Raw genomic sequence first — 57,671 nt, 5'->3', positions numbered from 1 at the left:
GCGGTTCCACCGCACCAGATCGCCCGTCCGGTACATGCGCTCGCCGGGCGGACCGAACGGGCACGCCACGAACCGTTCCGCGGTCAGACCGGGGCGGCGCAGGTAGCCGCGGGCCAGCCCGTCCCCCGCCACGTACAGCTCGCCCGGCACGCCCGCGGGGACCGGACGCAGCGCCGCGTCCAGCACGAACAGCCGCGTGTTGGCGACCGGACCGCCGATCGGCGCCGCGCCCTCGGCGTTGCCGTCGTCGAACCAGCCGGTGACGAAGACGGTCGCCTCGGTCGGTCCGTAGATGTTGGAGGCGCGGACGCCGGGCACGCGCTCGCGGGCGTCCCGCAGCAGCCTCGGCGGCAGCGCCTCGCCGCCGAACGCCAGGTCGTCGACGCGAAGGCGCAGGCCGTCGCGGGCCAGCAGCACCGCCAGGACGGACGGGACGCCGCTGACCAGCGTCCCCTCCCAGCCGCCTCGTTCGGCGACCTCCAGCAGGTCCCGCACCACCTCGACGCGGCCGCCCACGGTGAGCGGGACGAGCCACTCGAACACCGACACGTCGAAGTTCAGCGACGTGGAGAACAGCACGCGCCGCAGCCGGTCGGGGCCGTAGAACGCCGCGCTGCCCGCGCAGAAGTCGGCCAGGTTCGCGTGCGAGACGACCACGCCCTTGGGACGGCCGGTCGACCCCGACGTGTAGATGACGTAGGCGGCGTTGTCGGGACGCAGGGGCCGGACCCGGTCGGCGTCGGTGACGTCGTCCGCGGGGTACGCGGTCAGCGTCAGCGCGTCCACTTCAATGCGCGGCGCCCCTTCCGGCAGGCGGGTGCCGCGGGTCGTCAGGACGCAGGCGGGCGCGGCGTCGTCCAGCATGAACGCGATGCGCTCGGCCGGGTAGGCCGGATCGATCGGCACGTACGCGGCCCCGGCCTTCAGCACCGCCAGCGCCGCCGCCACCAGATCCGCGTCGCGCGGCAGCGCCAGCCCGACGACGTCCTCAGGGCCCACGCCCCGCTCGATCAGGTGCCGGGCCAGCCGGTTGGCCCGCGCGTTCAGCTCCGCGTACGTCACCGTCGTCCCGCCGTGGGCGACGGCGGTCGCGTCGGGCGTGCGGGCCGCCTGCGCCTCCACCAGTTGCGGCGCCAACGCGTCGGGCACGCGCAGGGCCGTGCCGGTCCCCTGCTTCAGTACGCGGGCCCGTTCCGCGGCGTCGAGGAGGTCCACCTCGTCCAGCCGCGTCGCCGGATCGGCCTCGGCCAGCCGCCGCAGGAGGCGCAGGTACCGGTCGTGGTGGGCGGCGACCTCCTCGGGGGTGTAGAGGTCCGGGTGCGCCTCGAAGTCGACCCGCATGCCGGAGCCGTCGAGGTTGTCGTAGATGTTGATCGACAGGTCGTCGATCGGGCCGGTGGTGAGGGCGTGCACCCGCGCGGGCAGGCCCGCGAAGTCCAGCCGGTTGTCGAACGCCATGATGTTGACGACCGGGCCGTACAGGCGGCGCCGCTCCCCCAGCAGCCGCAGGTCGCGCAGCAGGTCCTCGCGGCGGTAGCGCTGGTGGCGCAGCACCCGGGCGGCGGTCCGCGCGGTCGTGCGCACCAGCTCCTCGACGGTCATGTCCGGGCGGACGGCCACCCGCAGCGGGAGGACCGTGGACATCATCGCCGGCGTCTCCCGCGCCAGGCGCGTGGCGCGGCCGGTCACCGCCAGGCCCAGGATCACGTCGTCGACGCCGGTCATTCGCGCCACGTACGCGGCGGTCGCGGCGATCGCCAGCGCGGGCGTCGCGGTCCGCAACCGCCGCGCCCCCGCGGCCAGCCGCGCCGCCTCGTCCGGCCGCAGGGCGGCGACGCGGCTGAGGTAGTCGGCGGTCGGCTCGGCCATCCCGTCGGCGAGGCTCGCCGCCAGGGGACGGTCGGCGAACCGCTCCATCCAGAACGCGCGGTCCTTCTGGAAGCGCTCGCTCTCGCGGTAGGCGGCCTCCTCCGCCAGCAGCTCCCGGTACGAGCCGCGCGGGGCGGGCTCGTACTCCTCGCCGCGGGCCAGCCGGGTGTAGACCTCGGCGGCGCGGCGGCTGATGATCGAGCCGGAGTAGGCGTCCTGGATGACGTGGTGCGCGCGGAGGAACCACCAGTGCAGGTCCGGGGACAGCCGCAGCAGCGCGGTCGCGTAGAGCCGGTCGGCGTCCAGCGGCAGCGGCTCGGCCATGCGGGCGCGCATCCACGCCTCGGCGGCGGCGCGCGGGTCCGGCTCGCCGCTCAGGTCCACCAGCGGGATCGTCGCCGTCGGGTCGGGGCCGAGGATCTGGCGGGGCTCCCCGTCGCGTTCGGTCAGGCGCACGTGCAGGGCCTCCGCCTCGTGGGCGGCGACCCGCGCCACGCGGTCGAGCAACGCGTGGTCGACCGGGCCCTCGATCTCGATGTACTGCGCGATGTGGATCGGCGTCGCGGGCGTCAGCTGCTGCGCGTACCACACCCCGCGCTGCGCCGCCGAAAGTGGCACGTACTCAATGGAGGACATCAGGCAATTGCTTTCCCGGTCGCGAGGGGATTTCGATTCCGCGACAAGTGACCACCGAAGTTGCGAGCCGTTCCCCGTCCCCTTTCCCCGAGTCGCGGCCCGGCCCCCGTGCACCGAGCGCGCCGTCCCGGTCGCGCTCCGGATTGCCCGGGCCGGCAGGTGCGGCCGCCGCTTTGTCGGCCCGGATGGGGATCCGCCCTCCGACCTTGTCTACCGCCGAGTAGCGGGGCCACAGTCAACCAGCCCGTCCGGCGGACTGGCAATCCCCCAAAAAGCAGAACTTGCCCCGGCGAAATGCTCACGCCCGTGACAAAAGCGCGCCCGCGCCGCCGCGCGCCGCGCCCGCCGGGCGCGCGGCGGGTGACAAAGAACGGCGACCGATCAAGGACGGCGCGATTACCGTGCGTTATGGCCGCGGCGGCGCGGGGTGCTCGTGGACCACCACGGCGGCGGCGCCGACGGACGGGTGCCGCCGCAGCACGGCCTCGATCTCGCCCAGCTCCATCCGCACCCCGGCGATCTTGACCTGGCGGTCCACGCGGCCCAGGTACTGCAGGACGGGCCGGTCCTCCCCGCCCTCCCCCGGCGGCAGCAGCCGGACGGCGTCGCCGGTGCGGTACAGCCGTCCCGCCGGGTCGAAGGGGTCGCGGTAGAAGGCGGCGCGGGTGCGTTCGGGGTCGCCCAGGTAGCCGCGTCCCACGCAGACGCCGCCGACGAACAGCTCGCCCGTCTCGCCGAGGTCGCAGGCGCGCCAGGCGCCGTCGTCCTCGCCGCGCAGCACGTACAGCCGCGCGTTGACGATCGGCGTGCCGATGGGCAGGCGCAGCAGGTCCAGGTCGCCCTCGGTGACCACGTGGTGGGTGACGTCGTCGGAGCACTCGGTGGGGCCGTAGGCGTTGAGCAGCCGCGCGTGCGGCGCCGCGGCCAGCCAGCGGCGCGCCAGCTCGGCGGGCAGCTCCTCCCCGGTGGCGATCATCCAGCGCAGCCCGTCCGGCACGCCGGACCGGCCGGAGTCGGCCGCCAGGTCGTCCAGCAGGTGCCGCACCATGGTGGGCACCAGCTCCGCGACCGTGATGCCGCGCCGCTCCACGGCCCGCGCGAACGCGACCGGGTCGTGCGCCGCCTCGTCCTCGACCACCTCCACGCGGCCGCCGACGAGCAGCGGGCACAGCATCTGCCACACCGAGATGTCGAAGCCGAGCGGGGCGGTCTGGGCCACCGCGTCGTCCGCGGTCAGCCCCAGGTCGACGATCTTGGCGTGCAGGTGGTTGACCATGCCGCGGTGCTCGACGACCGCGCCCTTGGGCCGGCCGGTCGACCCGGAGGTGAACAGCACGTACCGGGGCTGGTCCAGGGAGTCGAGCCGGGCGGGCCCTTGCCAGGGCGGGCACTGCTCCGCCTCCGACGCCCGGACGATCCGGCATCCGGCCTCCCGCGCCCCGTCGACCAGCGCCGATCCCCGCGCGGAGGCGTCGTCGGCGACGAGCAGGAGGCCGGCTCCGGCCTGGTCGAGGACGTCGCGGACGCGGGCCGCGGGCCAGGCGGTGTCGACGGGCACGTACAGGGCGCCGACCAGTTCGATCGCCAGGAACGCCGCGACCACGGCGGCGCCGCGCTCCCCGCCGACGCCGACCACGGTGCCCGGCTCGACGCCCGAGCGCTCCAGCAGCGCGGCCAGGCGGCGCGCCTCGGCGGCCAGGTCGGCGTAGGTGAGGCGGCGGTGGCGGTCGCGCACGGCGAGCCGGTCGCCCTCGGCGGCGCGGCGCTCCACCCGCGCGATGACGGGTTCGCCCAGCTCGACGGCGTGGTCGCGCGTCATCCCGTACCGGGCCGCGCGCTCCCGGGCGCGTTCGGCCTGGTCGTCGGGGAGCGGCAGCGCGGGCAGCTCGTCCAGGGTGAGCAGCCGGTCGACGGCCCGTCCGCGAGCACTCATGTTCACTCTCCGTGAGGTCCGACGTCGTTCCCGTCATCACAAAAAAGCACCGCGACGTCAGCTTATGGCGCCTTCCGCGAAGATTCTCGCTTTCCGTGCTACGCGCCGGTAAGTAGGGGGTTGCGGGGGGACATGCCCGAAGGTACGGTGATGATCCGCCATGGGCCCCGGCGCCTTGGCGCGGATTCGGGGGGCTCGGGAGCGACGAAAGCCATTCCGGGAAATTCGGCGCGGTTCCCGGGGGCTCCGCCGAACCGCCAAATGCCATTTGTTCGAGGGTGGCAGCGTGCCCATCATCAGCTCGCCGCAGGACTTCAATGTCGAAGATCTCTACGTGGACCTCCGGCCGGTGCTCGGCTGCCCCCTCTACCTCAAGTGCGAGGGCTTCAATTTCGCCGGGTCGGTCAAGCTGAAGGCGGCCGCGGAGATGGTCGACGCGGCCGAGCGGGTCGGCGCGCTGACCCCCGACTCGGTCCTGGTGGAGTCGTCCTCGGGCAACCTGGGCGTGGCGCTCAGCGTCATCGCCGCGGCCCGCGGCCACCGGTTCCTCTGCGTCACCGACCCGCGCTGCAACCCCGCGACGATGCGGCTGATGCGGGCCCTCGGCGCCGAGGTCCGGGTGGTCTCCCGGCCCGACGCGGCGGGCGGCTACCTGGAGAGCCGCATCTCCTACGTGCGCGAGCTGTGCGCGTCCGACGACCGCTACCTGTGGCTCAACCAGTACGCCAATCCCAACAACTGGCTGGCGCACTACCGCGGCACCGCGCCCGCGATCGACCGCGGCTTCCCGGGCCTGGAGGTGCTGTTCGTCGGGGCGGGCACCACCGGCACCCTCATGGGCTGCGCGCGCTACTTCCGGGAGCGGCGGCGCCCCGTCACGATCGTGGCGGTGGACGCGGTCGGCTCGGTCACCTTCGGCGGCGCCCCCGGGCGGCGCCTGGTGCCCGGGCTGGGCACGAGCAGCCGCCCGCCGCTGGTCGACGAGTCCTATATCGACGACGTGGTGCACGTGCCGGAGACCGACACCATCCGCACCGTCCACCGGTTGTCGGCGCGCGGATTCCTGTTCGGCGGCTCCACCGGCACCGTGGTGTCGGGCGCCGAGCGGTGGCTGGCCGCCAAGTATCCCGGCGCCGACCCGGTCGCCGTCGCGATAGCGCCCGACCTGGGCGAACGCTATCTGGACTCGCTGTACGAGGAGCGCTGGCTGCGCCGCCACTTCCCCGACCTGGCGGACGAGCTGTTCCCCGGCCCGGCGTCCGGCGACCGCTCCGCCGCCGACCCGCTCACCGACCACGCCGACCCGCTCACCGACCGCGCCGACCCGCGACGGAGCCGCACATGACCCAGCCCCCCTCCTTCGCCGTGATCCCGGGCGACCAGGTGGCGGACGCCCTCGGCGGCCGCGAACGCCAGGTCATCGAGACCGTCGAGGCCGCCTACCGGCGGCACGGCGAGGGCGCCACCGTCAACCCCGACTCCTACTTCCTCCGCTTCCCCGACCGGCCGTCCGCGCGGATCATCGCGCTGCCCGCCTCGCTCGGCGAGGTGCACGGCATCAAGTGGATCGCCAGTTTCCCGGAGAACGTGGCGGACGGGCTGCCCCGCGCGTCGGCCGTGCTCGTCCTCAACGACGCCGAGACCGGCTACCCGTTCGCCTGCCTGGAAAGCTCGATCATCAGCGCGGCGCGCACCGCCGGGTCCGCCGCGCTGGCCGCGACCCGGCTCGCCGACGCGCGCGGCGCCGCCCGCCCGCGCCGCGCGGGCTTCGTCGGCGCCGGGCTGATCGCCCGCTACGTGCACACCTACCTGCGGGCGGCCGGGTTCGCGTTCGACGAGGTGGCGGTGCACGACCTGTCCCCGGTGCACGCGGCGGGCTTCCGCGGCTACCTGGACCGCGCGGGCGAGTCCGCCGTCACCGTCCACGACCGGGCCGAGGACCTGATCCGCTCCTGCGACCTGGTGGTCTTCGCGACCGTGGCGGGCGAGCCGCACGTCGCCGACCCCGCCTGGTTCGCGCACGCGCCGCTGGTGCTGCACATCTCCCTGCGCGACCTGTCCCCGGAGATCATCCTGTCCGCGTGGAACGTCGTGGACGACGTCGACCACTGCCTGAAGGCCGGCACCTCCCCGCACCTGACCGAGCAGCGCGTCGGGCACCGCGGCTTCGTCGCCGGGACGCTCTACGACGTGCTGACCGGCGCCCTGGTCCCGCCCGCCGACCGGCCCGTGATCTTCTCCCCGTTCGGCCTGGGCGTCCTCGACCTGGCCGTGGCGCTGCAGGTTTACGAGCACGTCGCCGCCGCCGGCCGGCTGCACACGGTCCCGAACTTCTTCCACGAGCTCGACCGCTACGGGTGAGACGGGCCCGGCGCCCGTGTCTGAACCGCCGCGCAGGGGGCATGGGGCCGACATGGAGGAGCGACGCGGCGACGTCCAGGAACTGAGCGACTTCGAGCTCGTGGTGTACGAGACGGTCGCCGAGATCGACAAGGACGGCGCCACCGCCGACCTGGCCACGCTGAACCGGCTGATCGGCGGGCCCGAGGAGGACATCCGGGCGGCCCTGGCGCACCTGCTGGCCGTGAACCACCTGCGGTGCGGCGACGCGGGCTTCGTCCTCGGCCCGCACGACTGGGCCCCCTGACCGGCCGACGCCGGCGCCCGGGAGCGGCGGCGGCCCGCTCCCGGCGCCGCGCCGGCGGCGGCGCGTCACTCGTGGCCGCTGATCGGGTGGGGGCGGTAGGGCGCCTCCAGGCGGGCCTTCTCCTCGTCGGTGAGCGTCAGCCCGGTCGCGGCGACCGCCTCGGCGAGGTGCGCGACCTCGCCCGCCCCGATGATCGGCGAGACGACGCCCGGCCGGTCGAGCAGCCAGGCGAGCGCGACCCGCGCCATCGTGACGCCCCGTTCGCCGGCGACCGCGCGCACCGCGTCCGCGATGTCGAAGTCGCTCTCGTCGGTGTAGAGGAGCTCGGCGTACCGGTCGGTGCGGGCGCGCAGCGTGTGCCTGCCGCCGCCGCGGCTGCGGGTGCCGGCGAGCATGCCCCTGGCCAGCGGGCTCGCGCCCGGCTCTGGTGCCCGCCCGCGTCCCTGGGGCAGGATGGGGACCGGTACCAAGCATGCGTTTGGTTGGGAGGCTGGCGGGATGGGGCCGGACGCCACCGAGGAGCTGCGGGAGCTGCGGGACACGCTGCGGCGGTTCTTCGCCGACGCGTCGCCGAGCGCGCGGGTGCGGCGGCTCATGGCGACGGACGAAGGCTACGACCCGCGGATCTGGGCGCAGATGGCCGGGCAGCTCGGGCTGCAGGGGCTGGCCGTCCCGGAGCGGTTCGGCGGCGCCGGGTACGGGATGCGGGAACTGGCGGTCGTCATGGAGGAGATGGGGCGGGCGCTGGTGTGCGCGCCGTTCCTGTCCTCGGTGGTGCTGGCCGGGTACGCGCTGCTCGGCTCGGGGGACGAGGACGCCGCCCGCGACCTGCTTCCGGGCATCGCCGACGGGAGCGCCATCGCCGCCCTGGCGTGGATGGAGGACGAGCGCTGGGACCCCGACCGCGTGCGGACGGCGGCCCGCCCCGCGCCGGGCGGCTGGGTGCTCGACGGCGCCAAGACGTACGTGCTGGACGGCGGCATCGCCGACCTCATCCTGGTCGTGGCCGACCGCGAGGGCCGGCGCGCGCTGTTCGCCGTGCGCGGCGACGCCGACGGACTCGCCCGGACGCCCCTGCCCACGCTCGATCAGACGCGCAAGATGGCCCGGCTGGAGTTCCGGGGCGCCCCGGCCCGGCCGGTGGGTGCCTACGACCCGCGCGTCATGGACCTGGCGGCGGTGGCGCTGGCGGCCGAGCAGCTGGGCGGCATGCAGCGGGCGCTGGAGATGACGGTGGAGTACGTCAAGGTGCGCCGCCAGTTCGGCCGTCCGATCGGCTCCTTCCAGGCCGTCAAGCACCGGTGCGCCGACATGTTCGTGCTGGTGGAGTCGGCCCGGTCGGCAGTGGCGCACGCCGCGGACGTCGCCGACGGCGCCCCCGAGGAGCTGCCCGTCGCCGCCGCGCTGGCCCAGGCGTACTGCTCGGAGGCGTTCTTCCGGGTCGCCGCCGAGACCGTCCAGCTCCACGGCGGCATCGGGTTCACCTGGGAGCACGACGCGCACCTGTACTTCAAGCGGGCCGCGTCCTCGCGGGAGCTGCTCGGCTCCCCGGCGGCGCATCGGCGGCGGCTGGCCGAGCTCGTCGGGATCACGGGTGCAGCGCCAGCCCCTTGAGCATCTTGTCCAGCGGGTTCTTCGGCCCGTACAGGCCGAGGCCGACCAGCGGCATCTCCTCGGCGGCGACGGCGCGGACGGTGGCGCGGTTGTCGACGTCGTTGCCGGTCTTGAACATGTCCTCGATGTACACGGCCATGCTCACCTCCCGGGCCAGGGCCCGGGCGTGGACGCGGGCGAGGTCCTCGCCGGTGCCCGCGTACACCAGGACGGGCTGGCGGAACATCGGCAGGTAGCGGTCGCCGGAGGCGTTCTCGTACGGCTCGCCGATCAGATCCGGATGCCCGGCGGCGACGGCCCCGGCCAGGAACGCGGTGACGTTCAGCCGCTGCCAGGCGGCCAGGTCGTCCCGCACCACGATGGCGATCTTGGTGGTGACGCGCATGGGCGTCATGGTCGCGACGGGGCTCCGGGCGCGTCTTGTACGCTCGTGCGCGTGAGCGGCGAATGGACCCGCTACTGGCGCGACGGCGACCGGCCGCTCGAGGCCATGCACGCCCGCTTCGAACGGCGCTCCTACCACCGGCACAGCCACGAGACGTACTCCTTCGGCGTCACCGAGGAGGGCAGGCAGGCGTTCCGCTGCCGCGGCGCCGCCCACACCAGCGCGGCCGGGATGGTCATGGCGTTCAACCCCGACGACGCGCACGACGGCGGCCCCGCGGACCGGGCCGGGTTCATCTACCGGATCGTCCACCTGGGACCCGACCTGGTCGGCGAGGTGCTCGCCGACATCACCGGCCGTCCGACCGGGCTGCCGCTGTTCGCGTCGCCGGTGGTGGAGGATCCGGTGCTGGCGCGGGACCTGCGGGCGCTGCACCGCGCCCTGGCCGGGGGCGCGTCGCGGCTGCGGCGCGACGAGCTGCTGACCGCGACGGTGGCGTCCATGGTGCGCCGCGCCGCCGTCGGTTCCGGCCGAGTGACCGCGCCCTCGCCGTCGCGCGCCGACGCGCGCGTGGTCCAACGGGCCCGCGAACGGCTGCACGACGGCCTTCTCGACGACATCTCGGCCGAGGAGCTGGCGCGCGAGGCCGGATGCAGCCGGTTCGCGCTCTACCGGGCGTTCCGGCGGGCCTACGGGATGGCGCCGAGCGACTACCAGCGCCAGCTCCGGCTGCGCGCCGCCCGCCGCCTCATCGCCCGCGGCGACCCGATCGCCGAGGTCGCCGCGGCCACCGGATTCGCCGACCAGAGCCACCTGACCCGCTGGTTCGTCCGCTGCTACGGGATCACCCCGGCCGCCTACCGGCGCGCCGCGCACTGACACTGTCCGCCGCGCACTGACACTGTCCGCCGCGCGCTGACGCTGTGCGCCGCGCGCCGGGCGTCCGCCACAATGCGGAAGGCGGAATCGACGACGAGGAGCGGCAGTGACGCGACGGGCGAGCGGAAGCATGTTCGGGCTGGCGTACGGGGACGCGCTGGGCAAGGACACCGAGTTCCTGGACATGCGGCGGATCGCCGAGCGGTACGGGCCGGACGGGCCGCGCGAGCTGCCGGGCGATCCGGCGCTGGTCACCGACGACACGCAGATGGGCCTGGCCGTGGGCGAAGGGCTGCTCGACGCGCCGGGCGACGCGTCGCTCACCCCCGAGCTGATCGAGCCGCTGTGGCGGCGGCGGTTCATCGACTGGGCGCGCAGCCCCGACAACAACCGGGCCCCGGGCAACACGTGCATGCGGGCCATCGGAGGGCTCGCCGAAGGGCACCCCTGGGTCGAGGCGACGGTCCACGACTCCAAGGGCTGCGGCGCGAACATGCGCGTCACGCCGGTCGGGCTCGTGCCGGGGCTGACGGACGAGCAGCGGTCGGGCGCGGCGCAGCTGCAGGCGGCGCTGACGCACGGCCACCCCACGGGCCTGGCCGCCAGCGAGCTGACGGCGTACGCGGTGTGGTGGCTGCGGCGCGACCTGGTGACGCCCAAGGAGCTGCCGTCGGCCTTGCGGGAGCGCTGCCGCGTCCGGCGCACCGTGTACCACGAGCGGTGGCTGGGCGAGCTGTGGCGGCGGGCGGGCGCCGACAGCCCGGAGGAGTTCATCGCGCGGGGCTGGGACGAGTGCCTGGACGCGCTGGACCGCCTGGAGGCCGCCCTCCGCGCGCCCGACCCCGCCGCCGACCCCTGCGCGGCGACCGGCGAGGGATGGGTCGCCGAGGAGGCCCTGGCCACGGCGCTGCTGTGCTTCCTGATGTTCCCGGACGACCCGGTGGCGGCGATCCGGCGCGGCGCGGCCAGCTCGGGGGACTCCGACTCGATCGCGTGCCTGGCGGGCGCGTTCGCCGGCGCGCACCTGGGCATGGACGCCTGGCCCGCCGAGTGGGCGGAGCGGATCGAGTACGCCGACCGCCTGGCGCGCCTGGGACGGGCCTGGGACTGAGCTAGTCGGAGGCGGCCCAGCCGGTCCAGGCGTCGATGGTCACGGCGATGACGGGGCCCTGCGGCGGCCGGTCGCGGTACTGGGCGTAGCGGTCGCGCAGGAGGGCGATCGGGTCGGCCATGGCGGCGGGGTCGTCGATGACGCGGGCGTGGCCGTCGGCGCGCACCCACCACAGGCGGTCCCAGTCGTCGTCGTAATGGTCGGCCAGCAGCGAGACGTGCGGGTTGGCGCGGATGTTGGCCAGGCGGCGCAGGTCGCGGGACCGCTTGGGCTTGTGGTCGACGGCGGTGTACAGGACGGCGTGACGCACGGCGAACGTCACCGGGACCAGGTGGGGGCGCCCGTGCTCGTCCACGGTCGCCAGGCGGACGACCGGGACGGAGATGAGCCGCCGCCAGGCGACGTCCTGCGGAAGCCTCGGCATACTCGCAGCCTGACACGGATGCCGCCGCTGACCCAAGGGCGGGGCGGCCCTGGTCCGGTCACGCCTCCCGGCGCGGGTACTCCGGCGGGCGCAGGCCGCGCTCGGCCGCCTTGGCCAGCTCCTCCTCGGTGAGGATGCGCGGTTCGCCGATCATCTTGGCCCGTACGTACACCCCGCACAGCCACTCCAGGAGCCGGGCGTTCTCGTACGCCTCGTCCAGGTCCCCGCCGAGGGTGACGCCGCCGTGGTTGGCCATCAGCGCGGCCCGCCTGCCGCCCTCCAGGGCCTTGCGCACGTTGGCGGCCAGTTCGGCCGTGCCGTACGTGGCGTACTCGGCGACCCGCACCACCCCGCCCAGCAGCAGAGTCGTGTAGTGGATCGGGGGCAGCTCGGTCATGGTGGAGGCGACGACGGCCCCGTAGGTGGAGTGGGTGTGCACGACCGCCGATGCGCCGGACTCCTCGTAGACGGCCAGATGCATGGGCGTCTCCGAGGACGGCGCCCGCCGCCCCTCCACCGGCCGGCCTGACATGTCGAGCACCGGGCAGTCCTCGGGAGACATGCGGTCCAGCATCATCCCGCCGGGGGTGACGGCCACCAGGTCGCCGGAGCGCACGCTGATGTTGCCGGCGGACCCGACCACCAGGCCGCCGGCGGCCATCTGCCGGCCGATCCGGCACAGTTCGGCGCGTTCCTCGGCGAGCAGCATCGAAACCCCCTTTTCACCGTCCGCCATCGCCGTACGGTACGGCCTTCGACGCGCCGCGGGGAACAGGGCCGTCTTGCCGCCGCCCGGCGTTCCGACGACCAGGCGCGGCGGGCACTGGGCAGGGGGCGAGAGCAGCAGGCCATGAGAACGGCCCGGCGATGCGACCGCGCCGCCGCATCGTCGGGCCGTTCGAACACCTTAGACGCCGTTGATATCTAGTTGGTTTCCTCCCAATTAAGACGTTCGCACCAGGTCTGGGTCTTTTGTCCCGGTCCCTCGGACGCCGAGCACCGCCTCGGCCGCGCTCACCAGCTGCTCCAGCCGGAACACCTCCGTGCGGTGGAACGGCGGGGCGCCCGTCCGCGCCACCACCAGCACCCGCGGGTCCCCGCCGCCGGCCCCGGCGATCGGGCAGATCGCGAACTGGGTGCCGTCGTCCAGGGCGAAGGCGCGCGCCCGCACCGGGTGCAGGTCCGGCAGCTCCGGCGTCGTCCCGCAGGCCAGGCTGCAGTGCACGAGCGCGTGGCCGTCCGGGCCGCCCGCGGCCAGGCCCGCCCAGTCCGCGCTGAGCAGTGCCGGCACGGCGTCGACCAAGGTCACCGGGCCGCGCTCGGGCGCGGCGGCCAGCTGCCCGATCAGCGCCGCGTCCGGGTAGGCGCCCTGCGGCTCCACCGTCGGCCACATCCCGATCACCTGCACGCCCGGCACCGACCCCAGCCCGTCCGCCAGCCGCCCGAACCCCGCCTCCGCGGGCCAGAGCACGGTGAAGTCGTCCAAGGCACGTCCGCCGTCGCGTTCCAGGACGGCCATCTGCACCACGTCGGCGCCCGCCGCTCCCAGAATCCGCGCCACTCTGCCCAGCGAGCCGGGACGATCCGGCAGCCGGACGCGTATCCGCAGCAACATGGCCCACCTCCTGTGTTCGGAACACGGTCCGTTCAGGGTGCGGAAGCGGCGTTTCGGCTGTGTTACCGCCGCATGTCAAAGCCGACAAACAGGTGGAGGTAGGGCAAACCTATGACGAGGCCGGTCAACGGCACGTTTAGGGAAGGTCAACGGCGGACCTACCCTCGCCGCCTGGGGGCCGTTAGGGTTACTGCACGTGTCGAGTGCTCCGGGTCGCCCAGTAAACGAGGCCTCCGGCGAGGCCCCCGCGGAACCGGCGCGTCCGCCCGCCGAGGGCGACGGGCACGACATCCCCGTGGCGGCCGTCCCCGGGACGGACGCCGTCGTGGCGGACGGCGACGCGATCGCCGGGATCCGCGACGCCCTGGCCGCGCTGGCGGCGCGGCTCGACCGCGAGCACGAGCGGGCCGCGCACCGCGAGGCCGTCATCGACCGCCTGCACGAGGAGAACGAGCGGCTGCGGCGCGGCGAGCTGGAGACGGCGCTCGAGCCGCTGCGCGCCGCGCTCTACCGGCTGCACGACCAGGCCCGGCGGGAGGCGCGCCGGTGGGCCGAGCCGGACCCGCCCGACCCCGCGCACGCCGCCGCGCTGCTGGAGGCGGTGGCCGACGAGATCGCCGACGCGCTGGCCCGCTCGGGCGTCGAGCGCTTCACCGTCGAGCCCGGGGAGCCGTTCGACGCGGCGCGGCACCGCCCGGTGGCGGTCGAGCGCGTCGCCGACCCGGCGCTGGCGGGCACCGTGCTGTGGGCGCGGACGGACGGGTTCGAGCGGGGCGGCCGGGTGGTGCGCAAGGCCGAGGTGTGCGTCGCCAAGGCGCCGGATCCGGCGCCCGAACCGGCCCCGGCGCCCGGACCGGCCGCCGGTCCGGAGCCGGACGCGGCCGCTGATCCAACAAGTCGGCAAAGTCATCGACGCGAGGCCGGGGCGGGCGAGACGATGGCGACCACGTCAACCGCATCGTCCACGCCGCCCTCCGCGTCCCGCGCCCGCCGCGCCACCGCGAGCGGCGCGCCCGGACCAGGTAGCGATAGGTGAAGAGGACATGGCCGTCTACGGGATCGACCTGGGAACCACCTACTCCTGCATCGCCTGCGTCGACGACGTGGGGCGCCCCACCGTCCTGCGCAACCTGGAGGGCACGGACACCACGCCCTCGGTGGTGTACTTCGAAAGCGGCGACAACGTGATCGTCGGCGCCACCGCCAAGGACACCGCGGTGCTCGAGCCGGAGAACGTGGTCAGCCTGATCAAGCGGGACATGGGCCGCGACGTGACGCGCACCATCCACGGGTTCGACTACACCCCCGAGGAGCTGAGCGCGTTCATCCTGCTCAAGCTGGCCACCGACGCGCGCACCACCACCGGCGAGGAGGCGCGCGACGTGGTGATCACCGTGCCCGCCTACTTCGGGGCGGCCGAGCGCGACGCCACCCGCAAGGCGGGGCGGATCGCCGGGCTGAACGTCATCGACGTGCTGTCCGAGCCGATCGCCGCGGCGATCACCTACGGGGTGCTCAACCCCGACGCCGACCGCACCATCCTGGTGTACGACCTGGGCGGCGGCACGTTCGACACCACCGTGATCGCGCTGCGCGGCGGCCACATCGAGGTGGTGTGCACCGACGGCGACCACGAGCTGGGCGGCGCCGACTGGGACGCGCGGCTGGTGGAGTACCTGGCCGAGCGGTTCCGCGCCGAGCACCCGGACGCGGGCGACCCGCTGGACGACCGGCAGACCGAGCAGCAGCTGCGGCGCGACGCCGAGGAGGCCAAGAAGGCGCTGAGCGCCCGCACCTCCCACACCGTCCGCGTCATGCACGACGGGCGCGTCTCCACCGTCGAGGTGACCCGGGAGAAGCTGGAGGAGCTCACCAAGGACCTGCTCGACCGCACCATCGAGATCACCGGGCGGACCCTGGCGGTCGCGGCCGACAAGGGGATCACCGACTACGACGAGCTGGTGCTGGTGGGCGGGTCGACCAAGATGCCCGTCGTGGCGGCGCGGCTGGAGACCGAGCTCGGCCTGACGCCCCGGCTGCAGGACCCGGACCTGGCGGTGGCCAAGGGCGCGGCCCTGTACGCGTTCGAGGAGACCTACCGGCGGCTGGTGGCCGAGGGCGCCGCCGACCGCGCCGAGGAGATGGCCGACCGCGCGGGCCTGACCGCCGAGCAGAAGCGGCAGATCGCCGGGCGGCAGATCAAGACGGTGGCCTCGCGCGCGTTCGGGATCGTGGTGGTGGACCGCGAGACCGGCGCCGAGCACGTGGCGCACCTGGTGCACGCCAACGACGAGCTGCCCGCCGCCAAGACGGAGGACTTCTTCACCGTCCACGACGACCAGACCGCCGCCGACATCCGCGTGATGGAGCAGGCGGGCAGCGTGGAGTCCCCCGAGCTGGCCGACAACAACGAGATCGCCACCGGGGAGGTGCGCATCCCGCCGGGCAAGAAGGCCGGCTGGCCAGTGGAGGTGACCTTCGCGCTGGATTCCTCCGGCCTGCTGAACGTGACGGCCGTGGAGAAGGAGAGCGGCGACACGCTGGAGCTGAAGATCGACGTGGGCGGCATGTCCGAGGAGGAGGTCGAGAAGTCGCGCCGGGCCCTGTCGCGGGTGCGGGTGAGCTGACGCCGCGGAGCGAGGAGGCGCCCCGCGGTGGGCTTCGACGAGGATTATCAGCGGGAGGTTCTGGAGCCCGCCCGCGCGGCCGGCGACCAGCCGCCGGAGGACCTGAGGCTGCGCTACGCCCTGCCGGACCGGCTGGACCCGGACGCGGTTGCCGCGCAGGTCAGGCTGGTGCGGCAGTGCTGGCGGCGCTCGCGCGGCCAGCTGAAGTACCGCCGCCTCATCGACCGGCTGGAGGCCGAGCACCGCGAGCTGGCGCCGGTGTTCGCCGCGGCCGAGCGCGGCGACCTGGGTCCGCTGAACGAGCGGCTGCGCGGCGGGCGGGAGCGCGCCCGGCGGCGCCGGGAGCAGGCGCGGGCCCGCCTGGCCGACGCGGCGGGCGCCGCGCGGATGGTGACGCCCGCCGAGCTGGAGAGCATCGCCCGCACCAGCGGGGTGCCGCGCGAGGAGCTGGCCGAGCAGGCCCGCCGGGACCGCATCGAGGTCCGCGAGCCCGACGCGCTGCCGACCGCGCCGCCGTACCCGGCCTACCGCAAGGTGCGCGAGTCGCTGGAGGTGCTGGGCCGCCGCCACCTGGCCGACTTCGTGTTCGGCGGGAACCTGGCCGGTCCGATGCGGGTGCTGGGCGGGTTCGCGGCCCCGGCGTCGCGGGGCGGCACGCTGCGGCTGGACGAGGCCGCCGTGTCGGCCGTCGTGGCGCGGTGGGCGCGGCGCAGCCGCGACTCCAGCACCACCCACGCCGACACCGTCGCGGCGGCGCTGCGGTCCGGCGCCGACCTGGACGAACTGCTGCTCTACGACCTGGCGGACCGGCTGCGCGAGCGGCTGCGGCAGCGGGCGTCCGAGCGGGCGCTGCTGCGGCACGCCGTCGAGGACCTCGGCGTCGAGCCGGAGGACGCGCGGCGCCTGGTGTTCGCGGTGGTGCGCGAGAGCGGGCCCCGCGGCGGCCTGGCGGGCCGGCTGCGGGCGCTGCTGGACGCGGGCGACGTGCACGCCGCCGCCCAGCTCGCCGAATCGGCCGCCGCGGCGGGCGGGGACGAGCCGGACGAGGAGGCGGACCTGCTGGCCGCCGAGGCGCGGCAGCGGCTGGCCACGGCGGTGCGGCTGCGGGAGGCCGCCGCCGAGCAGGACGATCCGGACCGCGCCTGGCTTCTGCTGGCCGACGCGCTGCGGCTGGTCGGCGACCTGCCCGGGGCGCGCGAGCACCAGCGGCGGCTGGCGCCGCGCCCGGTGCCGTCGCTGCGCGCCGACGTGGAGGGCGCGGCGGTGCGGCTGTCGTGGCGGCCGTCGCCGTCCACGGCGGGCGAGGTGGCGTACCGGGTGGTCCGGCGGCGCGACCGTCCGCCGCGCGACGCCGCCGACGGGGACGTCCTGGCCGATCCGGGGGCGCCGGGGTCGTCTCCCGCGGATCCGGCGCCGCGGGCGGTGGACGAGCATCCGCCGGTGAACGTCCCGCTGTACTACGGCGTGGTCGCGGTGCGCGGCGAGGCCGCCGCCGCGCCGGCCGTGGCCGGTCCGGTGATCGTCCGGCCCGAGCCGTCGGAGGTGGAGCTGCTGCCCGGCGACGGCGCGGTGACCGGGCGGTGGCGGTGCCCGGCCGAGGCGGCGCGCGTGCTGGTCATGCGCGCCGGCCGTCTCGTGCCCGCGGGCCGCGACGGGTTCCGGGAGCGGGTGCCCAACGGCAAGACCCACCACTACCGCGTCTGCGCCGTGTACCTCGACGCGCACGGCCGCGAGGTCGTCACGCCGGGGGTGCGGGTCTCGGTGACCCCCAGCCCGCCGCCCGCCCCGGTGTACGAGATGAGCGTCGCTCCCGATCCCCATGACCCGGGGACGCTGCTGGTGCGGTTCGCGCCGCCGGCCCACGGGACGGTCGAGCTGCTGCTGCTCGACGAGCCGCCGCCCTGGCCGCGCAGCGCGGTGCTGCCGGCGGAGGAGGCGCGGCGGGCCGGACGCCGCCTCACGGCCGTGCCGGCGCCGGGCGGCGGGTTCGCCGTGCGGCCCGGCGTGGGCGGCTGGCTGCTCGCGGTGACGGTGGCGGAGGACACGGCCGCGATCGGCGCGCACCACCGGCACGTCCACCTGCCGCCGCCGCGCCGCCTGGTCGCCGAACGGCGCGGGGCGCACGTGCACCTGGGGTTCGAGTGGCCGCCGGACGTCCCGGAGGTGGAGCTGACGTGCCGCATCGGCGCGGACGGCGTCGCCGCGGACGGCGGCGGGGGGCGGCGCGAGATCGTGACGCGGGCGGCCTACGACGCGCAGGGCGGAGTCCGCGTGCCGGTGCCCGAGGACGAGCCCGCGGCGCTGTCGGTGGCGTCCGCCTGCACGGTCGGCGGCACCCGCGTCACCGGGGCGGCGGCGACCGTCGAGGTGCCGGCGCGGACCGTCGTGCGCTATCAGGTGGAGCGGACGGGCCCCCCGTGGCGGCGGGCGCTGACCGTCCGGCTGTCCGCGTCGCAGCCCACGCGGATCGGGCGTCTGACGATGGTGCTGCGCCCGGGGCGGGTCATGCCGTACCGTCCGGACGACGGGGAGCCGATCGGCGCGTGGACGGAGGTGCCGGTGCCGGGCGAGGTGTCGGTGCCGGCGCCGTCGGCGTCCGGCCCGTACTGGGTGCGGTGCTTCGCCGATGATGATGTCATCGAGTTGAGCGACCCCCCGGTGCGCCAACTCCACGTCCACCGATAGCTCTGCCGACCGCACGCCAAGAGGAGTGAGGCCGTGTCGCTGACGTCGCGGGTTCCGCTTCCCGGCGCGCGCGCCCGGCAGGGGCTGACGTGCCCGTACTGCTTCGCCGTCGTGCCGGTGCACGAGCTGCGGTTCCGCTGCCGGGGTGGCGCGGGGCGGCGGCCCGGGTGCGCGCCGGTCCTGGACGAGACGCTCGCCGCGTACTTGGGGTCCACGGCCGGGGCGTCGTTGCCGCCGGTGTTCTCGGCGAGCGGGCGGCGCACCCGCGCGGCGTGCCCGGACTGCGGGCAGGAGACGGGCAACCGCGTCTGCCCCGAGTGCCACAACCCGCTGCCCGCGGCCTACTGCGACTCCCCGGGGCGCATCGTCGCGCTCGTCGGCGCGAAGAACGCGGGGAAGAGCACCTACATCGCGGTGCTGCTGCACGAGCTGATGAACCGGGTGGGGACGGAGCTGGACGCGTCCCTGGTGGCCTGCGACGACCGCACCATCGACCGGTACAAGCGCGACTTCGCCCGTCCGCTGCTGGAGGAGCGGCGGCTGCTGCCCACCACGACCAGCGCGGCCGCCGGGCCGCGGGAGCCGCTGGTGTACCTGCTGACGCGCACCCGCACGCGCCGCGGCCGCGCCGCGAGGCTCGGCGGGGGGCGGCGCACCGAGTCGCTGGTGCTGGTGCTGTTCGACACGGCGGGCGAGGACCTGCGCAGCCGCCACGTCACCGACCTGCACCTTCGCTATCTGGAGGCGGCCGACGCCGTCATCTTCCTGGTGGACCCGCTGCAGCTGCCGGGTGCGCGCGCCGCCGTGGCCGCCGACCCCGCGGGGCCGGATCCCGGCGACGACCCCGACAGCGAGCCGATCAACATCATCGCGCGGGTGACCGAGGCGCTGCGGGCACGGCACGGCACGCCGCCGGGGCGGCGGCTGCCCGTCCCGGTCGCCCTGGCGCTCACCAAGATCGACGCGTTGCGTCCGGAGCTGCTGCGGCAGTCGGCGCTGCGCCGCGATCGAAGCGGCGAGGGCGCGCTCGACCTGGACGACCGGGAGGCGGTGGACGCCGAGGTGCGCGCGCTGCTGCACCGATGGCAGGCCGGGCAGCTCGACCTGTTTCTGGACCAGCAGTACGAGGACTACGCGCTGTTCGGGCTGTCGGCTCTGGGGGGCATGCCCGAGGACGGGCGGGTCGGCCCCGGAGGGGTGCGGCCGTACCGGGCCGAGGATCCGCTGCTGTGGCTGCTGTACCGGTTCGGCATGCTCGACGGCGTACGACCGCAGTCGTCAAGGCGTGATTCGGGGGGATGAAGCGCCATGGCCTGGCAACTGCACTACACCTCGTCGCGGAAGGGGCCGACCGGCCGGGCCGGCTTCCAGTTCGTGGCCGAGACGCCCGGCCTGCCGGACGGCGTGCGCGCGGGAGTGACGCCGTTCTTGTCGTACCGGCCGCCGCCGCAGGCGCCGCTGTCCCCCGACGACGGCGAACTGGCGCTGTTCCCCGTCGCGTTCCTGTACGACCGGGTGGACGGGCGGCCGCTGCTGCTGCGGTGCCGTTACCTGGGGCGCGACTACTCGGGCCGTTTCGGCAACTTCTTCGCGCACGCGGTGGTGGCCGACCCGGAGGAGATGGAGGGGCTGCGCGCGGCCGAGCTGTGGCAGGCGCCGATGTGGGCGGAGGCCCCGTCCGAGACGCCAGACCTTCCGGCGCTGGAGGAGCTGACGCCCGGTCCCGCGCTGACGCCCGAGGCGCTGGCGGAGTGGCTGTCCGGCGCGCCCGGCGATCCGTACGCGCTGCTGCCTCGACTGGTGGACGCGGTGACGGAGGTGCTGGCGCGGGGCCACGGGCGGGTGGTCCTGGTCGCCTCCGACGTCGACCTGATCGCACGGTGGATCGCGGTGCTGTCGTACTCGCTGCCCGTGGAGGCGGCGGCGCGCATGTCGTTCGTGACGTACAGCGCCGATCCGGACGGCGCGGCGCAACGCCTGGTGGGCACCACCCCGGACGTGTGGGCCGCGGCGCAGCATCAGGGCGCGGCGCTGTGGTTCCCCGTCGAGCAGCCGCCGCCGGACGGCACCGCCGCCGGCCGGTTCGCGCGCACGGTGGCGTCGTGCTGGCGCGCGGGCGACTTCGCGGGTCTGGACGCGCTCGGCGAGCTGGCGCTCGTCGGCTCGTCCCGGAGCCTCGACCCGGGCGGCCTGGAGCGGGCCGCCGGCCTGCTGTCGCTGTGCCGGGGCGACGCGACCGCGACGTCCGCCGACGAGCGGGCCGCGGCGGCGCTGCTGTCCCGCCACGGCGCCGAGATCCCCGAGTGGGTGTGGCGCGACCTGGCGGCCGGCGTGCCGTCGATGGGGTACGAGCCGGCGCTGGCCGTCCACGACTGGGCGCGCGCGGCGGGCGCCGCCGACGTGGCCGCGCGGTCCGTCCTGCGCGCCCTGGCCGCCGCGCCGGACCTCACCGAGGCGGCGCGGACCGCGGCCCGCGCGGTGGACGCCGGGACCGACCTCGACATGGCGCGGCTGAGCGCGGCGGCCGAGGAGTGCGCGCGACGCGGCGCCGCCGACGTCCCGGCGGCGCTCAAGGCGTGCCCGCCGCACGCCCGCGAGCCGCTGCTGACGGGGACGCTGCGCGGTCTGGCGGAGGGGGACGAGCCCGTCCGGGCCAAGGTGCTGACGGACGCGGCATGCGACGCGATCTACGAGCACGCAGCGGTGGTGCGGAACGCGCCGCCGCAGGTCGCCGCCGCGGTGCTGGCGTCCGTCGGGCGGCGCCGCCGGGACCGCCGCGTCGCGGTGACGGCCGAGCTCGTCCGGCTGAGGACGGCCGGCGACGCCCTGCGCGCCGTGTGGGAGGAGCCGCCGACGCCCGCGGAATGCCTGGAACTGCTCGACGCCCACCCCGAGGCGGTCGCCGCGCACGCGGCGCTCGCGGTGCTGCCCTGCCGGGTGTTCGCGCGGCTCGCCGCCCGCGACCTGGCGACCGGAGGCGACGCGCTGACCTCGACGGCGGCGCAGCGCCTGGCGACCGCGGTGCAGGCCCGGCTCCCGGACACCCGCGCCGCGCGCGACGCCGCCCTGGTGCGGGCGTACGCCGAGGCCGTCACCTCGCCCAGGCCGCGCGTGGCCGCGCAGGCCCTGGGCACGCTGCTGGCCGGCGCCGGGAACGGCGCGCGGCTGGCCCAGGACGCCTTCACCGCCGCCGCGCGGAGGCTGGCGGAGCACCGGCCGCGGTTCCGCGCCGCGCTGCTCGCCGCCGCGTCCGTTCCCGTGCGCACGCGCCTGGCCGCCCGCTGGACCGACGATCTGCCGGAACGGTCCCGCACGGGCAAGTCGCCGCTGCGCGGCGCCGAGATCGCGCAGCGCAACGAGCTGGTCGAGGTCGTGCTGCGGCTGCGGCGGCGCGGCGTGGCCGAGCCCGGGCTGGAGGCGTGGGCGCGGTCGGCGGCGGCCAAGTGGATCTCCGGGCGGCAGCTGGAGTCGTACCTGGCGGGCGAGCCGGAGCTGCGCGCCGTGCTGCGGGACCTGCTCGCCGAGGGCCGGACGGGGGGCGGGTGAGCCGTGCAGCTCCTCGTCGTCCTTCTGCTGGCCGCGGTGTGGGCGGCGGCGATGTGGCTGGGCTTCGCCGTCGTGTTCCCCGTCCTGTTCCCTGTCTCGCTCGTCGCCGCGGGGGGCGCCGCGCTCTGGCTGTACTACCTGCACGCGTGCCAGGCCTTGGCGCCGTCCACCGTCGCCGGGCCCTCCCCCGTGGCGGAACCGAAGGTGGCGTACCGGCACTATCTGCTGGCGCAGGTGTGGCGTGACTGGTGGGCGATCGCGCGCACGGTCGTGCCCCGCATCTGGTCGATGGCCCGGGACGTCGTCGTGTGGCTCACCCGGATCCTCATGGGCGGGCCGTGGGGGTTCTTCGCCCTCCCCGTGTGGTTCGCGCTGTGCGCGGGCATCGTGGCGGCGGCGCTGCCCGCCGCCGCCTTGGGCGTCGTGCTCACCGTCCTATACGCGCTCGTGGCCGCGGTGGGTCTGACGGGCTGGCTGGTCTGCGTGCTGGTGCTGGCGGCCGTGGAACGCGGGTTCATGGTGTACGGGCGCATCCTGCAGACCTGTCCCCACCCGTTCTGCTACAAGAAGATCGCGCTGCCGGTGTACGAGTGCCCCGGCTGCGGGGTGCGGCACCCGCGGCTCGCCCCCGGGTGCGCGGGCGCATTCCGGCATGTGTGCCGGTGCGGGGCGCGGCTGCCGACGACCGTGCCCCTGGGCCGGTTCCGCCTGGCCGCGTACTGCCCGCACTGCGGCGGACGGCTCCCCGAACGGATCGGACGCGTCCGCGTGGAGCCCCTCCCCTTTGTAGGCGGCCCCGCAGCGGGCAAGACCACGTTCATGTTCCTCGGCATCCGCGCCCTGCACGCCCGGGCGCGCGCACTGAAGGGACGGCTTGCGTTCGTGGAGGGCCGCCACGCCGAGGCGTACGCGGCGGCCATACGCGAGTTCGCACGCGGGGGACGTCCCGCCAAGACGGGTCCTGAACTGCCCCTGGCGACCATGGTGGACGTCGACCTGCCCGGGCGGGCGCGCCGCATCCTGTACCTGTTCGACCCCGCGGGCGAGCACTACACGGGGGCCACCGAGGTGGAGTCGCTGCGCTACCTCGACCACGGGGAGGCGCTCCTGTTCGTGGTCGACCCGTTCGCGTTGCCGCTGGTGCGGCGCTCGCTGACCGCCGAGGAGCGGCGGCTGGTGGACGCGTCCGCCGCCTCCTCCGACGAGGACCCCGCCGACACGCTGCAACGCGTGCTGAACGAGCTGCGGTCGCGCCCCGACCGGGGCCGCCAGAAACGCGTCGCCGTCGTGGTCAGCAAGACCGACCTGCTGGAGCGCACCGAGATCGGCCGGGACCTCGCACGCGGCGCCGGCGCGCCGGACGAGACGCTGCGGCGCTGGCTGGAGGGCGTGGGGATGGGCAACATCGTCCGCGCGCTGGACCAGGTCGCCGGCGAGGTCCGCTACTTCGGCTCGGGTCTGGACACCCCGCCCGCAGAGGTGGCCGACCTGCTCGGCTGGGTGTCGGGACTGCCGGTCGGCGGGGAGGCGTCCCCGGCGGCGGCCGACGAGGACGTGCCGGGCACGGCCCCGCTGCGCGCCCCCTGGCCGGTGCGCGGACGCGACAGCGCCCACGTCCCGGTCGGCTACCAGGTGGGCCGGTGGGCGGTGCTGACCGGTCTCTCGGTGCTGACCGTCGCGACGTTGGCGGGGGCCGTCGTCGCCGCGGCCCTGCGCCTGCCCCACCTGCCCTACTGACCGCCCCTGATCCGACCGCCCCTGATCCGACCGCCCCTGACGACCGCCCCTGCCGACCGTCCTGTCGGCCGCCGTCCGGCGGCTCGCGTCCGCTCGTCGACGCACTGGTGTGACCAACGCCACTATCTGACGTGGCAGGTAACGTTGCGTCATCGCGTTACGTGCCGGCAGAGCGCACCCCCGACAGTCGACGAAAAGGGGATCCATGAGACGTGCGGATCCGCGCCGCGCCGCCGACGAGGCGGCCGGGGCGTCCACCGGAGGCCGGGGGGAGCCGCCCGCCGGGCGGCTCCGGTTGATCGTCATTCTCGGCGCGCTGACGGCGGTGGCGCCGCTGTCGATCGACATGTACCTGCCGGCGCTGCCGCGGCTGGCCCGCGACCTGTCGGCCGGCACGTCCACGGCGCAGCTCACCCTGACCGCCTGCGTGGTGGGCCTGGCCGTCGGGCAGGCGGTCGCCGGGCCGCTCAGCGACGCGTGGGGACGCCGCCGCCCCCTGCTGATCGGGCTGGCCGCGTACGCGGCGGCGTCCCTGCTGTGCGCGGCCGCGCCGAACGTGCAGACCCTCATCGCGCTGCGGTTCGTGCAGGGGGCGGCCGGCGCGGCCGGCATCGTCATCGCCCGCGCGATCGTGCGCGACCGCTACGACGGGATCGCGGCGGCGAAGTTCTTCTCGACGCTGATGCTCGTCAACGGCCTGGCGCCCGTCCTGGCGCCCGTGCTGGGCGGGCAGCTGCTGCGCGTGGCGCCCTGGCGGGCGGTGTTCGTCGTCCTGGCGGTGATCGGCGTCGCGCTGCTGCTGGCGGCGCTGCCGGGCCTGGAGGAGACGCTGCCGCCGCGGCGCCGTTCCGGCGGCGGCGTCCGGACCACGCTGCGCACGTTCGGGTCGCTGCTGGCCGACCGGGCGTTCGTCGGGTACGCGGCGGCGTTCGGGCTGTCGTTCACGGCGATGTTCGTGTACATCTCCGGGTCGCCGTTCGTGCTGCAGGACGTGTACGGCCTGTCGCCGCAGGCGTTCAGCGTGGTGTTCGGCGTCAACGCGCTGGGCATCGTGACGGCCGGGCAGATCGGCGGGCGGCTGGCGGGGCGGGTGCCGCTGCGGCGCCTGCTGGGCGTCGGCCTGGCGGTGGAGACGGCCGGCGCCGCGGGGCTGGTGGCGGCCGTGCTCGCCGGCGCCGGAACGCCCGGCGTGCTGCCCGCGCTGTTCCTGGTCGTCGCGGCGCAGGGCCTGGTGATGCCGAACGCCACGGCGCTGGCTCTGGCGGGCCGCCCGCCCCGGGTGGCGGGCAGCGCGTCCGCGCTGATCGGCGTCGGCCAGTTCACCGTCGGCGGGGCCGCCGCGCCGCTCGCCGGGATCGCGGGTCCGCACACGGCCGTGCCGATGGCGGTGGCGATGGCGGCCGCCGCGCTGGCCGCGGCCGTCGCCGCCGTCGCCGCCGAGCCGAGGGTTGCATCACCGAACTCACCCGCCGTACGGTCGGAAGAGTGATCGTCCGGATCGGCTTCATGCCCGCCGTCGCCTCGCCCCTCGCGCCGGAGGGGCTCGCCGCGCTCGTCCGCGGTCTGGAACGGGAGGGCTTCGACTCGCTGTGGGTCAGCGAGCGCGCCACGGGCCCGGTCGGCGACCCGCTGGTCACGCTGGCCCACGCCGCCGCGCTCACGTCCCGGATCAAGCTGGGCACCGCCGTGCTGGCGGTGCCGGGACGTCCGCCCGCCCTGCTCGCCAAGGAGCTGGCCACGCTGGACCGGCTGTCGGGCGGACGGCTGCTGCCCGCCGTCGGCCTCGGCATCCGCCACCCGGGCGAGCAGCAGGCGTTCGGCGTGCGCCGCGAGGAGCGGGCGGCGATCCTGGAGGAGGTGCTGCCGCTGCTGCGCCGCTTCTGGGCCGAAGACGAGGTGACCCACCACGGCCCCCGCTACCGCTACGAGCGGCTGCGGGTGCTGCCCAAGCCCGCCGCGGGCGGCTTCGACGTGTGGCTGGGCGGCGCGGCCGACGCCGAGCTGCGCCGGGCCGGGCGGCTGGCGGACGGCTGGCTCGCCTCGTTCGCCACGCCCGCCGACGCCGAGCACGGCCGCCGGGTCGTCGGGCGGGCGGCGCGGGAGGCGGGCCGGGAGATCGACGAGGGGCATTTCGGCGCGGTCGTCCCGTACCGGCGCGGGCCCCTGTCCCCCGCCGCCGAGGAGCGGGTCGCGCGCGTGCGCGCCATCCGGGGGCCCGCCCCGCTCGCCGACGTCGTCCCCACGCTGGACGGGGCCGAGGCCCACCTCAGGCGGCTGATCGACGCGGGCCTGTCGAAGTTCGTGCTCGTCCCGATGGACGCCCCGGACGACTGGGACGCCGAGCTCGCCGACGTCCGCGACGCCGTCCTGCACCTCCAGGACTGACCCCGACCGCCGCCCGGTTCGGACGTCCCGCATGTCCCGTTGACCGGGCGTGCGCGGGGTCCTAGCGTACAGTAGACCGACCGGTCGGTATGTCTGGAGGAGGCGCATTGCCCGCAGTCGAGACCGTGCGCGGTCCGGTCGACGTCGCCGAGCTGGGCCGCACGCTGATGCACGAGCACGTCTTCGTCCTGTCCCCCGAGCACGTGGCCAACTACGGCACCGGGGCCTGGTGGGACGAGGAGGAGCGCGTCGCCGACGCGGTCGCCCGGCTGCGCGAGCTGCGCGACCTGGGCGTGACCACGATCGCCGACCCCACCGTGTGGGGCCTCGGCCGCGACGTCCCGCGCATCCGGCGGATCACCGAGCAGGTGCCGGGGCTCAACATCATCGTCGCCACCGGCGTCTACACCTACAACGACCTGCCCTTCCAGTTCCTGCACCGCGGCCCCGGCACGCTGGTGGGCGGCCCCGAGCCGATGGTGGCCGACTTCGTGCGCGACCTGACCGAGGGCATCGCCGACACCGGCGTCAAGGCCGCCTTCCTCAAGTGCGCGGTGGACGCCCCGGGCCTCACCCCGGGCGTGGAGCGCGTCCTGCGGGCCGTGGCGGCCGCGCACCGGGAGACCGGCGCCCCCATCACCGTCCACACCCACAGCGCCGGCGAGACGGGCCGCCCGGTCCTGGAGCTGCTGGCCAAGGAGGGCGTGGACCTGACCAAGGTCGTCGTCGGGCACGCCGGGGACAGCAACGACCTGGACTACCTGACCGCCCTGGCCGACACCGGCGCGATCCTGGGCATGGACCGGTTCGGCCTCGACGTGCTGAATCCGACCGCGGACCGCGTCGCCACCGTCGCCGCGCTGTGCGAGCGCGGCTACGCCGACCGCATGGTCCTCAGCCACGACGCCAGCTGCTTCATCGACTGGTTCGGCCCCGACCCGCGGAAGGTGCGCGAGATCGCGCCCAACTGGCACTACCGGCACATCCACGACGACGTGCTGCCCGCCCTGCGCAAGGCGGGCGTCTCCGACGCCCAGATCGACCAGATGCTCGTCGCCAACCCCCGCCGCTACTTCTCCCGCTGATCTCCCGCGGAGGCGGCGGACGCCGTGCTCGGCGGCCGTCCGGCGCGCCCGGCGGGCCTCACCGCGCAATGGTCGACCACGGGTCGACCACGCAGCGGCCGAGCAGGACCGCTGCGTGCGCGGGGCCCGCCGGGCGGAGGCCGCAGGTCGAACAGGCGCGCGGTCGCGCCGCGCCTCTCAGCGGAGCCCGGCTTCCGCTGTGCGGAGCCCGGCCGGTATCGCGCCGACCGGACATGCGACAGTGTTAGGGCGTCACGTGATCTGGAGGTAGCGCGATGCCCCGTAAGGCGCCGGTGGAGGACTACGACGACTCGGGCCTGGAGGTCTCCCGGCCGAAGACGTATGCGGCGGGCGTGCCCGGCGTGACCACGGCGCTGCGCCACTCCTTCGAGCAGATGGGCGCGCGGCGCACCGCGCTGACCCTGCTGCGCGTCAACCAGAAGGACGGCTTCGACTGCCCCGGCTGCGCCTGGCCGGAGGGCGACCACCGGCATGTCGCCGAGTTCTGCGAGAACGGCGCCAAGGCCGTCGCCGAGGAGGCCACCGTCCGCCGCGTCACCCGCGACTTCTTCGCCCGGCACTCCGTCGCGGACCTGGCCGAGCGCTCCGACCACTGGCTGGGGCAGCAGGGCCGCCTCACCGAGCCGATGGTCAAGCGCGCCGGCTCCGACCACTACGAGCCGATCTCCTGGGACGAGGCGTTCGCCCTCCTCGCCGGGGAGCTGACCGCGCTGGACTCCCCCGACCAGGCCGTCTTCTACACCTCCGGGCGCACCAGCAACGAGGCCGCGTTCGCCTACCAGCTGTTCGCCCGCGCGTTCGGCACCAACAACCTGCCCGACTGCAGCAACATGTGCCACGAGTCGTCGGGGGCGGCGCTGACCGAGACGATCGGCGTCGGCAAGGGCTCGGTGCTGCTGGAGGACCTGCACCGCGCCGACCTCATCTTCGTGGTGGGGCAGAACCCCGGCACCAACCACCCGCGCATGCTGTCCGCCCTGGAGAAGGCCAAGAAGGCGGGCGCGCGCATCGTCGCGGTCAACCCGCTGCCCGAGGCGGGGCTCATGCGGTTCAAGAACCCGCAGCGGCCGTCCGGCGTCGTCGGACGCGGCACGCCCCTGGCCGACCGGTTCCTGCAGATCCGCCTCAACGGCGACCTCGCCCTGTTCCAGGCGCTCAACCGCATGCTGCTGGAATCGGACGCGCCGAACGCGGTCGACCGCGCCTTCATCGCCGCGCACACCACCGGCTTCGAGGAGTTCGCCGCGCACGTGAAGGCCCTGGACTGGGACGACGTGCTGGAGGCCACCGGTCTGACGCGCGCCGAGATCGCCGCCACGCTCGGGGACGTGCTGGCCGCCGAGCGCATCGTGGTGTGCTGGGCGATGGGCCTCACCCAGCACCGCAACGCCGTCCCGACCATCCGCGAGATCGTCAACTTCCTGCTGCTGCGCGGCAACATCGGCAAGCCCGGCGCGGGCGTGTGCCCGGTGCGGGGCCACTCCAACGTGCAGGGCGACCGGACGATGGGCATCTACGAAAAGCCCGCGCCGGCGTTCCTGGACGCCCTGGCCAAGGAGTTCTCGTTCGAGCCGCCGCGCCGCCACGGCCTGGACACCGTGAACGCCATCCGCGCCATGCGCGACGGCAAGGTCAAGGTGTTCCTCGGCATGGGCGGCAACTTCGTCCGGGCCACCCCCGACTCGTCCGTGACGGAGGCGGCGATGCGCCGCTGCCGCCTGACCGCGCACGTGTCCACCAAGCTGAACCGCTCGCACGCCGTCACCGGCGAGCAGGCGCTGATCCTGCCGACGCTGGGACGCACCGAGCAGGACGTGCAGGAGTCCGGGCCGCAGTTCGTGTCCGTCGAGGACTCGATGGGCATGGTGCACGCCTCGCGCGGGCGCCTCGCCCCCGCCTCCCCGCACCTGCTGTCGGAAGTCGCGATCGTCTGCCGCCTGGCCCGTGCCGTCCTGGGCGAGACCAGCATCGACTGGGCGGCGATGGAACGCGACTACGACGTGATCCGCGACCACGTGTCCCGGGTGGTGCCCGGCTTCGAGGACTTCAACGCGCGCATCCGCCGGCCCGGCGGGTTCACGCTGCCGCATCCGCCGCGCGACAGCCGCCGCTTCCCCACCCCGTCCGGCCGCGCCGTGTTCACCGTGAACGAGCTGGAGGTGCTGCGCGTCCCCGAGGGCCGGCTGCTGCTGCAGACCATCCGCAGCCACGACCAGTACAACACCACCGTCTACGGGCTCGACGACCGCTACCGCGGCGTCAAGGCCGGACGCCGCGTCGTGTTCGTCAACCCCGACGACCTGGAGGCGCTCGGCCTGGCCGACGGCGAGACCGTCGACCTGGTGTCGGAGTGGACCGACGGCGTGGAACGGCGCGCGCCCGCGTTCCGGATCGTGGCGTTCCCGACGGCGCGCGGCTGCGCGGCCGCCTACTTCCCCGAGACCAACGTGCTCGTCCCGCTCGACAGCACCGCCGAGGTCAGCAACACGCCGACGTCCAAGTCGGTCGTCGTCCGGCTGGAGCGCCCGGACGGCGGCGCCGCGTCCTCCACGCCGAGCCAAGGCCGCTAAGACGGCCGCTAAGACAGGGCCGCTAAGACACGGCCGCTAAGACAGGGCCCCTACGGCGCCGCTGACGCGCGGCGTGGACGGCGCCTTCGGTTCGGCAGCCGCGCCGAGGCGCGTCGGGGCGGGCAGACGGCGCAGGAGGCGCGGCCCGAACACCGACAGGGCGGCGGCCGCCCCGGCCGACCCCAGCACCACGGTCCAGGCGGCCGGTCCGAGCGGGACCGAGCCGAAGAAGTGGCTCAGCCCCGGCGTCTCGATCACGACGGCCAGCAGCAGGACCGAGGCCGCGCACGTCGCGAGCACGGCCGGGCTGTGCCGCCCCATCTGCAGCGTCTGCGCCAGCTGGGTGACGACCAGGGCGGCCAGGCCCATCGTCCCGGCGCGGCGGCGCCGTCCGGTGAGGCGGCCGATCTGCCAGGCCACGATGGCTCCGATCGCGGTCACCACGCCGCGGGCCGCGATCGCCTCGTGCAGCGGGTCGCCGAACGGGCCGCGGCGGGACGGGCGCGCGCCGCCCCCGTCGGGCGGGGGCGCCAGCGCCACGGCCAGCGCGGGCAGCATGTCGGTCAGCATGTTGACCAGCAGGAGCTGGCGGGTGCTCAGCGGCGCCCGCCCGCCGACGGCGGTGCCGTAGACGGTGAAGGCGATCTCGCCCGCGTTCCCGCCGACCAGGATGGACACCGCGTTGCGCACGCTCTGCCACAGCGTGCGGCCCTCCAGCAGCGCCTCGGTGATGCCCGGCAGGTCGTTGCCGGGCAGGATCAGGTCGGCGGCCGAGCGCGCGGCGGCCGAGTCGCCGCCGCCCAGGCCGATGCCGACGTCGGCGAGCCGGATCGCGGCGGCGTCGTTGGCGCCGTCGCCGGTCATGGCCACCACCCGTCCGGCGCGGCGCAGGGCCTGCACGATGCTCACCTTGTGCTCGGGGCCGACGCGGGCGAACACCGAGGTCCGGGCGATGCGGGCGGCGCGCTCGCGGTCGCTGAGCCGGTCCAGCGCGGCGCCGGTCAGCACCCGGTCGGCGTGCGGGACGCCGAGCTCGGCGGCGATCGCCTGGGCGGTGGCGGGATGGTCGCCGGTGATGACGACGACGCGGATGCCCGCCTCGGTGAGCGTGCGGATCGCGTCGGCGGCGTCGCGGCGCGGCGGGTCGGCGATGCCCACGAACCCGACCAGGGTGAGCGGCTCGCCGTCGAGCGCGGCCCTGCCCTCGTCGAGCCGGGACGCGTCGGTCCGCCCCTCGGCGACGGCGAGCACCCGCAGGCCGCGTTCGGCCAGGTCGCGCACGACGGCGCGGGCGGCGGCGCGGCGGCGCGGCGTCATCGGCTCGGCGGCGTCGCCGGAGGCGACGCCGCGGCAGCGCTCCATGACGACCTCGGGCGCGCCCTTGACGACGAGGGCGGGGCGGTCGCCGTCCCACCCGGTGGCGGCGGAGAAGCCGCGGCTGGGTTCGAACGGCACCTCGTGGACGAGCCTCCAGCCGTCGTCGCTCCCCAGGTGCGCGGCGGCCGCGTCGAGCACGGCGCGGTCGGTGGCGTGCCGCGGCCGGGCCGCCCCCTCGCCCCACGGGCAGGCGCGCGCGGCGGCGGTCAGCACGCGCCGTCCCGCGGCCGAGTCGAACCCGACGGTCCCGTCGGGGCCGCTGACGGTGGTGACGCGCAGTCGGCCCTCGGTCAGCGTTCCGGTCTTGTCGAAGCACAGGGTGTCGACGCGGCCCATCGTGCCGAGCGTCCGGGAGTTGCGCACCAGCACGTTGCGGCGCGACAGGCGGCGCGCGGCGGCCAGCTGCGCGACCGTGGCGACCAGCGGCAGCCCTTCGGGGACGGCCGCCACCGCGACCGCCACGCCCGACGACACCGCCTGCCGGACCGACGCGCCGCGCAGCAGTCCGAGCACGCCGACCAGCGCGCCGCTCAGCCCGGTCACCGGCAGCGACATGCGGGTGAGCTCGTTGAGCTGCGCCTGCACGCCGCTGGGGGCGGCGCCGCGGCCGGCCAGCGCGGCGGCGCGTCCCGCCTGGGTGGCGGCGCCGGTGGCGACGACGACGGCGTAGGCGCGGCCGGTGAGCACGGTGGTGTCCTGGTAGAGCATGCAGGTGCGCTCGGCCAGCTCGGCGCCCGGCACGGCCTCCACCGACTTGGAGACCGGCAGGGACTCGCCGGTCAGGCTGGCCTCGTCCACCTCCAGGTCGACGGCGGCCAGCAGCCGCGCGTCGGCCGGCACCACGTCGGACGGGCCGAGCGCGATCACGTCGCCCGGGCGCAGCTCGGCCGCGGACACGGTGTCGCACGGCACCGGCTCGCACCGCCGGACCAGCGGGTCGTCCCACGGCCGGCGGTCGCCGTCCTCGCGGACCCGGCGCGCCGGGGGGCGCTGGTCGAGGAGCAGTCCGCGCAGCGCCCGCTCGGCGCGTGCCCGTTGCAGGCCGCTGACCAGCGCGTTGCCCGCCATCACGCCGCCGACCAGCGCCGCGTCCACCCCGGATCCGACGACGGCGGACGCGGCGGCGCCCAGCACCAGCACCGGGGTCAGCGGGTCGCGCAGCTCGTGGCCGACGGCGCGGGCCACGTCGGCGACCAGGCCCGCGGGGCGTCCGGCGCCCTCCGGCACCCGGACGCGCCGGCGCGGGGGCCGTTCGGGACGCGGCTCGGTGCGCAGGGCGCGGGCCTGTTCGGCGGCGGACCTCGGGTCCAGCGCGTGCCAAGGGACGCGGGGCGACGGCGGGGGCGCGGGCCGCGCGGCCAGGCGCCGTCCGGCCACCACCCCGCCGATCAGCGCCAGGAGCGCGGCGCTGTACATGGGGGCGAGGTTGAACGGGGAGGCGCCGCGGCGTCCGGTCACCACCAGCAGCGCCCCCAGCACCGACCCGCCGGTGGCCAGGCGGACCGCGCGCCTGCTGGCCTCGCGGGCGGCGCCGACGGCGGTCACCACCCGCCACGCCTGCCCGAGTCCGCCGGTGCAGATCAGGTCGGCGGCCCAGCACACCCGGGCCTCGCCGCCGGGCCGCAGGGCGTCCGGCCCCTCCGTGACGACGCCGACCGCGACGTCGGCGGCCAGCGCGGCGGCGTCGTCGGCGGCGGTGAGGACGAGCACCCCGTGGCCCTCCTCCTGGAGCCGCCGCACGTGCTCGGCGAGGGGGACGCCGCCGTCGAGCGCGTCGTCGGCGAGCGGCAGCAGCTCGGCGGTCGAGGGGTCGTCGGCGAGCAGCACGCGCAGGCCGCCGTCGCGGGCGGCGGTGAGCACCGCCTCGGCCAGGGGGTGCAGGCGGCGGCCGACGGTGACGCGGCCGATCGTGGCGCCGCGCCGGTCGGCCACGCGCGCCCGGGCGGCCTCGCCGTCGGCGCCGGCGAGCGGCTCCAGCCGCAGGCCCGCCTCGTCGGGCTCGCCCTCCATCCGCGGGTCGCGGTCCAGCAGCCGCGCCGCCGTCCGCCACGTCTCCGGGTCGTCCGCGGAGAGGATCTCCAGGTCGCGGCCGCACAGCACGGGCGCGTCCACCACCACCGCGCTGATCCGGTCGAACCGGTGGTAGCAGGAGCCGTCCAGCGGGACGACCCCGTCGTCGGCCAGCCGGCGGTCGAGCGTCGCGGCGAAGCCGGAGCGGCCGTACCGGGCGGCGCGGGGCACGGTGGCCCGGATGAGGTTCGCGGCCATGCCGGGGTCGCGGGTCAGGCCCAGCACGGCGGCGGCGCCGGCCAGCGTGGCCAGCGCGGACCGGTCGGCGGCCTTCTCGACCGGCCCCGCCGGCAGCGGGACGGGCCGCTCGGAGCGCGGCGGGGGCTCGTGCGGCAGCCCGGCGGCGCACAGCCGCGGATCCCACCGCAGCCACGCGGCGCGCCGGGCGTTCAGTTCGGCGATCACGAGGGCGCGGTACACGGCGTCGACGGCCAGCCCGGCCGGTTCCTGGGTGAGCCCGTGCAGGACGGCGTTGCCGACGGCGAGCACCATGTCGGCGCCGTGCTGCCCGAGCCGCCGCTCCAGCACGCCGCGCAGCCTCGGCTGGTGGTCCACCCAGGGCAGCACCATGCCCACCGCGCCCGGCAGGCGCGGCCAGCGCGTCAGCCGCCCGGTGGCGGCCAGCGCGAACGCCGCGCAGTCGGACGCCAGCGCGACCGTCTCGGCGATGATCGGGGCCCGGTCGGCGGGATGGGCGGACCTGGGGTACGGCGTGTCGGGCAGGTCGTGGTCCTCCTCCACCGCGGAGACCACGTCCACCAGCCGGTCCAGCGACACCGAGCCCTCGTCGAAGACGCACAGGATCTCCCCGGTGACCGCGTTGACCTGCGCCCAGTTCACGCCCTCCAGCCGCCGCACGGCGGCGCCGACCGCGCGGCGCAGCTCGGCGGCCTCGCGCGTCCGGCCGACGGCGTGGCCGTGCAGCTCGACGTAGGCGCGTCCCTCGCCGGCCCACACCCGCCGCCTGCCGCGCGGCCCGATCAGGTCCCGCAGCTCGGCGCGCCGCGGCGGCTCGACCGGCCGCGCCCACGCCGACAGCCGGGACAGCAGCGCGGACGGCCTCGACAGGCCCCGGGGACGGTGCAACGCGATCAGCCTGGGCGCCGACGCCGCCCCCGACAGCACCGCGACCAAGGGCAGGGACACCGCGTGCGGCAGGGACGGAGGCCGCGGCGGACCGTCCGGCGGCACGAGGCGGCGCAGGGGCGGGGGCGGGGCGGGCAGCGCGCCGGCGGCCCGACGGGAGGCCCTCGCCGCCAGTCCGGCGGCGTCCCCGGCCAGCCCGGCGGCTCCCTCGGCGAACCCGGCGGCGCCCCCTGCCAGCGCGGCGGTGCCGGCCGCGGCCCTCGGCACCATGCGCGCCGCCGAACGCAACAGTCCCATGAGAGGCATCAGTCCTCGTCGCCTGCCGACCGACGTGACGGTTGTGTGCCATTACCCCCCGTATCAATATCGACACCAGATCAGCCGGAAATTGGCCGATTTTCTGGCACAAATGTCACGGGAACGTGGCGACAGACCGGCGACGGCGGCGTCGCGGGAGGAAGGCCGCGGGCGGCGCCCCGGCGACCGGTCCGGCCGCCGGGATGGCCGGGTGGCAGGCGGGTCAGGCCTGGACGACGGCGCCGCTGGACAGCAGCCCGTCGACGTCGTCGACGCCGAGTTCGGCGAGGATGTCGCGGCTGTGGGCGCCCGGCGCCGGAGGCAGGCCGCCGATCTCGGCGGACGTGCGGGAGAAGCGCGGCGCCGGGGCGGGCTGGCGGTGGCCGCCGCGTTCGACGAACACCTCCCGCGCCGTGTTGTAGGGGTGCTCGGCGGCCTCGCGCAGCGACAGCACGGGCGCCACGCAGGCGTCCCCCGGCAGGAAGATCTCCGCCCACTCGTCGCGCGTCCTGGTCTTGAACGCGGCGGCGAAGCGCTCGCGCAGCGCGGGCCAGTTCTCCGGATCGTCGCGGGACGGCAGGTCGGCCTCGTCCAGGCCGAGGCGGCGCAGGAACTCGGCGTAGAACTGGGGTTCGAGCGCGCCCACCGCGACGTGCCCGCCGTCGGCCGTCTCGTACACGTCGTACCAGGGGGCGCCGGTGTCGAGCAGGTTCACGCCGCGTTCGTCGCGCCACATGCCGCCCGCCAGGAACGCGTGGATGAACGTCGACAGGTGGGTCGTGCCGTCCACGATGGCGGCGTCCACGACCTGGCCGCGGCCGCTCGCGCGCGCCTCCAGCAGCGCCGCCAGCACGCCGACGACCAGGTACATGCTGCCGCCCGCGAAGTCGCCGAGCAGGTTCAGCGGGACCTGGGGAGGCCCGCCGGCGCGGCCGATGGCGTGCAGGGCGCCGGTGACGGCGATGTAGCCGATGTCGTGGCCGGCGCTTCGCGACAGCGGCCCCTCCTGGCCCCAGCCGGTCATCCGGCCGTACACCAGGGCGGGGTTGCGGGCCAGGCAGTCGTCGGGGCCGATGCCGAGCCGTTCGGTGACGCCAGGGCGGAAGCCCTCGATGAGCACGTCGGACCGTTCGACCATGCGCAGCACGACCTCGCGCCCCCGCTCGTTCTTCAGGTCGACCGCGATGGAGCGCTTGCCGCGTCCGAGGAAGTCGGCGGGCACGGCGTCCCTGCCCGGCGCGGCCGAGGAGGCCCGGTCGACGCGGACGACGTCGGCGCCCAGGTCGGCCAGCAGCATCCCGGCGAACGGCCCCGGCCCGATGCCGGCCAGCTCGATCACCCGCACGCCCGACAGCGGCCCCTTGCCCGCCGACTCGCCCATCCGCGGCCCCTTTCGCCCGTCGCCCGTCGCGCCCGTCGCGCCGAACCGGGTTCAGTATCCCAAGTCTGCCCGACTCCGGTAAGCGACCCCTGACCCGCCCCGGCGGCTCCGCGGCGCGCCGAAGCCGGGGTCAGTCGGCTCGGGCGGTGAGAGTGATGGGCGTGCCGGGGTGGTGCTCGTCGTGGGCGCTGGACGCCACCAGCAGGCGGCCCTTGACGACGGACGTGCGCAGCGCCCCCTGGCTGTCCACGTGGGGCACCAGGCCCGGCCCGGCGGCGGCGAGGTAGTACCAGCGTCCGGACGGGGCCTGCCACCACGTGCCGCTGACCGGGTTCGCCACGTCGCAGCTGCCGGTGGCGTGGTGCTCTTCGCCGTGCAGCAGCGTGGCCTCGCCCGCCGGGGCGCCTCCGGCGAAGGACAGGCTGGTGCACACCCACTGGGCGGAGCCGCCGCCGTGAGGCAGCGTGCCCGTCCAGAACTGCCGGGCCGCCGCCTGGGTGACGGGGCGCTCGGGGCGGGGCAGCGCGCACGCCAGGCGCCGCCACAGGCGCGTGCCGTCGGCGCTGAGCGGCGGCGCGGCGTGCTCGCTCGCCACCTGCCGGAGGGAGCGCTCGACGGGGCGGGGCGTGGTGGGACGCTGGGTCAGGACGGCGGGGCGGGGGAACCCGAGGTCGCCCACGGTGCGGTCGCCGTCCGCCCCTTCGAGGCGCAGGAGCGGGCCGCGCCCGCACGGCGTGGCGGGGGCGGGCACCCGTTCGGTGACGCCGGCCGTCACCTTCACCTTGCGGCCGCCGGGGGTCCGGGCGCGGGTGTCCCAGGGGGACAGCAGGTAGCGGCCGCCGCCCAGCGGCAGCGGCGTCGAGCCGTCGTCCGCGGCGGCGGTGAAGACCTCCATGCGCGGTCCGCGCTCGGTGTAGCGGGCGACGCGGTCGCCGTTGCGCAGCAGCGCGGTGGGGACGCCGTCGACGCGCCCCGCGTACAGCAGCTGCGCGCCGATGGCGCCTTCGCCGCGCGGGCGCGGCGCGGCGGTCGAGCGGGCCCAGGCGCTCAGCGCCCGCCCGGTGAACGCCCGGTCCCCGGTCAGGTCGCCGCGGGCGGGCCAGACGTCCAGGCGGTGGGGGCCGCCGCGCCACGCGTTGGGATCGGCGACCACGAGGTGCAGCCCGCGCCCCTGGGACGCACCGCCCGCGAGCGAACCGTCCCTCTCGGTGACCACGAGGGCGCCGACCAGGGCGGCGGTCAGCGCCACGGCGGCGGCGACGGGGATCAGCGGGCGGCGGCGCACCGGGCGGTCCAGGCCCGGGCCGAAGGTGAAGGCGTCCGGTGGCTGGACGTCCGGCAGGTCGGCGGCGTCGGCGGCGTCGATCACCGGCCAGGGATCGCGGATGCGCAGCCGCAGCAGCTGGTCGCGCACCGCGTACCGGCGCATGCCCGCGACCCGCCGCAGCACCCAGGCCACGCGCACGGGCGGGTCGAGGTCGGCGAGGGCGGCCGTCAGCGCCGCGTCCGGCATGCGGGCGGGCAGCGCGCGCAGCCACGGGCCCAGTCCGATGCGCAGCCTGCGGGGCGGGCGCATCGCCCGGCGCAGCACACGGGTCCGCTGCCGGGCCAGGTCGCCGCGCGGGCGGCGGGTGACCGCGTCGTCGACGATCCGCCGGGCGATCGCCATCCGGTAGACGCGGCGCGGTCGGCCCGGCTGAACAAAATACGCCAACCGGACCAGATCCCGATAATGCGTGTCCGCCCCGTTTCTCGTCGCCACTTTCTCCGGCATCGCGCCAGCTCCTCAGGCCGCGAGGGACAATGTCGTCAGTGCGGACCAGAGATTAGAGAGGGCCGTCGGCACCCGGCGCGCTTTTGGTGGAACGATTAACCGAGGCGCCGGACAATTCACGGAATTCCCCGACGAACGCCGCGTGACGATCGCTCATGGATTTCGCCGCGAACGCGCCTCGCGCGACGCGACGCCTCAGGCGCGGAGCGCCTCACCGCGCTCGGCACCCGACATGACCGCGGATCGCCGCCGTCGCCGCGGAATCGCCGGAACGATTTGAACCGGACCGATATGAACCGGAACGAGACGAACGCGAGGCGGGCCCGGTACGTCCTACCCTGTGGGATCGCCCTGGGATCGCTGTGGGATCGCCGACGCGACCGGGGACCGGCGCCGAGAAGTTCGAGGTGGACGTGGACGTGGCAAGCGCTGACGCGGGCGGCATCGCCGAGCTGTGGGACCGGCTGACCGGGACGCAGCCGGACCCGCCGTGGTGGCTGGTGGTCCTGGCCGCCCTGCCGGCGCTGGCCGCCGTCCTGCACGGCCCCACGTGGCGGGTGGCGCGCAACGTGGTCACCATCGCCCACGAAGGCGGGCACGCGCTGGCCGCCCTGCTCACCGCGCGCAAGCTCGACGGCATCAAGCTGCACTCCGACACCTCGGGCGTCACCGTCTCGCGCGGCAAACCGTACGGCCCCGGAATGGTGTTCACCGCGATGGCCGGCTACCTGGCTCCCCCGCTGCTCGGACTGCTGTTCGCCGCTTTGCTGGCCGGGGGCCGCGTCACGCTGATGCTGTGGTTCTCCCTGGCGCTGCTGGCCGGGATGCTCGTGATGATCCGCAACGTCTACGGGGCGCTGTCGGTGGCGGCCACCGGCGCCGTCATCTTCGCCGTCTCGTGGTTCGGCGGCGACAAGACCCAGGCCGGGTTCGCCTATCTGGCCGCCTGGTTCCTGCTGCTGGCCGCGCCCCGTCCCGTCGTGGAGCTCCAGCGCATGCGGGCGCGCCGCATGGCCCCCTCCTCCGACGCCGACCAGCTGGCCCAGCTCACCGGCGTCCCGGGCCTGGCGTGGGTGGGCCTGTTCGCGACGGTGTCGCTGGCGGCGCTGGTGGCGGGCGCCGCGCTCATGGCCCCCGACGGGGCGTCCCTGCCCGACCTGCCCGGGCCGCCCGGCCTCTGATCGATCCCCGTGCGCCGGCCCCGTCCCGGGCCGGATGCGGCCAGAGGTGTGTTCCGGCGGCGGAACGGGCACCGAAGCGACATGGCCGTCAAGAAGCTGGACCGCAGCAAGTACCACCGCAAGCGCAAGGCCAGGATCCGCCGGAAGCGCCACCGCAGCCGCCCCACCACCGGCACGGGCCGCGGCCGCTGACCGTCCGCTCCGCTCCGATCGGGCGTTCCCGCCGGTCGGCCGCCTTCCGCGGTCCGATCCGAGGAACGCCCCGGTCGTGGGGGAATGTCGGACCCGGCCGATAGTTTCGGCCGTGTGAGCGATCGATGGGGTCGGGAGCAGGTGCTCGGGCTCGCGCCCGACGCGGCGTCGGCCAAGGCCGCCGCCGGGGTCGCCGAACCCGCCAAGTGGCGCGGGGCGGGCGCCGACGGCGAGTCGCTGTGGGGCGAGTGCAAGGGCAGCGGCAAGAGCGCCTACCGGACGTGCGTCGACCTGACCGAGCCGGCGTTCCGGTGCACCTGCCCCAGCCGCAAGTTCCCCTGCAAGCACGCCCTGGGGCTGCTCCTGCTGTGGAGCGACGGGGCGGTCGGCGGCGGGGACCGCCCGGCGTGGGCGGCCGAATGGGTCGACCAGCGGCGCGCCCGCGCCGCCAAGGCGCGCGACCGCACGTCCGCGGCGTCCAGGACCAGGGACCCCAAGACCGCCGAACGGCGGCGGCAGCGGGTCGACGACGGCCTCGCCGAGCTCGACCAGTGGCTGCGCGACCAGGTCGCCCAGGGTCTCGCGCAGGCCGAGCACGCGCCCTACCGGCTGTGGGACGACGTCGCCCGGCGCCTGGTGGACGCCCAGGCGGGCACGCTGGCCGGGCAGGTCAAGGGCTTGGCGGCGATCCCCCGGCGGCCGGGATGGCCCGACCGGCTCCTCGAGGAGTACGCGCTGCTGCGGCTTCTGGTGCGCGCCTACCAGCGCGGCGAGGAGCTCCCCGAGGCGCTGCGCGAGACGGTGCGGGCGCGGGTCGGGTTCACGCTGTCGCAGGACGAGGTGGCCGAGCGCGGTGAGCGGGTCCGCGACCGCTGGTGCGTGACGGGCCTGCACGACTCCGAGCAGGAGCGGCTCATCACCCGGCGGGTGTGGCTGCGGGGGCGCCGCACGCGGCGGCCCGCGCTGGTGCTGTCGTTCGCGGCGCCGGGGCGGCCGCTGGACGCCTCGCTGATGGTCGGCACGGAGATCGACGCCGAGCTGCTGTTCTATCCGGGCGCGCAGCCGCTGCGGGCGCTGGTCGGCGAACGGCACGGCCCCGCCGTGCCCGCGGTGCCCGACGGCACGTCGATCCGCGGGTTCCTGGACGAGCACGCCGCCGCCCTGGCGCGCGATCCGTGGGTCGACCGCTGGCCGGTGACGCTGGCGGCGGTACGTCTGGCCCGCTCGGGGGACGGTGTCCTGCACGTCATGGACGAGGCGGGGGACGCGCTCCCGTTGCGGCCGACCGACCCGTGGCGGCTGCTGGCGGTCTCGGGCGGGCACCCGTTCACCTTCGCCGGGGAGTGGACGCCGCGCGGGCTGCGGCCCCTGGCGGCCTGGCACGAGGACGAGGGGATGGTGATCCTGTGAGCACGGCGCCGGACGCCTCGGGCTCCCGGACCCCCGAGCGCGGGTGGAACGAGCACGTCACCGCGGCCCTGCTGGGCACGCGCCGCCGGCCGGCCCCGTCCCTGCCCGAGGCGCCCGCCGAGGTCGACGACCCGGCGGCGCGGCTGCTGGACCAGGCCGCCGTGCTGACGGTGCGGCGGCGCGCGGGCAGGCGTCCGCTCAGGTCCCTGGAGCCGATCGCACCGGCCCCCGTGGAAGATCTGCCGGTCGTCCCGCCCGCGGCCGCGCGGCGGCTGGCGCAGATCCTGGGCGGCACGCAGATCCGGGTCCTGCCCGAATGGCTGGAGGCCGCCGCGGCCGCCGGGCGCCGCGTCCCCGCGCGGCTGCTGCCCGACCTGCTCGAACGCGGCCGCAGCGACCGGATGCTGCGCCCGGCCATCGCCCGCGCGGCGGGGCGGCGCGGCGTGTGGCTCGCGCTGCGGAACACCGAGTGGGCGTACCTGGTGGGGTCCGGGGACGACCCGGGCGGCGGGCCGGAGGTGTGGCAGACCGGCACCCGCAACCAGCGGGTCGCCTACCTGACGGCGTTGCGCGGCAGCGACCCGGCCGCGGCGCGCGAGGCGCTCCGCGAGACCTGGGGCCGGGAGCCCGCGCCCGACCGGGCGGCGTTCCTGGCCACCTTCGAGCACGGGCTGTCGCCCGACGACGAGGAGTTCCTGGAGTCGGCCCTGGAGGACCGCGGCAAGGACGTCCGGCAGATCGCCGCCGACCTGCTGGCGCGGCTGCCCGGCTCGGCGTACGGGGAGCGCATGGCGGCCCGCGCCCGCGCCTGCGTCCGCCCGCTGGAGCGCACGGTGCGGGGACGGCGGCGCCTGTGGGCGGCGGTGGAGCCCCCGCGCACGCACGACGAGGACCTCGCCCGCGACGGCGTCCCGTTCCACCCCTCCGGGTCGTTCGCTCCGGGCGGCCGGTCCGGCGGGCCGGTCGGGACGCGGGCGGCCTGGCTGCGGGAGATCCTGGCCCGCACGCCCCTGGCGACCTGGACGGAGCTGTTCGGGCTGCCGCCCATGGAGATCGTCTGCCTGCCCGTGACCGAGGCGGCGGGGCACGGCGACCGCGAGGACGGCGACGCGCGCCGCGGCGGGGACGCCCGCGCCGCCCGCGACGTGCACATCGGCTGGGCGCGGGCCGCGCTGCGGCAACGCGACGTCGCCTGGGCGCGGGCGCTGCTCAAGGGCGGCGTCCTGGCCGACGAGCCGGAGGCTCTGGCCGAGCTGCTCCAGGTGCTCCCGGCCGACGAACGCGACCAGGCCGCCGCCGATCTGATCCGCTGGGTGGAGGGCGGCCCCGACCTGCTGCGCGTGCTCGAACGCATCCCCGGCCCGTGGACGGGCCAGCTGGCCGACGCCGTGGTCGTCGCCCTGGCGGGGGCGGCCGAGCGGCGGGCGCGGCCCTACGAGCACACCCTGACCCAGCTGTGCCGCCTGGCCGACCAGCGGCTCACCCCCGACGCCGCGCCCCGGCTGGAGGCCCTCGCGGCCCGGCCGGGCGCCGCCCCGGCGGGCGCCGCCGGGCACGCGCTGGCCGAACTGACCGAGACCTTGCGTTTCCGCCACGAGATGCTGAAGGAGCTGACCTCGTGACCACCGACTCCACTCCCCCGGCCGGCGTGCTGCGGCCGCACGCCGAGCAGCAGTACGCCGACGAGTTGGCCCGGCTGGCCGAGCACGACGACCGGCCGCGCCCGCCCGGGTGGCGGCTGTCGCCGTGGGCGGTCACCACGTACCTGATGGGCGGCGAGCTGCCCGACGGCTCGCGCATCTCCCCCAAGTACATCGGCCCGCGGCGGCTGATGGAGGTCGCCGTGGCCACGCTGGCGACCGACCGGGCGCTGCTGCTGCTCGGCGTGCCCGGCACCGCCAAGACGTGGGTGTCCGAGCACTTGGCGGCGGCGGTGAGCGGCGACTCCACGCTGCTGGTGCAGGGCACGGCCGGCACGACGGAGGAGGCCGTGCGGTACGGGTGGAACTACGCCCGGCTGCTGGCCGAGGGCCCGTCGGAGAAGGCGCTGGTGGAGAGCCCGCTGATGAAGGCGATGCGCACCGGCGCGGTGGCCCGCATCGAGGAGCTGACCCGCATGCCCGGGGACGTGCAGGACACGCTCATCACGATCCTGTCGGAGAAGACCCTGCCCGTGCCCGAGCTGGGCGTCGAAGTGCAGGCCCGCAAGGGCTTCACCGTGATCGCCACCGCCAACGACCGGGACCGGGGCGTCAACGAGCTGTCCAGCGCGCTGCGCCGCCGGTTCAACACGGTGGTGCTGCCGCTGCCCGCCACGGCGGAGGAGGAGGTCGACATCGTGGCCCGCCGGGTGGAGCAGATCGGCAGGGCGCTGGAGCTGCCGGACGCGCCCGCGGGCCTGGACGAGATCCGCCGGGTGGTGACCGTCTTCCGGGAGCTGCGCGCCGGGCTGACCGACGACGGCCGCACCAAGCTCAAGTCGCCCAGCGGCACGCTGAGCACCGCCGAGGCCATCTCGGTGATCACCAACGGGCTGGCGCTGGCGGCGCACTTCGGCGACGGCGTGCTGCGCGCCGCGGACGTGGCGGGCGGCATCGTCGGCGCCGTCGTCCAGGACCCGGTGTCCGACCGGGTCGCGTGGCAGGAGTACCTGGAGACTGTCGTCCGGGAACGGCCCGGTTGGCAGGACTTCTACCGCGCGTGCCGGGAGGTGTCTTGAGCCCGTCCCCGCCCCGTCCCGCCGGCGCCGTCCCGGACGCGGCACCGGCAGCCCCGCACGCCGCGGGCCAGGCGGCGCGCCGGCGGGCGCCCGACCGCGGGGAGCGGGCGCAGGTGGAGGTGTACGGGATCCGGCACCACGGCCCCGGGTCGGCGCGGGCGGTGCGGCGCGCGCTGGAGGAGTTCAAGCCCGAGGCGGTGCTGATCGAGGGGCCGCCGGAGGCCGACGACCTGGTCGACCTGGCCGCCGACCCGGGCATGGTGCCGCCGGTGGCGCTGCTGGCCTACTCCCCCGGCCGCACCCCGTCAGCCGACGGCGCCGAGGCGACCGAACGGCGGGCGGCGTTCTGGCCGTTCGCCGAGTTCAGCCCCGAGTGGCAGGCGATCCGCTACGCCCTGGAGGCGGGCGTCCCCGTCCGTTTCTGCGACCTGCCCGCCGCCCACCAGCTCGCCCGGCAGGAGCCGGACGCGGACGCCGGCGATCCCGGGCCGGCCGGGCCCGAGGCGCCCCCTTCCGCCGAGGACGGGCGGCCCGCCGCCGAAACCCCCGAGGGGCGGGACGAGCCGCCGGAGCAGGACATCCGCCTGGACCCGCTGGGCTGGCTGGCGCGGGCCGCCGGGTACGACGACGCCGAACGCTGGTGGGACGACGTGGTGGAGCACCGCGGCGACGGGCCCTCCCCGTTCCCCGCGATCGCCGAGGCGATGACCGAGTTGCGCGCCCGGCTGGCCGCGCTCCCCGAGCGGGAGCACGGCCCCCTGCCGCCCGGCTGCCTGCGGCGCGAGGAGCAGCGGGAGGCGTACATGCGCCGCACCCTGCGCCGCGCGCTCAAGGACGGGTACGAGCGCGTCGCGGTCGTCTGCGGCGCCTGGCACGTCCCGGCGCTGCTGGAGAAGGTCCCGGCGGCGCGCGACGAGCGGACGCTGCGCGGCCTGCCCAAGACCAAGGTCGCGATGACCTGGGTGCCGTGGACGCACGGCAGGCTGGCCGACCGCTCCGGGTACGGCGCGGGCGTGCGGTCCCCCGGCTGGTACCACCACCTGTTCACGTCCGGGGACCGGCCGATCGAGCGGTGGCTGACCGAGGCCGCGCGGGTGCTGCGCGAGGAGGACCTGCACGTGTCGTCCGCGCACGTCATCGAGGCGGTGCGGCTGGCCGAGGCGCTGGCGGCGCTGCGCGGGCGTCCGCTGGCCGGTCTGGACGAGGTCACCGAGGCGGTCCGGGCGGTGCTGTGCGAGGGCAACGAGCTGCCGGTGGAGCTGATCCAGCGGCGGATGGTGGTGGGCGAGCGGCTCGGGTCGGTGCCCGAGCGGACCCCGATGGTGCCGCTGCAGCGCGACCTGCAGGCCGAGCAGCGGCGGCTGCGGCTCAAGCCGTCCGCGCTGGACAAGGAGTACGACCTCGACCTGCGCAAGGCGCTCGACCTGGACCGCAGCCGCCTGCTGCACCGGCTGCGGCTGCTGGGCGTCGACTGGGGCGTGCCGCAGGAGGCGCAGGGCCGGTCCAAGGGCACGTTCCGCGAGAGCTGGACGCTGATGTGGCGGCCGGAGTTCGACGTCGAGCTGATCGAGGCCGGCGCGTGGGGCACCACCGTGCACGGGGCCGCGGCCGCGCGCGCGACGGCGATGGCGGCGCAGGCGGCCACCCTGGCGGAGCTGACGTCCCTGGCCGAGCGGTGCCTGCTGGCCGACCTCGGCGACGCCCTGCCCGCCGTGATGCGGGCCCTGGCCGACCGCGCCGCGGTCGACGCGGACGTGGCGCACCTGATGGCCGCGCTGCCCGCCCTGGTGCGCGCCCTGCGGTACGGCGACGTGCGCGGCACTCCCACCGGCCCGCTGCGCACCGTGGTCGACGGCCTGGTGGTGCGCGTGTGCGTGGGCCTGCCCCCGGCCGTCACCGGGCTGGACGACGACGCGTCCCGGGAGATGCTCGGGCACATCGACGCCGTGCACGGGGCGCTGTCCCTGCTCGGCGACGACGACCACACCGCCCGCTGGCTGCGGACCCTGCGCGTCCTGGTCGACCGGGACGGCGACCGCGCCGTGCACGGCCTGCTGGAGGGGCGGCTGACCCGGCTGCTGCTGGACGCCGGGCGGCTCGACGACGTCCCGGACCGCATGGCCCGCGCCGTGTCGGTCGGCGTCGCGCCCGACCGCGCCGCCGCCTGGGTGGAGGGGTTCCTGTCGGGCGGCGGACTGCTGCTCGTGCACGACGACGACCTGCTGCGCCTGCTGGACGGCTGGATCGCCGGGCTGCCGGCCGACGCGTTCACCGCGGTGCTGCCGCTGCTGCGCCGCACGTTCGGCGGGTACGCGGCGGCGGAGCGGCGCGCCATCGGCGAGCGGGTCCGGCGGCTCGACGCCGCCGGGCCGCCCGCCGCGGCGCGGGACGACGACATCGACGCGGGCCGCGCGGCGGCCGCCGCCGCGACGGCCCTGCGCATCCTCGGCTGGGAGGCCCCCGCGTGAACGACCGCGTGAACGACCGGGTGAACGGGCGGGTGAACGGGCGGATGAACGACGCGACCGACGCCGACCGGGAGCGGCTCAGGCGGTGGCGGCTGGTGCTGGGCGGCGGGGCCGCCGACGGCACCGGCGTCGCGCTCAAGGGCTCGGAGGCGCGCATGGACGCGGCGTTGGAGAAGCTCTACGGCCGCGGCGGCCCGGACGACGGCCGCCCTCGATCGGGGCGCCGCGACGGGGGTCTGGGCGACTCGGCGCCCAGCGTGGCGCGCTGGCTGGGCGACATCCGCGCCTACTTCCCCTCCAGGGTCGTGCAGGTGATGCAGAAGGACGCCATCGAGCGCCTCAACCTGACCCGGCTGCTGCTCGAGCCGGAGATGCTGGACGCCGTCGAACCCGACGTGCACCTGGTGGGCACGCTGCTGGCGCTCAACAAGGTCATGCCGGAGCGGGCCCGCGAGTCGGCCCGCGCGGTCGTCCGCAAGGTCGTGGCGGACCTGGAGCGGCGGCTGGCCCAGCGCACCCGTTCGGCGGTCGCGGGCGCGCTGGACCGCTCGTCGCGCACGTCGCGGCCGCGCCGCCCGGCCGACGTGGACTGGAACCGCACGATCCGCGCCAACCTGCGCCACTACCTGCCCGAGCACGGCACGCTCGTCCCCGAGCGGCTGATCGGGTACGGGCGGCGCGACCAGGCGGTCAAGCGGGACGTGGTGCTGTGCGTCGACCAGAGCGGCTCGATGGCGGAGTCGGTCGTGTACGCGGGGGTGTTCGGCGCGGTGCTGGCGTCGATGCGCTCGCTGCGCACGTCCCTGGTGGTGTTCGACACCAGCGTGGTGGACCTGACCGAGCAGCTGCACGACCCGGTGGAGGTGCTGTTCGGCACCCAGCTCGGCGGCGGCACCGACATCGCCCGCGCGCTGGCGTACTGCCAGGGCCTGATCACCCGGCCCCGCGAAACGATCATGGTGCTGCTCAGCGACCTGTACGAGGGCGGCGACCGCGCGGCGATGCTCCAGCGGGTCGCCGCGCTGACCGCGGCGGGCGTCCAGGTGATCGCGCTGCTGGCGCTGTCGGACGAGGGCGCGCCCGCCTACGACCGGGAGAACGCGGCCTCCCTGGCCGCTCTCGGGGTCCCCGCGTTCGCCTGCACCCCGGACGCCTTCCCCGACCTGATGGCGGCGGCCGTCCAGCGCCGCGACATCAAGGAGTGGGCGGAACGCGCCCTCACCTGACCGCGCCCCGCACGTGACCGCGGAACCGGGCCGCCGCACCGGCCGGCGGCCCGGTGCGGCCGCCGTGCCGCGGGACGGGCGTGATGCCCTGCTCGATGGTCCCGTCCCGACCGACGAGGGGCCCGGCCGAGCCCGCCGACCGGACAGGGATTATCTTTGCTCATATGAGCAGCAGTTCAGATGTCCGCGCGGTCGCCGACGGATGCGCGGTGCGCGTGGTGGACCCGGAGAAGGTCGCCGTGGTCACCGCGGCCCTGCCCGCCGACGAGCAGATCGTCGACCTGGCGCAGGTGTTCGGGCTGCTGGCGGACCCGGGGCGGCTGCGGATCATCACGGCGCTGCTGGAGGGCGGGGAGATGTGCGTGTGCGACATCGCGGCCGCGTGCGGGCATTCGGAGTCCGCGGTCTCGCACGCGCTGCGCCTGCTGCGCGCCAGCGGCGTGGTGCGCGCCCGCCGGTCCGGGCGCATGGCCTACTACCGGCTGGCCGACTCGCACGTCAGGATGCTGCTCGATCTCGCCCTGGCGCATGTCGGGCACCAGGAGGACGAAGCGTGACCGCGCCCCCGGCCGGGGCGCGCCGACGGCGCTTCACGGCCCCGGAGAGGAGCGGGTGCAGCCCATGAGCGCGGATCGGGAGAGCGTCGCCGGGAAGCGCCGTGCCCGGCGCGGGCGGATTCCCCTGTTCGGGCGCGCACGAGCCGACGGTCACGGCCGTGCCCAGGGGCATGCCCGGGGGCACGCCCACGGACACGGACATGGGCACGGACACGGGCACGGACACGGGCATGCGATGTCGGCGGACGCCGACCGCCGTCTGCTGGCGGCGGCGCTCGCCCTGCTCCTGGCGTTCATGGCCGGCGAGGTGGTCGTCGGCCTCGCCGCCCGCTCCCTGGCGCTGATCACCGACGCCGGGCACATGCTGACCGACGCGTTCGCGATCGCGCTGGCGCTGGTGGCGATGCGGATCGCGGCGCGTCCCCCCAAGGGCGGCTACACCTACGGGCTGCGCCGCGCGGAGATCCTGTCGGCGCAGCTGAACGGGCTGACGCTGATCCTGCTGGCGGCGTACTTCGTCTACGAGGGCGTCTACCGGCTCATCGACCCGCCGGCGGTGGACGGCGGCATGGTGTTCTGGACGTCCCTGGCCGGCATCGCCGTGAACCTGGCGGCGACCTGGCTGATCGGCCGGGCCGACCGGCGCAGCCTCAACGTCGAGGGGGCGTTCCAGCACGTCCTCAACGACCTGTTCGCGTTCGTGTCCACGGCCGTCGCGGGCCTGGTGGTGTGGGTCTCCGGGTTCGCCCGCGCCGACGCGATCGCCTCGCTGGTGGTGGCCGCGCTGATGCTGAAGGCGGGGTACGGGCTGCTGCGCGACGCCGGGCGGGTGCTCATGGAGGCGGCCCCGGCGGGCGTGGACCCCACCGAGATCGGCGCGCGGCTGGCGGGGCGCCCCTGCGTGGAGGAGGTGCACGACCTGCACGTGTGGGAGGTCAGCTCCGGCTACCCCGCGCTGTCGGCGCACGTGCTGGTGGAGCCGCGGGGCGACTGCCACGCGGTGCGCCGCGATCTGCAGGACGTGCTGCGCTCCTCCTACGGGATCGTCCACACGACCCTCGAGGTCGACCACGTCGACGAGGACTTCCACTGCGAGGACCCGCACGGCCCCCGGCACGTGAACGGCTCGGGGGAACGGCACGACCACCTCGCCGACCCGGGCTGCGGCCACTGATCACGGAGGCGCACCGATCACGGACGCGCGCCGATCACGGCCGCGGCCGTCACACGATCTCGGCGGTGAGGACGGGCAGGGCGGCGCGCAGCTCGCGCTCCCAGTACGGCCAGTCGTGCGTGCCCTCGTAGAAGTGGGTCGACACCGGGATGCCCAGCGTTCTCAGCTTGCCGGTGAACTCGAGGGCCAGGGTGTGCGCGAGGGTCTCCAGGACGTCGCGGCGGCCCGTGTCCTCGGCGCCGTCGCGGCGCGCCCCGCCGCCGGGGGCGCCGTCGCCCGCGCTGACGTACAGCCGCACGCCGGACAGGCGGTCGGCCAGGTCGTAGGGGTTGTGCCGGCGCCACACCGCCCGCTGGGCGTCCGGGTCGCCCCACACGTCGGTCCAGGCGGCGCCGGGGCGGCCGATCGCCACGCCCAGTTCCACCAGGTCGGCCACGTCCAGGCCGCTCTCGTCCCGGTACAGGGTGTGGACGAAGCCGCTGAAGGAGGCCGCCGCCCGGAACAGACCCCGGTGGCGCGCCGCGTACGCCAAGGCGCCGGTGCCGCCCATGGCGTTGCCGGCGACGGCGCGCGCCGTCCCGGCGCCGTAGCCGCGTTCGAGGATCTGCCGCAGCTCCGTGAGGTGGAAGGTCTCCCATTGAGGCGGCCCGCCGGCGCCGCGATTCCACCAGTCGGTGCAGGAGGCGCAGGGGCCGCCGTCCGGCATGACGACGATGACGTCCAGGTCCTCGGTGAGCCCTTCGACGTCGGTGTGGGCGGTCCAGGCGGTGTGGCCGTCCTCGCCGTCGCCGCCGTACGCGCCGCTCAGCAGCCACAGCGCCGGCCAGGCGCGCGAGCCGTCCCGGCTCCAGCCGCGGGGCAGCAGCAGCCTGACCCGCGCGAGGCGGTCCAACACGGGTGACCGGATGGTCAGGTCGAGGATGCGCCGACCGACGCGGCGTTCTCCGATGACGGCCGCGCCGTCGTCGGCGCCGGCGGGGGCCCTGCGGCGGCGGCCGGGCACCCGCGCGGGCCCTTCCGGCGCGATCGACGCCAGCACTCCCGCGACCCCCGCGACCCCGGCGATCACGCCCATTCCGATCAAGCCGCGCCGCCCCATCGTCCGCCCCGCCGACATCTCGCGCTCCGCTTGACGGAATTGTCCCCGTTCTCCGGACGTCCAACGCAGAGTAACGGGGAAATAAAATGTGCGCGGCAGGTTCGCCGAGGACGGGGCGGGCGACCGACGTCAGGGGGATCGAATGGACGGCCCAGGACCCCGCGCGATGCGCAGCAAGTCGCAGCTGCAGGCGGCCATCCGCGACGGCGGACGCGCCGTGCTGGTCGTCAACGCGCGCTCGCGGCGCGGCCGCCGCCTGTTCGACCGGGCCCGGGAGCTGCTGGACGCGGCGGGCCTGCGGTTCGTCGAGACGGTCCCGGTGACCGACCCGGCGCGGCTGCGGGAGATCTTCACCGGCGTGCTGGCCCTGGAGCCGGACCTGGTGGTGGTCGGCGGCGGCGACGGCACGGTCGCCGAGGCCGTCAGCCACCTGGCGCACCGCGACGCCGCCCTCGGCGTGCTGCCGCTGGGCACCACCAACAACTTCGCCCGCAGCCTGGAGTTGCCGCTGAACCTGAAGGACGCGGTGGCGGTGCTGCGCGACGGCAAGGTCGCCGACGTGGACGTGGGCTGGGTGCGCGGCACCCGGCCCGACGGCTCGGGCGCCGAGACCGACGGCGGGCGCCTCATCTTCGCCAACATGGTCAGCCTCGGCCTGTCCGTGCACGTCGCCCAGCACGTCCCGCACGGCCTGAAACGGGTGCTGGGCCGGGGCGCCTACGCGCTGACGGCGGCGTGGCTGCTGCCGCGGCACGAGGCGTTCCGCGCCACCATCCGCGCCGGCGACCGGGTCCAGGAGGTCACCACGCACCAGTTGAACGTGGCCAACGGCGCCCATCACAGCGGCCAGCGCATCGCCCGCGACGCCAGCCCCGACGACCGGCTGCTGGCGGTGTACCGGCTGGGCGACGAGCGGCGGCTGCGGCTGGCGTCGGCGACCGCGCGGCACCAGCTCACCGGCCCGTGGCGGTCGCTGCGCGAGGACGCGTTCCTCACCACCGACGAGGTGCACATCGCCACCGACCCGCCGCTGCAGGTCGACGTGGACGGCGAGATCCGCGGCCGCACCCCGGTGACGGTGCGGCTGCTCGGCAACGCCCTGCGGGTGATCGTCCCGCAGTCCTTCGTGGACACCTGAGCCGTCGGCCCCGGGTCCGCGCCGTCCGGGCGGGCGGACGGCGCGAGTGATCGGTTCCGGCGGGCCCGGCGGGTTCGGCGCGGCGCCGGAAGGGGGAGGCATAACCGCATGGAGTCCGACATCCTCAGTGGGCTGAACCCCTTCGACATCTTCGACCGCGAGGCCGAGCGGCTGGACGCCTTCTTCGCCGAGCTGGGCCCCGACGACTGGGACCGGCCGTCCCGGTGCGCCGGCTGGTCGGTCCGCGATGTGCTGGCGCACCTGGCCGGGGCGGAGCTGTACAACCACGCCTGTCTGGACGACGAGCTCGACGTGCTGTTCAACCGCCTGGCCAAGGAGGGCGTGAGCGGCGTGGACGGATTCAACCAGTGGTGCGTCGACACCCGCCGCGGGCTGCCGGTCGCCGGGGTGCTGGGCGAATGGCGCCGCCAGAACGGCGACACGCGGCGCCGCATGCGCGAGCGCGGCGCCGACGCGATGCTGCCGACGATGGCCGGCCCGTACCCGGTGGGCCTGCAGGCCTTCCACTACGCCTCCGATTACGCCGCGCACGCCGACGACGTGGGCGTCCCCGTCGCGGAGGGCGAGGAGCCGGCGCGGTCGCAGTGGCGGGCCCGGGTGGCCCGGTTCGTTCTCGCCGAGCGCGGCTCGCCCGTGCGGGTCGAGGACGTCCCGGGCGGGGTGCGGGTGCTCCTGGACGGCCGGGCCGGCGGGGACGCCCGGGAGGCGCGGCTGTCCACGTCCGACTTCGTCGAGGCCGCCGTGAACCGGCTGCCCGACGAGCACCCGCTCGATCCGGAGCTGCGCGCGGCGCTGGTCTGCCTGGCCTGACCGGGCGGTCAGCCGACGGCGGACAGGTCGGCGAGGTCCTCGTCGGTGAGGCGCAGGCCCGCGGCGGCGATGTTCTCCTCCAAGTGGGCCGGATCGGACGTTCCCGGGATGGCGAGCATCACGGGCGACAGGGCCAGCAGCCCTGCCAGCAGCACCTGCGCCGTGGTCGCCCCGTGGCGCGCCGCGACCCGCCGGACGCGGTCGTCGTCGGGGAGGCCGAACCCGCCGAGCGGGAAGTAGGGCACGAAGGCGATCTTCTCGCGGGTGCACACGTCCAGCAGCGCGGTGTCCGCGGGCATCGTCACGTCGAAGCGGTTCTGCACCGCGGCCACCGGCGCGATCCGGCGCGCCTCGGCGAGCTGGGCGGCCGACACGTGGCTGACGCCCAGATGCCGGATCAGCCCCCGCTCGCGCAGTTCGGCCAGCACCGCGAACCGCTCCCCGATCGACTCGTCGCCGGGCGGCTCCAGGAGGCCGGGGCGCAGGTACACCAGGTCCAGCTGGTCGCGGCCGAGTTCGCGCAGGTTGCGCTCCACCTCGGCGCGCAGGTCCCCGGCGGCCAGCTCCCCCGTCGGCATGGCGTCGCCCGGCCCCCGGTACGGACCGACCTTGGTGGCGATCACCAGGCCGTCCGGGTACGGGTGCAGGGCCGCCCGGATGAGCTCGTTGGCGGACAGGTCGCCGTGGAAGTAGAACGCGGCGGTGTCGATGTGGTCGACGCCGAGCTCCACCGCCCGGCGCACGATCTTCAGCGCGGTGTCGCGGTCGTTCAGCCTGCCGGCACGCGGATCGCCGGGCAGGCGCATCGCGCCGAACCCCATCCTGGCGACCCGCAGGTCGCCGCCCAGCGTCCAGTGTCCGGCCGCGGTCGCGTCGATCTGTCTGGTCATGCCCCTCAGACTGCTCGGCGCCCCCGGCTCGGGCGAACGGCTGAGTGCGCACCTAGGCAGATGACCAATTGGTCATTATCCTCGGGGCGTACGGATCCCCCGCGCACACCGGACGGCAGCATGGACGCACCGCACGACGTCGTGATCATCGGGAGCGGGTTCGGCGGGATCGGCATGGCCGCCCGGCTGCTGCGGGCCGGGGTGCGGGACGTGGTGGTCCTGGAAAAGGCCGACGGGCTGGGCGGGACCTGGCGCGACAACACCTATCCCGGCGCCGCCTGCGACATCCCGTCGCACCTGTACTCGTTCTCGTTCGAGCCCAAGGTCGACTGGAGCCGCCGCTTCCCGCGGCAACAGGAGATCCTCGACTACCTGTGGCACGTGGCGCGCAAGTACGACGTGCTGCCGCTCATCCGGTTCGGCGCCGAAGTGACCGAAGCGCGGTTCGACGAAGAGGCCGGCCTCTGGCGGGTCTCCACCTCCGGCGGCGACCGGCTGGCGGCGCGGGTGCTGATCAGCGCGTGCGGGCAGCTCAACCGGCCCGCGCTGCCGGACATCGAGGGACGGGACTCCTTCGCCGGGCCCAGCTTCCACTCCGCCCGTTGGGACCACGGCGTCGACCTGTCCGGCAAGCGGGTGGCGGTGATCGGCACCGGCGCGAGCGCGATCCAGATCGTGCCGGAGCTCGCCACGACGGCCGAACGGCTGGTGGTGTTCCAGCGGTCGGCGCCGTACGTGATCGGCAAACCGGACCGGCCGTACCGGGCCTGGGAGAAGACGCTGCTGGCCGCCGTGCCGGGGCTGTACGCGCTGAGCCGCGCCAGGATCTACGCGCTGTACGAGGCGCGGGCCCTGGCCTTCATCAAGTACCCCGCGCTGATGCGGCTGCTGACGTGGCAGTTCCGGCGCATCCTGCGCGCCCAGGTCCCCGACCCTGGGCTGCGCGCCCGGCTCGTCCCCGACTACCCGATGGGCTGCAAGCGCATCCTGCTGTCCGACGACTACTATCCCGCGCTCACCCGCCCCAACGTCGACCTGGTCACCGATCCGATCACGCGGATCACCCCGTCCGGCGTCGAGGCCGGCGGCCGCGTCCACGAGGTCGACGTGATCGTCTACGCCACCGGGTTCCGCGGCGCCGACTTCGTGGGGCCGATGAAGATCGTCGGCCGGGGCGGCCTGACGCTGGACGAGGCGTGGCGCGACGGCGCCCGCGCCCATCTGGGCATCGCCGTCAGCGGCTTCCCCAACCTGTTCCTGCTGTACGGGCCGTACACCAACCTCGGCCACAACTCGATCATCTACATGCTGGAGTCGCAGTTCCGGTACGTGCTGGGATGCGTGCGGGCGCTGCGCCAGACCGGGCTGGCGTGGATCGACGTCCGCCCCGAGGCGCAGGACGCCTTCGACCGCCGGATGCGCGAGCGGATGCGCGCCACGGTGTGGGAGGCCGGCTGCGCGAGCTGGTACATGACCGCCGACGGCAAGGTCGTCAACAACTGGCCGGGGTTCACCTTCGCCTACCGGCGCGCCACGCGCCGCCCCGACCCGAGGCACTTCCGGGCGGGACGCGCCCGGCCGATCCGCCCCGCGGCCGCCGGGCGGGCGGCGGACCTCTAGGCTCGGGGCATGCCGACTGCATTGATCACCGGCGCCACCGCGGGCATCGGCGCCGCCTTCGCCCGCCGGCTGGCGTCCGACGGATTCGACCTGGTGCTGCTGGCCCGCGACGCCGAACGGCTGGAGCGGACGGCGCGGGAGCTCGGCGGCGCCTACGGGGTGCGGACCGAAGTGCTCGTCGCCGACCTGGCCTCCGACGAGGGGCTGGACGCCGCCGAGCGGCGGGCGCGCGACGGCGTGGACCTGCTGGTCAACAACGCCGGGTTCGGCCACGGCGGCAGGTTCCTCGACGTCCCCCTGGAGAACGAGCTGCGGATGCTGCGGGTGCACTGCGAGGCGGTGCTGCGGCTGACCCACGCGGCCCTGCCCGGCATGCTGGAACGCGGCCGCGGCGAGATCATCAACGTGTCGTCCACGGCGGCGTTCCTGGTGCGCGGCACCTACGGCGCGTCCAAGGCGTGGGTGGTGAGCTTCACCCGGGGCGTTGCCGAGGACATCGCCATGCGCGACGGCGGCCGCGGCGTGCGGGTGATGGCGCTGTGCCCCGGGTTCGTGCGCACCGAGTTCCACCAGCGGGCCGGGATGAACATGTCGGGCGTCCCCGACGCGCTGTGGCTGGACAAGGACAAGGTCGTCGACGCGGCGCTGCGCGACCTGCGGCGCGGCCTGCGGGTCAGCGTGCCCGGCGCCCAGTACAAGGCGCTCGTCGGCCTCAGCCGCCTGCTGCCGACCTCGCTCGTCGGCCGCGTCTCGTCGCGCACCGGCCGCCGCTATGACTGATCGCACCCCGGACGACGCCGCCGGGCCCGTCGGCGTTGCGGGCCCTCCCCGGCGGCGGGAATGCTGACGTCATGCGGGTCTTGGTGACGGGCGCGGCCGGATACGTCGGATACGCGGTGGGGCGGCGTCTCGTCGCGGCCGGGCACGAGGTCGACGGGCTGATCCGCCACCCCGACCAGGGCCTGCCGCCGGGGGTGCGGCCCCTGGTGTGCGACCTGCTCGACCGGCCGGCGCTGGAGGCCGTGCTGCGCGAACCGTACGACGCGGTGTGCCATCTGGCCGCGCTGACGAGGGTCCGCGAGTCGTTCGCGGAGCCGCTGCGGTTCTTCGAGGTCAACGTGCAGGGCACGGTCAACCTGCTGGGCCTGCTCGCCCCCGGCACGCGCATGGTGTACGGGTCGACCGCCGCCGTCTACGGCACCCCCGAGTGGCAGCCGATCCACGAGGACCAGACGCCCGCGCCGACCAGCCCCTACGGCGCCTCGAAGCTGGCCGCCGAGCAGGCGGTGCGCTTCCACGCCCGCACCGGCGCGATCGGCGCGGTGGTGCTGCGCACGTTCAACGTCGCGGGCTCGGTGGACGGACGCGGCGACCCCGATCCGACCCGGCTGATCCCCAAGGCGCTGGCCGTGGCGGCGGGCCGGGCCCCGCACCTGGAGATCAACGGCGACGGCGGCGCGGTCCGCGAGTACGTGCACGTCGACGATCTCGCCGAGGCCCACGTCCTCGCGCTGGACGCCGCCCGGCCCGGCGAGGACCGCGTCTACAACGTCGGCAGCGGCATCGGGGTGTCGGTCCGCGACGTGGTGGCGGCCGTGGAGAAGGTGACGGGCCGCCGCGTGCCGACGGTGCACCGCCCGCCCCGGCCCGAACCGCCCCTGCTGATCTCCGACGCCACCGCCGTCCGCCACGACCTGGGCTGGCGTCCGCGGCGGTCGGAGCTGCCGCAGATCATCGCCGACGCGTGGGCCGCCCTCACCCGCGCGAACGGATAAACTCCCAGCGTGTCCGAGCCGAAGTTCGAAGTCCAGATGCTTCACGACCGTGTCATGATCAAGGTCGAGAAGGAGCCCGGGGAGCGGCGCAGCACCAGCGGCATCGTGATCCCGGCCACCGTGGAGCAGTCCAACCGGCTCGTCTGGGGCCAAGTGTGCGGCGTCGGCCACCACGTGCGCACCGTCAAGGTCGGCGACCGGGTGCTGTTCCATCCCGAGGATCAGTACGAGGTCGAGATCCAGGGCGAGAACTACCTGGTCATGCGGGAGCGGGATCTGCACGCCATCGCCAGCGAGCGCCCCGAGCACGGCACCGGCCTCTACCTTTGACCGCGTCCCTCCCCCGGGGGCGCCCACGCCGGCGTTGATCGCGGGCCGCCGCGTCCACGGGCCGCCACCAGGACGGCATCGCTCGGGAACGCCGAGGAGGATTCCGCTTCCGGCATCGCAGGGACGGCGCGAAAGGACGGCACGAAGCGGCGACTGTACCAACAGGGCGGCATGACAGGGCGGGCATGACAGGGCGGGCATGACAGGGCGCGGACGACAGAGCGCCGTATGACAGGGGCGGGTCGACAGGGGGCGAACCACGTCCGGGGATGCGCATCGGCGCGCCCGCCGGCTCCCCGGTCCAGGACTTCCCGCCGGGCGGCACGGACGACGGCCGCGGTCGGCGGACCGCCTTCCCGATGCCTCCGCGCGCCGCACGCGCCGCGAGGACGCCCGTCACACCGCGACGACGGCCGTGGAGCCCCGCCGGTGCTTGCGGACGCGCAGCTGCGCGGGGATGCGGGTACGCAGCTCCGCGACGTGGCTGACGATGCCGACGGCGCGGCCGCCGTCGCGCAGCCCGTCCAGGACGTCCATCACCTCGTCGAGGGTCTCCTCGTCGAGGCTGCCGAAGCCCTCGTCCACGAACAGGGTGTTGATCTCGGTGCCGCCCGCCTCGGCGGTGACCACGTCGGCCAGGCCGAGCGCCAGCGCCAGCGAGGTGACGAACGACTCGCCGCCCGACAGGGTGACCGGGTCGCGGGCCTGGCCCGTCCAGGCGTCCGCCACGCGCAGGCCGAGCCCGCCGCCGCTCCTGCTGCGGTCGCCCGCCGCCTTGTCGACGGTGTGGACGAGCGCGTACCGGCCCGCCGACATGCGCGCCAGCCGGTGGTTGGCGGCGGCGACGACCTGCTCCAGCCGCGCGGCCAGCACGTACGCCGACAGCGACATGGCGTCCCGGTTGTCCGGCGACTTGCCGGAGGCCAGGCCCGCCATCCGCTCGGCGACGGCGTGGCGGCGGGCGGCCGGGCGCCAGTCGGCGACGCGGGCCGCCAGCTCGGCGCGCAGCTCGGCGAGGCGTTCGCGGCGGCGCCGGGCGTTCGCCGCGGCCGACGCCGCGGCCGTGTACGCCGCCTCGGCCGCCTCCTCCGCGCGCCGCAGCGCCTCCAGGTCGGGCGCGGGGGCCTGCGCGGCGGCCGCGATGTCCGGGTCGTCGAGGACGGCCTGGACGCGGGCCAGCTCGTCGTCGTGCCGGCGGGCCTGCTCGGCGAGGTCGCGGCGGCGGGCCTCGTCCAGGTCGGCGGCGAGCGCGTCGTCGGGGCCGGCGAAGCCCGCGTCGGCCGCCGCCCGGGCCGCCGCGGCGCGGG

Annotated in this window: 43 protein-coding genes (1 of these 43 running past the window's edge); 30 read left to right on the top strand and 13 right to left on the bottom strand. The window is 75.8% G+C overall.

The genetic code is table 11. The features are described from left to right. Positions 1-2,505, bottom strand: part of the annotated coding region (locus AR3_RS13715) for a non-ribosomal peptide synthetase (RefSeq protein ID WP_157406666.1) (this coding region is incomplete at its 3' end). 2,879 nt of the annotated region lie to the left of the window's left edge; 2,505 of its 5,384 annotated nt are in view. 406 nt (positions 2,506-2,911) lie between these two features. Further along, positions 2,912-4,438 carry an amino acid adenylation domain-containing protein gene (locus AR3_RS13710; RefSeq protein WP_067914045.1) on the bottom strand — a complete coding sequence of 509 codons (1,527 nt, stop codon included), beginning with the start codon at positions 4,436-4,438 and terminating at the stop codon, positions 2,912-2,914. A gap of 286 nt (positions 4,439-4,724) precedes the next feature. On the opposite strand from AR3_RS13710, the gene sbnA reads away from it, so the two are divergent. The 3 genes from sbnA to AR3_RS13695 are packed head-to-tail and all read left to right on the top strand — an operon-like array spanning position 4,725 to position 7,085. After that, positions 4,725-5,783 (top strand): 2,3-diaminopropionate biosynthesis protein SbnA, encoded by a 1,059-nt coding sequence (gene sbnA / locus AR3_RS13705; protein WP_083951473.1) that lies wholly within the window; start codon positions 4,725-4,727, stop codon positions 5,781-5,783. Continuing rightward, positions 5,780-6,799, top strand: a complete 1,020-nt coding sequence (gene sbnB / locus AR3_RS13700; RefSeq protein ID WP_067914041.1) for a 2,3-diaminopropionate biosynthesis protein SbnB — start codon at positions 5,780-5,782, stop codon at positions 6,797-6,799. Before sbnA ends, sbnB begins: the two co-directional genes overlap by 4 nt. A 52-nt stretch (positions 6,800-6,851) precedes the next feature. Further along, positions 6,852-7,085, top strand: coding sequence for a hypothetical protein (locus AR3_RS13695; protein ID WP_067914038.1), 234 nt, complete (start codon positions 6,852-6,854; stop codon positions 7,083-7,085). A gap of 65 nt (positions 7,086-7,150) precedes the next feature. On the opposite strand, the gene AR3_RS32610 is transcribed toward AR3_RS13695, so the two are convergent. Further along, entirely contained in the window at positions 7,151-7,681 is a 531-nt protein-coding gene (locus AR3_RS32610; protein ID WP_083951472.1) for an aldo/keto reductase, read from the bottom strand. On the opposite strand from AR3_RS32610, the gene AR3_RS13685 reads away from it, so the two are divergent. After that, positions 7,584-8,699, top strand: coding sequence for an acyl-CoA dehydrogenase family protein (locus tag AR3_RS13685; RefSeq protein ID WP_067914032.1), 1,116 nt, complete (start codon positions 7,584-7,586; stop codon positions 8,697-8,699). The genes AR3_RS32610 and AR3_RS13685 overlap by 98 nt on opposite strands. Here AR3_RS13685 and AR3_RS13680 read toward each other — a convergent pair. Further along, positions 8,674-9,084 carry a PTH2-like family protein gene (locus AR3_RS13680; RefSeq protein ID WP_083951471.1) on the bottom strand — a complete coding sequence of 137 codons (411 nt, stop codon included), beginning with the start codon at positions 9,082-9,084 and terminating at the stop codon, positions 8,674-8,676. The genes AR3_RS13685 and AR3_RS13680 overlap by 26 nt on opposite strands. A gap of 51 nt (positions 9,085-9,135) precedes the next feature. On the opposite strand from AR3_RS13680, the gene AR3_RS13675 reads away from it, so the two are divergent. Then, positions 9,136-9,963 (top strand): AraC family transcriptional regulator, encoded by an 828-nt coding sequence (locus AR3_RS13675; RefSeq protein ID WP_227023032.1) that lies wholly within the window; start codon positions 9,136-9,138, stop codon positions 9,961-9,963. Positions 9,964-10,069: 106 nt separating this feature from the next. Further along, on the top strand, positions 10,070-11,074 hold the full coding sequence (locus AR3_RS13670; RefSeq protein WP_227023033.1) for an ADP-ribosylglycohydrolase family protein: 1,005 nt from the start codon (positions 10,070-10,072) through the stop codon (positions 11,072-11,074). A 1-nt stretch (position 11,075) separates the two neighbouring features. Here the strand turns inward: AR3_RS13670 and AR3_RS13665 are convergent, their stop codons facing one another. The 3 genes from AR3_RS13665 to AR3_RS13655 form a co-directional block, all read right to left on the bottom strand. Further along, positions 11,076-11,498 (bottom strand): TIGR03668 family PPOX class F420-dependent oxidoreductase, encoded by a 423-nt coding sequence (locus AR3_RS13665; protein ID WP_067914023.1) that lies wholly within the window; start codon positions 11,496-11,498, stop codon positions 11,076-11,078. A 58-nt stretch (positions 11,499-11,556) separates the two neighbouring features. Next, positions 11,557-12,234 (bottom strand): class II aldolase/adducin family protein, encoded by a 678-nt coding sequence (locus tag AR3_RS13660; RefSeq protein WP_390098740.1) that lies wholly within the window; start codon positions 12,232-12,234, stop codon positions 11,557-11,559. A gap of 207 nt (positions 12,235-12,441) precedes the next feature. Then, complete coding sequence (locus tag AR3_RS13655; RefSeq protein WP_067914017.1) at positions 12,442-13,113, bottom strand: ACT domain-containing protein; 672 nt, start codon at positions 13,111-13,113, stop codon at positions 12,442-12,444. 196 nt (positions 13,114-13,309) lie between these two features. Here AR3_RS13655 and AR3_RS29610 point away from each other — a divergent pair, with 196 nt between their 5' ends. The 10 genes from AR3_RS29610 (at position 13,310) to AR3_RS13605 (ending at position 29,769) form a co-directional block, all read left to right on the top strand. Next, positions 13,310-14,149: a nucleotide exchange factor GrpE gene (locus AR3_RS29610; protein ID WP_083951470.1), complete on the top strand. Its 840-nt coding sequence runs from the start codon at positions 13,310-13,312 to the stop codon at positions 14,147-14,149. A 7-nt stretch (positions 14,150-14,156) separates the two neighbouring features. Then, complete coding sequence (locus AR3_RS13645; RefSeq protein WP_067914014.1) at positions 14,157-15,740, top strand: Hsp70 family protein; 1,584 nt, start codon at positions 14,157-14,159, stop codon at positions 15,738-15,740. A 27-nt stretch (positions 15,741-15,767) separates the two neighbouring features. Then, entirely contained in the window at positions 15,768-18,425 is a 2,658-nt protein-coding gene (locus tag AR3_RS13640; RefSeq protein ID WP_067914011.1) for a SaeA-related protein, read from the top strand. 33 nt (positions 18,426-18,458) lie between these two features. Then, complete coding sequence (locus AR3_RS13635) at positions 18,459-19,727, top strand: TRAFAC clade GTPase domain-containing protein (RefSeq protein WP_067914009.1); 1,269 nt, start codon at positions 18,459-18,461, stop codon at positions 19,725-19,727. A gap of 6 nt (positions 19,728-19,733) precedes the next feature. Further along, a complete protein-coding gene (locus tag AR3_RS13630) occupies positions 19,734-21,971 on the top strand; it encodes a GAP1-N2 domain-containing protein (protein WP_067914006.1) in 2,238 nt (745 codons plus the stop codon). A gap of 3 nt (positions 21,972-21,974) precedes the next feature. Beyond that, positions 21,975-23,708 (top strand): TRAFAC clade GTPase domain-containing protein, encoded by a 1,734-nt coding sequence (locus AR3_RS13625; protein WP_106258389.1) that lies wholly within the window; start codon positions 21,975-21,977, stop codon positions 23,706-23,708. A gap of 205 nt (positions 23,709-23,913) precedes the next feature. Next, positions 23,914-25,197 carry a multidrug effflux MFS transporter gene (locus tag AR3_RS13620; protein WP_083951469.1) on the top strand — a complete coding sequence of 428 codons (1,284 nt, stop codon included), beginning with the start codon at positions 23,914-23,916 and terminating at the stop codon, positions 25,195-25,197. Further along, positions 25,194-26,093: an LLM class flavin-dependent oxidoreductase gene (locus tag AR3_RS13615; RefSeq protein WP_067914003.1), complete on the top strand. Its 900-nt coding sequence runs from the start codon at positions 25,194-25,196 to the stop codon at positions 26,091-26,093. The genes AR3_RS13620 and AR3_RS13615 overlap by 4 nt, the downstream gene beginning before the upstream one ends. A 107-nt stretch (positions 26,094-26,200) precedes the next feature. Continuing rightward, the gene (locus AR3_RS13610; protein WP_106258391.1) at positions 26,201-27,178 is read left to right on the top strand and encodes a phosphotriesterase family protein; all 978 of its coding nucleotides are present in this window, start codon (positions 26,201-26,203) and stop codon (positions 27,176-27,178) included. Positions 27,179-27,453: 275 nt separating this feature from the next. After that, positions 27,454-29,769: an FdhF/YdeP family oxidoreductase gene (locus tag AR3_RS13605; RefSeq protein ID WP_067913997.1), complete on the top strand. Its 2,316-nt coding sequence runs from the start codon at positions 27,454-27,456 to the stop codon at positions 29,767-29,769. 36 nt (positions 29,770-29,805) lie between these two features. On the opposite strand, the gene AR3_RS13600 is transcribed toward AR3_RS13605, so the two are convergent. The 3 genes from AR3_RS13600 to AR3_RS13590 form a co-directional block, all read right to left on the bottom strand. Beyond that, on the bottom strand, positions 29,806-34,599 hold the full coding sequence (locus AR3_RS13600) for a cation-translocating P-type ATPase (protein ID WP_067913994.1): 4,794 nt from the start codon (positions 34,597-34,599) through the stop codon (positions 29,806-29,808). 223 nt (positions 34,600-34,822) lie between these two features. Further along, complete coding sequence (locus AR3_RS13595; protein ID WP_067913991.1) at positions 34,823-35,980, bottom strand: CaiB/BaiF CoA transferase family protein; 1,158 nt, start codon at positions 35,978-35,980, stop codon at positions 34,823-34,825. Between the two features lie 130 nt (positions 35,981-36,110). After that, positions 36,111-37,754 carry a hypothetical protein gene (locus tag AR3_RS13590; RefSeq protein ID WP_146150207.1) on the bottom strand — a complete coding sequence of 548 codons (1,644 nt, stop codon included), beginning with the start codon at positions 37,752-37,754 and terminating at the stop codon, positions 36,111-36,113. 419 nt (positions 37,755-38,173) lie between these two features. Here AR3_RS13590 and AR3_RS13585 point away from each other — a divergent pair, with 419 nt between their 5' ends. The 8 genes from AR3_RS13585 (at position 38,174) to AR3_RS13550 (ending at position 48,681) form a co-directional block, all read left to right on the top strand. After that, positions 38,174-38,935: a M50 family metallopeptidase gene (locus AR3_RS13585; RefSeq protein WP_067914057.1), complete on the top strand. Its 762-nt coding sequence runs from the start codon at positions 38,174-38,176 to the stop codon at positions 38,933-38,935. Positions 38,936-39,241: 306 nt separating this feature from the next. Then, positions 39,242-40,537 carry an SWIM zinc finger family protein gene (locus tag AR3_RS13580; RefSeq protein ID WP_227023034.1) on the top strand — a complete coding sequence of 432 codons (1,296 nt, stop codon included), beginning with the start codon at positions 39,242-39,244 and terminating at the stop codon, positions 40,535-40,537. Beyond that, entirely contained in the window at positions 40,534-42,159 is a 1,626-nt protein-coding gene (locus AR3_RS13575; protein WP_067913980.1) for a DUF5691 domain-containing protein, read from the top strand. Before AR3_RS13580 ends, AR3_RS13575 begins: the two co-directional genes overlap by 4 nt. Further along, entirely contained in the window at positions 42,156-43,256 is a 1,101-nt protein-coding gene (locus AR3_RS13570) for an ATP-binding protein (protein ID WP_067913978.1), read from the top strand. Before AR3_RS13575 ends, AR3_RS13570 begins: the two co-directional genes overlap by 4 nt. Before the next feature lie 113 nt (positions 43,257-43,369). After that, on the top strand, positions 43,370-45,724 hold the full coding sequence (locus AR3_RS13565; RefSeq protein ID WP_067914054.1) for a DUF5682 family protein: 2,355 nt from the start codon (positions 43,370-43,372) through the stop codon (positions 45,722-45,724). A 44-nt stretch (positions 45,725-45,768) separates the two neighbouring features. Beyond that, the gene (locus AR3_RS13560; RefSeq protein WP_067914051.1) at positions 45,769-46,950 is read left to right on the top strand and encodes a VWA domain-containing protein; all 1,182 of its coding nucleotides are present in this window, start codon (positions 45,769-45,771) and stop codon (positions 46,948-46,950) included. A gap of 164 nt (positions 46,951-47,114) precedes the next feature. After that, positions 47,115-47,507, top strand: a complete 393-nt coding sequence (locus tag AR3_RS13555; RefSeq protein WP_067913975.1) for an ArsR/SmtB family transcription factor — start codon at positions 47,115-47,117, stop codon at positions 47,505-47,507. A gap of 235 nt (positions 47,508-47,742) precedes the next feature. After that, on the top strand, positions 47,743-48,681 hold the full coding sequence (locus tag AR3_RS13550) for a cation diffusion facilitator family transporter (protein ID WP_067913972.1): 939 nt from the start codon (positions 47,743-47,745) through the stop codon (positions 48,679-48,681). 49 nt (positions 48,682-48,730) lie between these two features. Here AR3_RS13550 and AR3_RS13545 read toward each other — a convergent pair whose 3' ends face one another. Then, positions 48,731-49,798 (bottom strand): alpha/beta hydrolase, encoded by a 1,068-nt coding sequence (locus tag AR3_RS13545; RefSeq protein WP_227023035.1) that lies wholly within the window; start codon positions 49,796-49,798, stop codon positions 48,731-48,733. A gap of 148 nt (positions 49,799-49,946) precedes the next feature. Here AR3_RS13545 and AR3_RS13540 point away from each other — a divergent pair, with 148 nt between their 5' ends. Continuing rightward, positions 49,947-50,918, top strand: coding sequence for a diacylglycerol/lipid kinase family protein (locus tag AR3_RS13540; RefSeq protein WP_067913967.1), 972 nt, complete (start codon positions 49,947-49,949; stop codon positions 50,916-50,918). Positions 50,919-51,026: 108 nt separating this feature from the next. Continuing rightward, a complete protein-coding gene (locus AR3_RS13535) occupies positions 51,027-51,749 on the top strand; it encodes a maleylpyruvate isomerase family mycothiol-dependent enzyme (protein WP_067913964.1) in 723 nt (240 codons plus the stop codon). 8 nt (positions 51,750-51,757) lie between these two features. On the opposite strand, the gene AR3_RS13530 is transcribed toward AR3_RS13535, so the two are convergent. Next, positions 51,758-52,639 carry an aldo/keto reductase gene (locus tag AR3_RS13530; protein ID WP_067913961.1) on the bottom strand — a complete coding sequence of 294 codons (882 nt, stop codon included), beginning with the start codon at positions 52,637-52,639 and terminating at the stop codon, positions 51,758-51,760. A gap of 120 nt (positions 52,640-52,759) precedes the next feature. Between AR3_RS13530 and AR3_RS13525 the strand changes: the two genes are divergently transcribed. From AR3_RS13525 to AR3_RS13510, 4 genes are all read left to right on the top strand, one after another. Continuing rightward, positions 52,760-54,259 carry a flavin-containing monooxygenase gene (locus AR3_RS13525; protein WP_067913959.1) on the top strand — a complete coding sequence of 500 codons (1,500 nt, stop codon included), beginning with the start codon at positions 52,760-52,762 and terminating at the stop codon, positions 54,257-54,259. A gap of 9 nt (positions 54,260-54,268) precedes the next feature. Beyond that, positions 54,269-55,039 (top strand): SDR family NAD(P)-dependent oxidoreductase, encoded by a 771-nt coding sequence (locus AR3_RS13520; protein ID WP_067913957.1) that lies wholly within the window; start codon positions 54,269-54,271, stop codon positions 55,037-55,039. Between the two features lie 71 nt (positions 55,040-55,110). Then, positions 55,111-56,034, top strand: coding sequence for an NAD-dependent epimerase/dehydratase family protein (locus AR3_RS13515; protein WP_067913954.1), 924 nt, complete (start codon positions 55,111-55,113; stop codon positions 56,032-56,034). Positions 56,035-56,043: 9 nt separating this feature from the next. Next, positions 56,044-56,364: a GroES family chaperonin gene (locus tag AR3_RS13510; RefSeq protein WP_067913951.1), complete on the top strand. Its 321-nt coding sequence runs from the start codon at positions 56,044-56,046 to the stop codon at positions 56,362-56,364. 396 nt (positions 56,365-56,760) lie between these two features. Here the strand turns inward: AR3_RS13510 and AR3_RS13505 are convergent. Continuing rightward, the coding region (locus tag AR3_RS13505) for an SbcC/MukB-like Walker B domain-containing protein (RefSeq protein WP_169803830.1) at positions 56,761-57,671 on the bottom strand (911 nt) is incomplete at its 5' end.

Source organism: Actinomadura rubrobrunea NBRC 15275 (genome assembly GCF_001552235.1).
In the GTDB taxonomy this organism is placed as follows: Bacteria; Actinomycetota; Actinomycetes; order Streptosporangiales; family Streptosporangiaceae; genus Spirillospora; species Spirillospora viridilutea.
Note: the sequence above shows the minus strand (reverse complement) of the source record. Positions and strands in the feature narration are given on the sequence as shown.

Excerpts from the sequence above, each read along its gene's own strand:
- AR3_RS13710 (WP_067914045.1), bottom strand. The coding sequence starts at position 4,438 with ATGAGTGCTCGCGGACGGGCCGTCGACCGGCTGCTCACCCTGGACGAG.
- sbnB (WP_067914041.1), top strand. The coding sequence starts at position 5,780 with ATGACCCAGCCCCCCTCCTTCGCCGTGATCCCGGGCGACCAGGTGGCG.
- AR3_RS13695 (WP_067914038.1), top strand. The coding sequence starts at position 6,852 with ATGGAGGAGCGACGCGGCGACGTCCAGGAACTGAGCGACTTCGAGCTC.
- AR3_RS13685 (WP_067914032.1), top strand. The coding sequence starts at position 7,584 with ATGGGGCCGGACGCCACCGAGGAGCTGCGGGAGCTGCGGGACACGCTG.
- AR3_RS32610 (WP_083951472.1), bottom strand. The coding sequence starts at position 7,681 with ATGAGCCGCCGCACCCGCGCGCTCGGCGACGCGTCGGCGAAGAACCGC.
- AR3_RS13680 (WP_083951471.1), bottom strand. The coding sequence starts at position 9,084 with ATGCGCGTCACCACCAAGATCGCCATCGTGGTGCGGGACGACCTGGCC.
- AR3_RS13665 (WP_067914023.1), bottom strand. The coding sequence starts at position 11,498 with ATGCCGAGGCTTCCGCAGGACGTCGCCTGGCGGCGGCTCATCTCCGTC.
- AR3_RS13660 (WP_390098740.1), bottom strand. The coding sequence starts at position 12,234 with ATGGCGGACGGTGAAAAGGGGGTTTCGATGCTGCTCGCCGAGGAACGC.
- AR3_RS13655 (WP_067914017.1), bottom strand. The coding sequence starts at position 13,113 with ATGTTGCTGCGGATACGCGTCCGGCTGCCGGATCGTCCCGGCTCGCTG.
- AR3_RS13645 (WP_067914014.1), top strand. The coding sequence starts at position 14,157 with ATGGCCGTCTACGGGATCGACCTGGGAACCACCTACTCCTGCATCGCC.
- AR3_RS13630 (WP_067914006.1), top strand. The coding sequence starts at position 19,734 with ATGGCCTGGCAACTGCACTACACCTCGTCGCGGAAGGGGCCGACCGGC.
- AR3_RS13620 (WP_083951469.1), top strand. The coding sequence starts at position 23,914 with ATGAGACGTGCGGATCCGCGCCGCGCCGCCGACGAGGCGGCCGGGGCG.
- AR3_RS13605 (WP_067913997.1), top strand. The coding sequence starts at position 27,454 with ATGCCCCGTAAGGCGCCGGTGGAGGACTACGACGACTCGGGCCTGGAG.
- AR3_RS13600 (WP_067913994.1), bottom strand. The coding sequence starts at position 34,599 with ATGGGACTGTTGCGTTCGGCGGCGCGCATGGTGCCGAGGGCCGCGGCC.
- AR3_RS13595 (WP_067913991.1), bottom strand. The coding sequence starts at position 35,980 with ATGGGCGAGTCGGCGGGCAAGGGGCCGCTGTCGGGCGTGCGGGTGATC.
- AR3_RS13590 (WP_146150207.1), bottom strand. The coding sequence starts at position 37,754 with ATGCCGGAGAAAGTGGCGACGAGAAACGGGGCGGACACGCATTATCGG.
- AR3_RS13560 (WP_067914051.1), top strand. The coding sequence starts at position 45,769 with ATGAACGACGCGACCGACGCCGACCGGGAGCGGCTCAGGCGGTGGCGG.
- AR3_RS13555 (WP_067913975.1), top strand. The coding sequence starts at position 47,115 with ATGAGCAGCAGTTCAGATGTCCGCGCGGTCGCCGACGGATGCGCGGTG.
- AR3_RS13550 (WP_067913972.1), top strand. The coding sequence starts at position 47,743 with ATGTCGGCGGACGCCGACCGCCGTCTGCTGGCGGCGGCGCTCGCCCTG.
- AR3_RS13545 (WP_227023035.1), bottom strand. The coding sequence starts at position 49,798 with ATGTCGGCGGGGCGGACGATGGGGCGGCGCGGCTTGATCGGAATGGGC.
- AR3_RS13540 (WP_067913967.1), top strand. The coding sequence starts at position 49,947 with ATGCGCAGCAAGTCGCAGCTGCAGGCGGCCATCCGCGACGGCGGACGC.
- AR3_RS13535 (WP_067913964.1), top strand. The coding sequence starts at position 51,027 with ATGGAGTCCGACATCCTCAGTGGGCTGAACCCCTTCGACATCTTCGAC.
- AR3_RS13530 (WP_067913961.1), bottom strand. The coding sequence starts at position 52,639 with ATGACCAGACAGATCGACGCGACCGCGGCCGGACACTGGACGCTGGGC.
- AR3_RS13525 (WP_067913959.1), top strand. The coding sequence starts at position 52,760 with ATGGACGCACCGCACGACGTCGTGATCATCGGGAGCGGGTTCGGCGGG.
- AR3_RS13520 (WP_067913957.1), top strand. The coding sequence starts at position 54,269 with ATGCCGACTGCATTGATCACCGGCGCCACCGCGGGCATCGGCGCCGCC.
- AR3_RS13515 (WP_067913954.1), top strand. The coding sequence starts at position 55,111 with ATGCGGGTCTTGGTGACGGGCGCGGCCGGATACGTCGGATACGCGGTG.